This is a genomic window from Nostoc sp. (genome assembly GCF_054880495.1).
On the sequence record NZ_JBTYKD010000069.1, the window covers coordinates 1 to 57,671 of the forward strand.

53 protein-coding genes and 1 pseudogene (1 of these 54 running past the window's edge) are annotated in these 57,671 nt (G+C 42.9%); 25 read left to right on the plus strand and 29 right to left on the minus strand.

Features of this window, described 5'->3' with window-relative positions:
- Nucleotides 1-176 precede the first annotated feature (176 nt).
- The 4 genes from ACYTXL_RS07995 to hemE all read right to left on the minus strand — a co-directional run bounded on the left by ACYTXL_RS07995 (nucleotide 177) and on the right by hemE (nucleotide 4,803).
- Nucleotides 177-1,775, minus strand: a complete 1,599-nt coding sequence (locus tag ACYTXL_RS07995; protein WP_461924239.1) for a B12-binding domain-containing radical SAM protein — start codon at nucleotides 1,773-1,775, stop codon at nucleotides 177-179.
- A 483-nt stretch (nucleotides 1,776-2,258) separates the two neighbouring features.
- Complete coding sequence (locus ACYTXL_RS08000; RefSeq protein WP_461924240.1) at nucleotides 2,259-2,531, minus strand: hypothetical protein; 273 nt, start codon at nucleotides 2,529-2,531, stop codon at nucleotides 2,259-2,261.
- Nucleotides 2,532-2,615: 84 nt separating this feature from the next.
- Nucleotides 2,616-3,566: an NAD-dependent epimerase/dehydratase family protein gene (locus ACYTXL_RS08005; protein ID WP_461924241.1), complete on the minus strand. Its 951-nt coding sequence runs from the start codon at nucleotides 3,564-3,566 to the stop codon at nucleotides 2,616-2,618.
- Nucleotides 3,567-3,741: 175 nt separating this feature from the next.
- Entirely contained in the window at nucleotides 3,742-4,803 is a 1,062-nt protein-coding gene (hemE, locus tag ACYTXL_RS08010) for a uroporphyrinogen decarboxylase (RefSeq protein ID WP_461924242.1), read from the minus strand.
- Nucleotides 4,804-5,026: 223 nt separating this feature from the next.
- Between hemE and ACYTXL_RS08015 the strand changes: the two genes are divergently transcribed.
- Both ACYTXL_RS08015 and ACYTXL_RS08020 read left to right on the plus strand, forming a co-directional pair.
- The gene (locus ACYTXL_RS08015) at nucleotides 5,027-5,764 is read left to right on the plus strand and encodes a hypothetical protein (protein ID WP_461924243.1); all 738 of its coding nucleotides are present in this window, start codon (nucleotides 5,027-5,029) and stop codon (nucleotides 5,762-5,764) included.
- 33 nt (nucleotides 5,765-5,797) lie between these two features.
- A complete protein-coding gene (locus ACYTXL_RS08020) occupies nucleotides 5,798-6,421 on the plus strand; it encodes a hypothetical protein (protein WP_461924244.1) in 624 nt (207 codons plus the stop codon).
- Between the two features lie 61 nt (nucleotides 6,422-6,482).
- On the opposite strand, the gene ACYTXL_RS08025 is transcribed toward ACYTXL_RS08020, so the two are convergent.
- The 3 genes from ACYTXL_RS08025 to ACYTXL_RS08035 form a co-directional block, all read right to left on the minus strand.
- Complete coding sequence (locus ACYTXL_RS08025; RefSeq protein ID WP_461924245.1) at nucleotides 6,483-7,802, minus strand: ABC transporter substrate-binding protein; 1,320 nt, start codon at nucleotides 7,800-7,802, stop codon at nucleotides 6,483-6,485.
- Between the two features lie 153 nt (nucleotides 7,803-7,955).
- A complete protein-coding gene (locus ACYTXL_RS08030) occupies nucleotides 7,956-9,170 on the minus strand; it encodes a glycosyltransferase (protein ID WP_461924246.1) in 1,215 nt (404 codons plus the stop codon).
- Nucleotides 9,171-9,180: 10 nt separating this feature from the next.
- Nucleotides 9,181-9,840 carry a glycosyltransferase family 2 protein gene (locus tag ACYTXL_RS08035; protein WP_461924247.1) on the minus strand — a complete coding sequence of 220 codons (660 nt, stop codon included), beginning with the start codon at nucleotides 9,838-9,840 and terminating at the stop codon, nucleotides 9,181-9,183.
- A 329-nt stretch (nucleotides 9,841-10,169) separates the two neighbouring features.
- On the opposite strand from ACYTXL_RS08035, the gene ACYTXL_RS08040 reads away from it, so the two are divergent.
- Complete coding sequence (locus tag ACYTXL_RS08040; protein WP_461924248.1) at nucleotides 10,170-10,913, plus strand: class I SAM-dependent methyltransferase; 744 nt, start codon at nucleotides 10,170-10,172, stop codon at nucleotides 10,911-10,913.
- Between the two features lie 7 nt (nucleotides 10,914-10,920).
- Here the strand turns inward: ACYTXL_RS08040 and ACYTXL_RS08045 are convergent, their stop codons facing one another.
- Nucleotides 10,921-11,826 carry a S66 peptidase family protein gene (locus tag ACYTXL_RS08045; RefSeq protein ID WP_461924249.1) on the minus strand — a complete coding sequence of 302 codons (906 nt, stop codon included), beginning with the start codon at nucleotides 11,824-11,826 and terminating at the stop codon, nucleotides 10,921-10,923.
- 89 nt (nucleotides 11,827-11,915) lie between these two features.
- Complete coding sequence (pgsA, locus tag ACYTXL_RS08050; RefSeq protein WP_461924250.1) at nucleotides 11,916-12,458, minus strand: CDP-diacylglycerol--glycerol-3-phosphate 3-phosphatidyltransferase; 543 nt, start codon at nucleotides 12,456-12,458, stop codon at nucleotides 11,916-11,918.
- A gap of 138 nt (nucleotides 12,459-12,596) precedes the next feature.
- On the opposite strand from pgsA, the gene ACYTXL_RS08055 reads away from it, so the two are divergent.
- From ACYTXL_RS08055 to ACYTXL_RS08080, 6 genes are all read left to right on the plus strand, one after another.
- Nucleotides 12,597-14,018, plus strand: coding sequence for an aspartate ammonia-lyase (locus ACYTXL_RS08055; protein WP_461924251.1), 1,422 nt, complete (start codon nucleotides 12,597-12,599; stop codon nucleotides 14,016-14,018).
- A 106-nt stretch (nucleotides 14,019-14,124) separates the two neighbouring features.
- Nucleotides 14,125-15,096 (plus strand): Npun_F2552 family protein, encoded by a 972-nt coding sequence (locus tag ACYTXL_RS08060; RefSeq protein ID WP_461924252.1) that lies wholly within the window; start codon nucleotides 14,125-14,127, stop codon nucleotides 15,094-15,096.
- A 698-nt stretch (nucleotides 15,097-15,794) separates the two neighbouring features.
- Nucleotides 15,795-15,983: a TLTLP motif-containing protein gene (locus ACYTXL_RS08065; RefSeq protein WP_461924253.1), complete on the plus strand. Its 189-nt coding sequence runs from the start codon at nucleotides 15,795-15,797 to the stop codon at nucleotides 15,981-15,983.
- 450 nt (nucleotides 15,984-16,433) lie between these two features.
- Nucleotides 16,434-16,946 carry an inorganic diphosphatase gene (locus ACYTXL_RS08070; protein ID WP_292801822.1) on the plus strand — a complete coding sequence of 171 codons (513 nt, stop codon included), beginning with the start codon at nucleotides 16,434-16,436 and terminating at the stop codon, nucleotides 16,944-16,946.
- A 114-nt stretch (nucleotides 16,947-17,060) separates the two neighbouring features.
- Nucleotides 17,061-17,444 carry an aspartate 1-decarboxylase gene (panD, locus tag ACYTXL_RS08075; RefSeq protein WP_334909536.1) on the plus strand — a complete coding sequence of 128 codons (384 nt, stop codon included), beginning with the start codon at nucleotides 17,061-17,063 and terminating at the stop codon, nucleotides 17,442-17,444.
- An 11-nt stretch (nucleotides 17,445-17,455) separates the two neighbouring features.
- Entirely contained in the window at nucleotides 17,456-18,358 is a 903-nt protein-coding gene (locus ACYTXL_RS08080) for an MBL fold metallo-hydrolase (RefSeq protein WP_461924254.1), read from the plus strand.
- An 83-nt stretch (nucleotides 18,359-18,441) separates the two neighbouring features.
- On the opposite strand, the gene ACYTXL_RS08085 is transcribed toward ACYTXL_RS08080, so the two are convergent.
- The 4 genes from ACYTXL_RS08085 to lepA form a co-directional block, all read right to left on the minus strand.
- A complete protein-coding gene (locus ACYTXL_RS08085) occupies nucleotides 18,442-18,723 on the minus strand; it encodes a WD40 repeat domain-containing protein (RefSeq protein ID WP_461924255.1) in 282 nt (93 codons plus the stop codon).
- A gap of 55 nt (nucleotides 18,724-18,778) precedes the next feature.
- Entirely contained in the window at nucleotides 18,779-19,996 is a 1,218-nt protein-coding gene (locus ACYTXL_RS08090; protein WP_461924311.1) for an HhoA/HhoB/HtrA family serine endopeptidase, read from the minus strand.
- 71 nt (nucleotides 19,997-20,067) lie between these two features.
- Entirely contained in the window at nucleotides 20,068-21,390 is a 1,323-nt protein-coding gene (locus tag ACYTXL_RS08095; protein ID WP_461924256.1) for a D-alanyl-D-alanine carboxypeptidase, read from the minus strand.
- A 208-nt stretch (nucleotides 21,391-21,598) separates the two neighbouring features.
- On the minus strand, nucleotides 21,599-23,410 hold the full coding sequence (lepA, locus tag ACYTXL_RS08100; protein WP_334909546.1) for a translation elongation factor 4: 1,812 nt from the start codon (nucleotides 23,408-23,410) through the stop codon (nucleotides 21,599-21,601).
- 53 nt (nucleotides 23,411-23,463) lie between these two features.
- Here lepA and ACYTXL_RS08105 point away from each other — a divergent pair, with 53 nt between their 5' ends.
- The 8 genes from ACYTXL_RS08105 (at nucleotide 23,464) to ACYTXL_RS08140 (ending at nucleotide 34,660) form a co-directional block, all read left to right on the plus strand.
- Entirely contained in the window at nucleotides 23,464-23,778 is a 315-nt protein-coding gene (locus ACYTXL_RS08105; RefSeq protein WP_461924257.1) for a hypothetical protein, read from the plus strand.
- A 361-nt stretch (nucleotides 23,779-24,139) separates the two neighbouring features.
- Nucleotides 24,140-24,376, plus strand: a complete 237-nt coding sequence (locus tag ACYTXL_RS08110) for a hypothetical protein (protein WP_461924258.1) — start codon at nucleotides 24,140-24,142, stop codon at nucleotides 24,374-24,376.
- 171 nt (nucleotides 24,377-24,547) lie between these two features.
- Nucleotides 24,548-26,323 carry an ATP-binding protein gene (locus ACYTXL_RS08115; protein WP_461924259.1) on the plus strand — a complete coding sequence of 592 codons (1,776 nt, stop codon included), beginning with the start codon at nucleotides 24,548-24,550 and terminating at the stop codon, nucleotides 26,321-26,323.
- Nucleotides 26,324-26,954: 631 nt separating this feature from the next.
- Entirely contained in the window at nucleotides 26,955-27,185 is a 231-nt protein-coding gene (locus ACYTXL_RS08120) for a NifU family protein (RefSeq protein WP_012408256.1), read from the plus strand.
- A 78-nt stretch (nucleotides 27,186-27,263) separates the two neighbouring features.
- Nucleotides 27,264-29,498, plus strand: a complete 2,235-nt coding sequence (locus ACYTXL_RS08125; RefSeq protein WP_461924260.1) for a glycoside hydrolase — start codon at nucleotides 27,264-27,266, stop codon at nucleotides 29,496-29,498.
- Nucleotides 29,499-30,300: 802 nt separating this feature from the next.
- Complete coding sequence (locus tag ACYTXL_RS08130; RefSeq protein WP_461924261.1) at nucleotides 30,301-31,365, plus strand: protein kinase domain-containing protein; 1,065 nt, start codon at nucleotides 30,301-30,303, stop codon at nucleotides 31,363-31,365.
- A 446-nt stretch (nucleotides 31,366-31,811) separates the two neighbouring features.
- On the plus strand, nucleotides 31,812-33,848 hold the full coding sequence (locus tag ACYTXL_RS08135) for a protein kinase domain-containing protein (RefSeq protein WP_461924262.1): 2,037 nt from the start codon (nucleotides 31,812-31,814) through the stop codon (nucleotides 33,846-33,848).
- Between the two features lie 233 nt (nucleotides 33,849-34,081).
- A complete protein-coding gene (locus tag ACYTXL_RS08140; RefSeq protein ID WP_461924263.1) occupies nucleotides 34,082-34,660 on the plus strand; it encodes a Uma2 family endonuclease in 579 nt (192 codons plus the stop codon).
- 19 nt (nucleotides 34,661-34,679) lie between these two features.
- On the opposite strand, the gene ACYTXL_RS08145 is transcribed toward ACYTXL_RS08140, so the two are convergent.
- Entirely contained in the window at nucleotides 34,680-37,295 is a 2,616-nt protein-coding gene (locus ACYTXL_RS08145) for a chloride channel protein (protein ID WP_461924264.1), read from the minus strand.
- Between the two features lie 450 nt (nucleotides 37,296-37,745).
- Nucleotides 37,746-39,059 carry a TldD/PmbA family protein gene (locus tag ACYTXL_RS08150; protein ID WP_461924265.1) on the minus strand — a complete coding sequence of 438 codons (1,314 nt, stop codon included), beginning with the start codon at nucleotides 39,057-39,059 and terminating at the stop codon, nucleotides 37,746-37,748.
- A 23-nt stretch (nucleotides 39,060-39,082) separates the two neighbouring features.
- Between ACYTXL_RS08150 and ACYTXL_RS08155 the strand changes: the two genes are divergently transcribed.
- Nucleotides 39,083-39,232 (plus strand): hypothetical protein, encoded by a 150-nt coding sequence (locus ACYTXL_RS08155; RefSeq protein ID WP_461924266.1) that lies wholly within the window; start codon nucleotides 39,083-39,085, stop codon nucleotides 39,230-39,232.
- Between the two features lie 63 nt (nucleotides 39,233-39,295).
- Here ACYTXL_RS08155 and ACYTXL_RS08160 read toward each other — a convergent pair whose 3' ends face one another.
- Both ACYTXL_RS08160 and ACYTXL_RS08165 read right to left on the minus strand, forming a co-directional pair.
- The gene (locus ACYTXL_RS08160; protein WP_461924267.1) at nucleotides 39,296-40,156 is read right to left on the minus strand and encodes a Tab2 family RNA-binding protein; all 861 of its coding nucleotides are present in this window, start codon (nucleotides 40,154-40,156) and stop codon (nucleotides 39,296-39,298) included.
- 56 nt (nucleotides 40,157-40,212) lie between these two features.
- On the minus strand, nucleotides 40,213-40,335 hold the full coding sequence (locus ACYTXL_RS08165) for a hypothetical protein (RefSeq protein ID WP_461924268.1): 123 nt from the start codon (nucleotides 40,333-40,335) through the stop codon (nucleotides 40,213-40,215).
- A gap of 623 nt (nucleotides 40,336-40,958) precedes the next feature.
- Here ACYTXL_RS08165 and ACYTXL_RS08170 point away from each other — a divergent pair.
- Both ACYTXL_RS08170 and ACYTXL_RS08175 read left to right on the plus strand, forming a co-directional pair.
- Nucleotides 40,959-41,213 (plus strand): DUF433 domain-containing protein, encoded by a 255-nt coding sequence (locus ACYTXL_RS08170; protein WP_461924269.1) that lies wholly within the window; start codon nucleotides 40,959-40,961, stop codon nucleotides 41,211-41,213.
- A 30-nt stretch (nucleotides 41,214-41,243) separates the two neighbouring features.
- Entirely contained in the window at nucleotides 41,244-41,450 is a 207-nt protein-coding gene (locus tag ACYTXL_RS08175) for a hypothetical protein (RefSeq protein WP_461924270.1), read from the plus strand.
- Between the two features lie 177 nt (nucleotides 41,451-41,627).
- On the opposite strand, the gene ACYTXL_RS08180 is transcribed toward ACYTXL_RS08175, so the two are convergent.
- From ACYTXL_RS08180 to ACYTXL_RS08200, 5 genes are all read right to left on the minus strand, one after another.
- On the minus strand, nucleotides 41,628-43,010 hold the full coding sequence (locus tag ACYTXL_RS08180; RefSeq protein ID WP_461924271.1) for an ABC transporter ATP-binding protein: 1,383 nt from the start codon (nucleotides 43,008-43,010) through the stop codon (nucleotides 41,628-41,630).
- A gap of 25 nt (nucleotides 43,011-43,035) precedes the next feature.
- Nucleotides 43,036-44,769, minus strand: coding sequence for an ABC transporter permease (locus ACYTXL_RS08185; RefSeq protein ID WP_461924272.1), 1,734 nt, complete (start codon nucleotides 44,767-44,769; stop codon nucleotides 43,036-43,038).
- Nucleotides 44,770-44,965: 196 nt separating this feature from the next.
- A complete protein-coding gene (locus tag ACYTXL_RS08190; RefSeq protein WP_461924273.1) occupies nucleotides 44,966-45,127 on the minus strand; it encodes a hypothetical protein in 162 nt (53 codons plus the stop codon).
- Nucleotides 45,124-45,771: an HAD-IA family hydrolase gene (locus tag ACYTXL_RS08195; RefSeq protein ID WP_461924274.1), complete on the minus strand. Its 648-nt coding sequence runs from the start codon at nucleotides 45,769-45,771 to the stop codon at nucleotides 45,124-45,126. Before ACYTXL_RS08195 ends, ACYTXL_RS08190 begins: the two co-directional genes overlap by 4 nt.
- Before the next feature lie 171 nt (nucleotides 45,772-45,942).
- Nucleotides 45,943-47,136, minus strand: coding sequence for an NAD(P)/FAD-dependent oxidoreductase (locus ACYTXL_RS08200; protein WP_461924275.1), 1,194 nt, complete (start codon nucleotides 47,134-47,136; stop codon nucleotides 45,943-45,945).
- 736 nt (nucleotides 47,137-47,872) lie between these two features.
- On the opposite strand from ACYTXL_RS08200, the gene ACYTXL_RS08205 reads away from it, so the two are divergent.
- From ACYTXL_RS08205 to ACYTXL_RS08215, 3 genes are all read left to right on the plus strand, one after another.
- Nucleotides 47,873-49,846: a beta strand repeat-containing protein gene (locus ACYTXL_RS08205; RefSeq protein ID WP_461924276.1), complete on the plus strand. Its 1,974-nt coding sequence runs from the start codon at nucleotides 47,873-47,875 to the stop codon at nucleotides 49,844-49,846.
- 221 nt (nucleotides 49,847-50,067) lie between these two features.
- Nucleotides 50,068-50,655 carry a 4Fe-4S single cluster domain-containing protein gene (locus ACYTXL_RS08210; protein WP_461924277.1) on the plus strand — a complete coding sequence of 196 codons (588 nt, stop codon included), beginning with the start codon at nucleotides 50,068-50,070 and terminating at the stop codon, nucleotides 50,653-50,655.
- 741 nt (nucleotides 50,656-51,396) lie between these two features.
- Nucleotides 51,397-52,413, plus strand: a complete 1,017-nt coding sequence (locus tag ACYTXL_RS08215; protein ID WP_461924278.1) for a FecCD family ABC transporter permease — start codon at nucleotides 51,397-51,399, stop codon at nucleotides 52,411-52,413.
- Nucleotides 52,414-52,420: 7 nt separating this feature from the next.
- On the opposite strand, the gene ACYTXL_RS08220 is transcribed toward ACYTXL_RS08215, so the two are convergent.
- The 4 genes from ACYTXL_RS08220 to ACYTXL_RS08235 all read right to left on the minus strand — a co-directional run bounded on the left by ACYTXL_RS08220 (nucleotide 52,421) and on the right by ACYTXL_RS08235 (nucleotide 54,864).
- A complete protein-coding gene (locus ACYTXL_RS08220; RefSeq protein WP_461924279.1) occupies nucleotides 52,421-52,741 on the minus strand; it encodes a DMT family transporter in 321 nt (106 codons plus the stop codon).
- Between the two features lie 411 nt (nucleotides 52,742-53,152).
- Nucleotides 53,153-53,452, minus strand: a complete 300-nt coding sequence (locus tag ACYTXL_RS08225) for a ferredoxin (protein WP_461924280.1) — start codon at nucleotides 53,450-53,452, stop codon at nucleotides 53,153-53,155.
- An 81-nt stretch (nucleotides 53,453-53,533) separates the two neighbouring features.
- The gene (locus tag ACYTXL_RS08230; RefSeq protein WP_461924281.1) at nucleotides 53,534-54,391 is read right to left on the minus strand and encodes a uroporphyrinogen-III synthase; all 858 of its coding nucleotides are present in this window, start codon (nucleotides 54,389-54,391) and stop codon (nucleotides 53,534-53,536) included.
- Nucleotides 54,392-54,741: 350 nt separating this feature from the next.
- Complete coding sequence (locus ACYTXL_RS08235) at nucleotides 54,742-54,864, minus strand: hypothetical protein (protein ID WP_461924282.1); 123 nt, start codon at nucleotides 54,862-54,864, stop codon at nucleotides 54,742-54,744.
- 337 nt (nucleotides 54,865-55,201) lie between these two features.
- Here ACYTXL_RS08235 and ACYTXL_RS08240 point away from each other — a divergent pair, with 337 nt between their 5' ends.
- Nucleotides 55,202-56,431, plus strand: coding sequence for a glycosyltransferase family 4 protein (locus ACYTXL_RS08240; protein ID WP_461924283.1), 1,230 nt, complete (start codon nucleotides 55,202-55,204; stop codon nucleotides 56,429-56,431).
- A 277-nt stretch (nucleotides 56,432-56,708) separates the two neighbouring features.
- On the opposite strand, the gene ACYTXL_RS08245 is transcribed toward ACYTXL_RS08240, so the two are convergent.
- Together ACYTXL_RS08245 and ACYTXL_RS08250 are read right to left on the minus strand one after the other, a co-directional pair.
- A complete protein-coding gene (locus ACYTXL_RS08245; RefSeq protein ID WP_461924284.1) occupies nucleotides 56,709-56,990 on the minus strand; it encodes a hypothetical protein in 282 nt (93 codons plus the stop codon).
- Nucleotides 56,971-57,216, minus strand: a pseudogene (locus tag ACYTXL_RS08250) (hypothetical protein). The gene ACYTXL_RS08245 and the pseudogene ACYTXL_RS08250 overlap by 20 nt, the downstream one beginning before the upstream one ends.
- 130 nt (nucleotides 57,217-57,346) lie before the next feature.
- On the opposite strand from ACYTXL_RS08250, the gene ACYTXL_RS08255 reads away from it, so the two are divergent.
- Nucleotides 57,347-57,499 (plus strand): hypothetical protein, encoded by a 153-nt coding sequence (locus tag ACYTXL_RS08255; RefSeq protein WP_461924285.1) that lies wholly within the window; start codon nucleotides 57,347-57,349, stop codon nucleotides 57,497-57,499.
- 110 nt (nucleotides 57,500-57,609) lie between these two features.
- Here the strand turns inward: ACYTXL_RS08255 and ACYTXL_RS08260 are convergent, their stop codons facing one another.
- Nucleotides 57,610-57,671, minus strand: the 3' end of a protein-coding gene (locus tag ACYTXL_RS08260) for an ATP-binding protein (RefSeq protein ID WP_461924286.1). 1,306 nt of this gene lie beyond the right edge of the window; the window shows 62 of its 1,368 coding nt (coding positions 1,307-1,368); its start codon lies beyond the right edge, outside the window; the stop codon is at nucleotides 57,610-57,612.

Here is a 57,671-nt window from a genome sequence, read left to right on the forward strand (position 1 = left end):
CGTAGTTTTTGCCCTCACCCTAAATCCCTCTCCCATATCTGGGAGAGGGACTTTGAAATTCTGGCTCCCCTTCTCCCAAATCTGCGAGAAGGGGTTGGGGGATGAAGGCAAATCCTTTTGACCACCGAAGAACTACAGGTTTCAAAATAGACGTGGTTTATTACCCATTACCACCCTTAACTGACTACCGCTTCAGCTTTTTCTTCTACTTTTTCCTTAACTAGCACGTATGGCTTTTCTGCACCTTGCGCTAGATATTCTGCAAGCTGACTTTCAATTTGATCGCGCACAATTTGGCGATACTCTAGAAAATGCTCGTTGTGGGCACAAGCGGCAATATAATGCTCAACAACTCCAGGATTACGCTTGATAATGCTGAACAAATGATGCCAGAACTTCCAACGAGTTTCTCGTTTGATGCCTTGTCGCCAAATCACAGTCAGCAGCGCTTTCACAACTACTAACTCTGGCATTTTTGCTGGCGCTTTCCAACTCGGCAAACCCATCATTAAGAAACAGCGATAGGTACGATCTAAGTACTGCACTGGGTCGTATAAAGTACAGAATGCCTCAATATATTCTCTGGCAAGTTCTTCTAGGGGACGGGTGGGGAGAAAGTTCATCAATGTTGTCTGGTTGATGTTGCCATCTTGATTTTCCCGTAGTCGTCCTTCTCTTTTCAGGCGATGCCAAAGCGCGGTATTTGGTAACGCTTGCAACATCGCAAAGGTTGTAGAGGGAATTGCTGCTTGTTCTGCAAAGCGGACAATGCGATCGCCTGCACCTGCTTTTTCGCCATCAAAGCCGATAATAAACCCAGCCATTGGGCGCAATCCCGCTTTAGTGATGGTTTCTACTGCCTCAGTTAGGGAACTACGAGTATTTTGAAACTTTTTGGTCATTTGCAAACTATCCTCATCCGGCGTTTCGATTCCCAAAAACACCGCCGAGAAACCACACTCAACCATCAACTCCAACATTTCTGCATCTTCTGCTAAGTCAATTGAAGCTTCAGTGTCAAATCGGAAAGGATATTTGTGTTCTGCCATCCAGACTTTTAACTCTTTCAGCAACAATTTCACATTTCGCTTGTTGCCAATAAAGTTGTCATCCACCATGAACACACCCCGCCGCCAACCCAATTTATAGAGGTAATCTAATTCTGCTAACAGTTGTGCTGGGGCTTTGGTGCGGGGTTTGCGCCCGTAGAGAACAATAATGTCGCAAAATTCGCATTGGAAGGGACACCCGCGCGAAAACTGCACCGACATCATGTCATAGGCATTCAATTCTAATAAATCAAAGCGGGGTATTGGTGTGCTTGTGACATCAGGTTTTTCTGTGGCGCGGAAAGTGCCAGATGTGTCTCCCCTTTTTATTGCCTCAATAAACATGGGTAGCGTAATTTCCCCTTCATCTAAAATCAGAAAATCTGCGCCAACATTTTCAACTTCATGAGGTACAGAGGTGGGATAGGGACCGCCAACTGCGACTAGTTTGCCACGTTTTTTTGCTTCTTGGATTTGGTCGAGTAAATCTTGTTTCTGGACAATCATCGCGGAGAGGATGACTACATCTGCCCATGCCCATTCTGCTTCTGTTGCTGGGCGGATGTTGCGATCGACTAGTTTAAATTCCCATTCTTGGGGCAGAATCGCGGCTACTGTTACTAAACCCAGAGGTGGTAATAAAACTTTGCGATCGACTAACTCTAAGATTTTTTCATAAGACCAAAAGGTTTTGGGAAATATCGGATACACTAACAAGATTCGCATGTAGTATCAATCCTCACACTTTGATTGTTATCCCACTCTAACGAAAATAAAGAGTTATTGACTTTTTCTTAAAGTTGTTTTATTTTAACATTGATATTTTTACCTCAAATGGGTAACTATAGCAGTTCTCGTTTGGATGCAACAGATGGTAGGGGCACAGCAATGCTGTGCCCCTACGAGTGGTCTGTATTAAAACCTCATTGCGTCTGCCTCAAGTCAAAAAATTAGTACCAATCTAATTTATGTACCATTCAACATACTACCTCGCTCGTTAAGGATTTTAAGTATGTCAAAACCATCTGAAATCCAAAATTTCTCGCTAGATGGAAATACGTCTTCGTTGTAGGTATTAGCAAAGTCTACAAACTCTCCAATCTATCCATCTGGAACATACCTCTCTATCCCAGGTCCTTCAAAATAAAATGCACCAACCCGATTTTTATCAAAATCAACAAATACTGTCGGGAATAGATCGGAAACATCCTACCATGATTTTGCATTTGTATAACTGGTAAGCAATTCGGTGTACAAATTATTCTTAGATATCTCGAATATCGAAACTGCTGATAGAAATCTTTCCGCAGTCTCTTGGTTAACTACAGTAATTCCAAATCTTTCAGAAACATCTAGCTTTGGAACCTCATAACCAGCATTTAAAAATTCATCCCGCCACTTGTTCCAGTCAAGTATCCAGATATCTATATCAGACCGAAACCAACGAATGTTGCCTCTAGATCGCACAACAGTAACGATCATCACATTACCTAATAAGTTACTCGTAAGTCAATGCTGATTATTTTTCGCCTTATCAAACCAGGAAGGCATAAACTCCTTTACTGGCTAACGTTTAACACCACTGATTTTTAAAACATCACTCATGGTTGCACAATAATTTGGTAAGCCGAAACTATCGGGATTGATGAATTTTTCATAGGTGAAATGCCGATAGTTCATGCAAAACCGATCCCAAGCGGCCATCTGAATACGGAACATAACGATAATTAAATTAGCCAATGCTAAAGATATGGGAATGCGAAAGGAAATCTTTTTGCCCAGATAAGCACAAACTTCTTCCACTGCTTGATTAGCTGTTAACTGTGGCTGACCTAAAACAAACCGACGTGGTTGATCATTTTCGGGAGGATGATCAATTAAATATTGCACGATAGTCGCAATGTCTCGTCCGTGGATGAAGTGAAAACTGCCATCTGCTTCCAAAAAGCGAATCAAATTAATATATTTCGTAACTTCTGGAATGCCAGATGTGAGGTGAGAATAGGGTTTATTGGCATCACCGCCCACTACTAAAGTCGGAAATAGTGTGGTAATTTTGGGTGCGATCGCTAATTTTTCTTTTTGGTGTAAGCACTCATATTTAGAACGGATGTAATCTGTCCCAATTTCCCCAGCTTCTTTTAATGGTTGATTGTAGCGATCCAAAACGCTAGCTGTCGAAAAATAAATCACCTGCTGGCAACGTTCTGGATCTAGTAGTTCGAGCAACTCTATAGTCTTGACGACATTAATATCAAATGTCTCATCACCACCCCAAGCTGTGGCTGTGAGTACCGCCGTATCAATCGTAGATAGCAAATCGGCAAACTGGTGAATATTTTGCATATCACCTTGCAAAACGTTGATACCTGAACGTGCCTTGGTATCAACTTGCAGTTTACTTGGGTTCCTAACTAACAGATACAGTTCGTGATCTGTTTCCTTAATTAAGGCTTCTGTTAAATAATGACCTATACAACCACTTGCACCAGTCACTAAAATCCGTTTCTGGCTCATAGAGAATTTATCAAACGTTAGCAGTTAAAACTAAAGAGTTAAAAATAAAGTTAAAAGTTCCGAATCAGGAGTTAAAAATAAAGTTAGGAGTTAGAAGTGAGGAGTAAAAAATAACTTTGCACCTCGTAACTGATAACTTTATAGTTTATAACTCCTAACTCATAACTCCTCACTCTCAAGCCTTAACTCCTGCAAGATTAAGTTCCTTTGCGGTTTCAAAGAAGAAAGCAACATTTTCTTCTGGCGTTTCTGGTAAGACACCATGACCGAGATTGAGAATGTGACCCCAATTGCCAGCTTTGCGAACGGTATCGAGAATGCGATCGCGGATAAACTGTTTAGAGCCGAATAGTACGCCTGGATCAAGATTTCCTTGAACTTTGACTTGTTTGCCTAATCTGGCTCGTGCGTCTGCCATATCCACCGCCCAGTCTACACTGACAATATCAGCGCCAGATTGGGCCATTCTTTCCAACACACCCGCACTACCGCTAACTAGCAAAATCAAAGGTGTATCGGGATGGGTTTGTTTGACTTGCTGGAAAACTCTCTGCTGATAGGGGAGAGCAAAGGTATCATAATCTTGAGGACTCAACTGACCCGCCCAAGAATCGAACATTTGCACAACTTGAGCACCAGAATCGATTTGGTAACGGGCATAGATGGCGATCGCATCTGCTAATTTAGCTAATAATTGATGCAGTATCGCCGGCTCTGAAAATGCCAGATTTTTGATAATCGAGTAGGTTTTAGAACCTTTTCCTTCAACTGCATAAGCTGCTAACGTCCACGGCGCACCCACAAAACCCAAAACCGTTGATTTATCGCCTACTTCGGAGCGCAACGTCTGTAAAATTGTTTTGATAAATGGTAGAGATGCTTCTGGTTCTAAAGGACGCAGGCGATCAATTTGTTCAATTGTGCGGAGGGGCGAGTGAATGATTGGCCCTTTACCTTCGGCGATGTCCATGTCAATGCCCAAACCAGGTAATGGGGTGACGATATCAGAAAATAAAATTACTCCGTCTGGCTGGAAGGCTCTCCACGGTTGCAAGGAAACTTCAATTGCTACTTCTGGAATTTCCGAGCGATCGCGAAATGAAGGATACTTCTCTCTTAAGTCTCGATATGCTTTCATATATCGTCCCGCTTGTCGCATCATCCATACAGGGGGACGATCTACTACTTCACCACGAGCAGCCCGTAAGAGATGAGGAGTCGTTGAAGAAACACCCATTTATTACTTCATCCTAAGTCACAATTTTTATGCCACTGTTTAGCTTATCATTCTGGGATTACGCTTTTTCAGCAAGTTGTCAGCAAAAGCCCTAGTCGCTTCACGGCAAGGGGGAGTCGGAACTAAAAAATGGGATAAAACAAGAATCAACAAAGAAATTGGAATATAAAAGAATTTCGTTACTCTTGTCTGTTTTCCCTACTCTCCACTCTCCCAACTTTATATGCAAACTGACTCTAACAGTCCCGATCATGTTGCATCTGCTAATAACGAGCCTAACCCAGGAAAGTTTTTGATTCCGCGATCGCAGCGACAGAGGTTCTTTATTCAGTTTACCTTAATGACTCTTATTGGATGGGTTGTGGGTGGCGTTGTCAGTATCGCCTTAGAGAAAATTATTCTCCTAAGTCTCTCAACTGGCGTTGCTATCCAACCACAAACATGGAGCATTTTGGTTAGAAATCTCAGTAACCTTATATTTGCTGTGATTTTCGCAGCTGACCAAAGCCTGATCCTTTACCGATATTTACCGGGTTGGCAGTGGATATTTGCTACTAGTCTAGGTTGGCTGATTGCCAACGGTGTTTCTACAACTTGGATTAAGTACATTTCAACCATTGTCTCATCATCTCCTGAAGAAACTTTGATTTTGGGATTTTTATCTGCGATCGCATATATAATTTCTGGAATTTGGCTGGGGATTTGCCAATGGCTGGTATTGAGGCGATATACATCTGGCGTTTGGTGGTGGAATTTTTTACCCTCAATCTCTTTCTTATTAATCACTATTTTGGTTTGGTTGCTTTTTGTTGTCCAAAATTTGATTCCAGAAACCTACCGTACTCCCATATTATATTGGAGTGGACAATTATTTACAGCAGTAACTCTAGGAGCCATACCAGCAATTGGCTTGTGTACATTGAAAAGAAATTTACATCGTAAAACTGGAGTTTCTCCCTGACTTTTATCGATATATTCCATAACCTTAATGTTTATGACTCGCCCACGCATTCTCCAACCTGGTCAAAGTTATACATTTAGCAAGTATTTTGAATTACCCTATGCGCCAGCAGACATCTTGGCGGAACTGGGATGTAGTTACGAACGCGCATCGCTACAACTACCACAATATTCAGGCGTAGTTGACTATTTAGAGTTTTTGCAGCGTTACCTACAGCGTAATATTATGCGCGTCAACCCTATCAGTGAAGCTGCAAAACGTGAAGTTTTAATTGCTCCTATTTTGTTGGAAATTTGCGACCAAACACAAACTCAGCTGAACATTGAGTACCCTATTAATGTTAGCGAACAACTCAAAGGAAGTTTTGATTACTATATTTCATCTTCCAATTCCCTGTTAGTAGTTGAAGCCAAGCAATCCGATTTAAGCCGGGGGTTTACTCAACTTGCAATTGAATTGATTGCACTCGACCAATGGACAGATTCTCAAACACCAACATTGTATGGTGCTGTAACAAATGGAGAAGATTGGCGATTTGGAATATTTTATCGGCAAGATAAACGGGTCGTGCAAGATATCAAACTTTATCGCGTCCCGGAAGGTTTGGAAGAATTAGTGCGAGTGCTTGTAGGAATTCTTAACAATGCTAGTAGTTAATTATGTACTCAAGCCACTGCACTCGATAAGATAGCACCAGTTCCCCAATACCCAGTCCCATTTATTTGTCATCCCAAATCATCTCTAAACGCTCTTGTGCTGTCTTGAGGGCTTTTTCGGGAGACTCTCCTAGCAATGTAGCTTCGATCGCTCGACCAAGACTGTCAGAAATACGACTATATCCAGCAATCGTCGGTTGAGAACGTGCCACAGGCATTTGCTCAAAAAACACTTTTAACACTGGTTTTTCATTGATAAATTGCTGATAAGCTTTGCTTTGAGCAGATTTGAAAGTAACTGGCAAAAAACCCGTCCGCATACTCCATTCTATTTGGAATTCCTCACTCAAAACGTACTCCAAAAATTTGAATGCCGCTTGCTCTCTTGCTGGTGTGGTCTTCATCACAAAAAAATTTCCAGTACCTGTGACTGTAGCAGCTTTCACACCTGCTGGTATGGGTAATACCTGATGATCAACGTCAGATTTCATGATTAACGTCCAAGGGCCTGTGATCTGCATTGCAACACGACCGGTAAGAAAAGCATCCTCTTCATAACCTCGTTCTGGGGCGGAAAGCAATACTGAACCATCTTTTATCAGTCCTTGCCAAAATTTTAAGGCTGCGATCGCACCCGCATTAGTTAAATTGGGGCGATTATTAGTTACAATCTCCCCTTCAGCACCAAATAAAAACGGGAACCAACTAAATACAGTCCATCCTCCTTTTCCTAAAGGCAGTAATATTCCATACTGCTCAGGTCGGCGATCGCCATTGCGGTCTATAGTTAATTTTTTGGCAACTTGTCGCAATTCTTCCCAAGTCTTGGGTATTTCTGTGATTCCCGCAGCTTCAAAAAGCTTAGGGCGGTAGAAAATACCAATATTGCTAGTGTGCATTGGTACTGACCAGATATGACCACCTAACTGCATTTCTTCCAGTAGATTAGGTCTGATATCTGATTTCAATGGTAATTTGTTTAACCAATCTTCTAAAGGTCGAATTGCCCCTAATTCCACAAATTGACCTGTATATTCAGGGTGGAATGACAGGAGGTCTGGTGGCACATTAGCAACCACTGATGTTAATAATTTTGGTAATTGAGGTTCACTCTCAAAGATAGACTCTACCTGAATATCAGGATGAGTCTGATTAAATTTATCTACTAGCTTTTGAAATATATCTCGATTTGCAGGGGGATTAATAGCTTGCCATAGTGTCAGATGAATTACCCCATCTTCCTTTTGTCTTATCCCTTGACAACTAGATAAAAATATCAGAGACAAACTGAGAATAATTCCTATAAGCAAAAGCTGCCAAGTAGAATTGATCAACGACCGCCAAAAATCTCTAATTTTGTCAGCGAGAAAATTAATATTCATACAAAGTCTTTAGACATAAAGATAGGTAATCTAGCACATTATCATTATTCCTAATACCAATTCTATGTGAGCCTGCATAGAATAGTCCTTTTATCTAGCAAGGATTTCAGGCAGATGATTCTGTGCATCTTCATACAGAATTGGTATAACTAATCACGCTCTTTGAGAAACAACTTGCTGTATCAAACCTTCTAACTTGTTAGCACAGCTAGTTTCACTAAATAATTGTGCAATTTGCTCAGAGCGATCAATCTTCTGCTGAGGAGTTTCTACATAGTCAATAATAGCTTTTGCTAATGCATCTACATCACTTGGTGGTACTATCGTTCCACATTTAAATACTTCAGAAATCTCACGGGGACCAACTGGGCAATCAGTGGCAATAAACGTTACCCCACTGGCTACAGCTTCTACCAGAACCATACCAAATCCTTCAAAATGAGAGGCAAGTATAACTGCTCTAGACTGTGAAAAGTAAGCTCTAGGATTGGTGACAGATCCCGCAAAGAGAACAATTTCACTAATGGCTAAAGAATTTGCTAGAGCTTGCATTTCTATCTCTAAATCACCGTCTCCTAGCAAAATTAGCCGGATATTTAAATGATTTTTACTAACTTTAGCAAATGCCTTGAGTAAAGTTGTATGGTCTTTTTGATGGTGAAATCTAGAAGCACATACAAAGGTAATTAGTTGAGAATTTTTTAACCAATAATCAGCTATAGGATGAAGAGGTTGGTTACTCATATCATCTATAGCTGGATTGTAGGATATCAGTATTGGACGCTCATTTAAATCAAAATTTGAGAATCTTTCATAAAGAGCCTTGCAAACAAATACTAATCCACTAGCTTGTTGAATAGCACGCAAATCAATCCAGCGAGTAGTACTTATAGATAAGTTTTGGATGGATGCACTGATGGGGTTTTTTTCACGTTCAATTTGTAATTCAGAAATATAATCACTGTGGATATAACTAATGTATGGCACAGATAAACTTCCAGGAACTAATTGAGATATATAAAATAGCTTAGTGAGAAATGCACTATGACAAATAATAATATCTGGTTTTTGTTCAGTAATGACTTTATTTAATTGTATTGCTACCCATATTTGGTGCATTATTCCCCCGATACTAAATGAAGTACCTGCAACTTTCATAATAATCACTTGTTGGGCAGCTTGAAAAGATAATATCCACTGTGAATTTAAAAAAGTAAGAACCACAGTAGAGACTTGATAGCCAGCTTTAGTCTGGGAACAAATGAGCGAATTAGCAACTTTAGGCGCTCCACCAATGTTATTCAAAACTATATGACAAATATGCATAGTTGTAGGTAGCGTTATATTTTGTGAATCAAGATAAACCAAATTGAATTTTTTAGGTTAATGAGCGGTGTTCTAAAACATCCTTGGTAATGCTTGATTCTGCTCTTGTATAAACGTAAGTTTGCGGTTGTGTGACTTTTTTAATTTTGAAAATTTTGTCTGCTCGTTTCCAAAAATCTGTATCTTCTCCATAGGAAATATTCTTAAATCCCCGCAATTCAAAAAATACTCGTCTTGTACCAAAAAACGTAGGACCTAAAACACATTCACGCAGATTAATTATTTGACCAGGTTGAAAATAATCGGCCACAAAAATCTCTTCTTCAGAAAAAAATCCTCCTTCAATCAAATCAATTTCTGGATTAGCTTGCATATATTCAAGCCGCGACTCTAGATGGTTGGGTTTATATGTATCATCGCTGTCAATAAATGTGATATATTTGCCAAATGATGCTTGAACTCCGGTGTTTTTAGAGTAACCTAATTTTTTATTTTGGTGTTTCAAATAACGGATATTATTAAATTTTTGCACATAGGGATTGACAATTTCAAAAGTATTATCTTGGCTACCATCATCAACTACCAACAGTTCCCAATTTTTAAAAGTTTGATTAACAACACTATTGATGCAATTACTTAAGTATTCTTCTCGGTTGTAGGTACAAAGGATAACTGAAATTTCAGGATTTAAGTCAAATAGGATGGAGACCATAAGTATGTTATGTAATATTTAAAACTATTTCAAGAGAGTTTGCACTGCGTAAATCACATTACAATAATAATGCTATTTGTGATTTATTCGCTGATATTCAATATGCCATAATTTGTGTCACCCAAGCGATCGCGCAACACTTGGGATTGATCGGTTGGTGATGTTATTAACAGATTGTGCCAGAAATCATCCGCTTCTAAGGGTGGTGGGAGACTTGTTGGTTCGGGATTGCATCAATTATTAAAATTTAGATTTTTCAAAAAAGTAATTAGAAAAGATTGATTTAGTTTAAAATATAGACTATTGAATCGATTAAAATAGTTAAATTTATGGTTAAGCATCCTGCTCCAGCATTCTTAAGTGATTATTGGCAAAATTCATTTAACTTAAAACAACATTTACAGGAATTTTTGCATTTAGATTCAGAAACACTAGAAAAAAGATTAGCGGCAGGAAAGGAAGAAATGGTCGAGTTAGGCCATAAAGATTTTAATTGGGAGACAGCAAGGGATTTTTATCGTGACCAGGTGGGAGAGGTTTATTTATTTGAGTTGGGAGCTTGGCATCTAAAAGAAAGTCAAAATATTGAAAATACCCTACATTTGATTGTAGATTATGCCAAAGGTCGGGTGTTAGATTTTGGTGGTGGAATTGGCACTCATGCAATTAATGCTGCTCTGTGTCCACAGGTTGAACAAGTAATCTATTGTGATATTAATCCCATTCATCATGACTTTGTACGTTATCGATCTGAACAGATGGGGTTGAGCCATAAAATGAGTTTTTGCTTGGAAATGCCCGAAAAAGAGACTTTTGATACAATCATTTCTTTTGATGTTTTAGAGCATTTGTCAGATCCCACCCAGCAGTTATTAAAGTTCCATCAAGCATTGACACCTGAAGGTAAAACTATCCTGAACTGGTATTTTTTTAAAGGCTTTAATCAAGATTACCCTTTTCACATTGATGACCCTCAAGTAGTAGAAACTTTCTACAGGACGATTCAGAGCAAATTCTTAGAAATTTTTCACCCTTATTACAGCACATCTCGTTGCTACCGTAAATGGAATTGAGTTGAACTTAATGCGGATGCGCGATCGCTAATATTCCCGCGTCCCCATTTAATGTCACCTCTACACCGACTGGTAATGCCGCATTGGGACTATCATGGCCAAAAGGCAAATCGGAGACAATCGGAATACCCAAATCGCCCAAGCGATCGCGCAATACTTCTTCTACACTAAAGCTAGACACACTTGGCGGCGCTTCACAGCGAGTAAAACCGCCCAAAGCAATACCACAGACTTTAGATAAAGCACCACTCAAACGCCACTGTGTCAGCATCCTGTCGATGCGATAAGGTGCTTCTGTAACATCCTCCAATGCCAGAATTACACCATCAAGTTTTGGTTGGATTCGTGTACCCAAAAGGTGAGTAGCCACGGTGAGATTACCTGGTAACAAAGTGCCATTAACCACGCCACCACCCCAACCAAAACCTTTGAGAGGGGCGAGAGGGCGACCTTCCACCCAATTGAATAATCGCTCAATTGACCAATCTGGCTCATCTGCCAAGGTGATCACCACAGGGGCATGAACACCAGAAATTCCTGCTGTATAAAGATTCCATAATAAAGCTGTGATATCAGAAAAGCCAATTAACCACTTGGGAAGTGCTGAGTTGTGTTGCCAATTCCAATCTTCTAAGATGCGGGTGCTGCCAAAACCGCCTCTGGCACAGAGAATACCACGACAATCAGGATCTTGCCATGCTGCTGCTAATTGCTGACGGCGGTTTTCATCTGTCCCAGCAAAATAACCCCATTTGTCATCTATCTGTGGACTGATCTCTACTCGATAACCACGCGATCGCCAAATTTCTACACTCCGCCCAAATGCCTCAAATTCTCGCAAAGCACCACTAGGGGCAATTACTCGTAGTAAGTCACCAGGTTTCAGAGGCGGTGGTAAAATTGTGGATGGCATGAAAAAAGTTAGGAGTGAAAAGTTAGGAGTTAAGAATAAAGACTATAACCCATAACCTCCTTCAAAGCGATCGCCACAGTGGTTTTATTTTAAATTCGCTTTGTATCTAACTGTGTATTTTCCTTAGTTGGATTTTGCGGTATCAGGTAAATTGCCCCCGATATTAAAGTTAAGGCGACAGAAACCCAAAAGGCACTCAGAGAGTGAATTTGCCACACTTCGGGTAAAGGTGCAATCAGAAGCGCGATCGCAACTATTTGACTAACAGTTTTGAGTTTACCCCAAATATTCGCCCCGGTAATTGTCGTTTGATTCACTCGCCAACCTGCGATCGCTAATTCCCGCGCTAAAATCAAAAACACTCCCCAAGCTGGCACTTTTCCTAGTTCAATAAAAACTATCAACGGCGCAAGTACCAACAATTTATCCACTAAGGGATCAAGAAATTTACCCAAGTCAGTAATTTGGTTGAGTTTCCGCGCCAAATAGCCGTCTAACCAATCAGTCAATGCAGCAATCAGAAAAATCGCCAAACATATCCACTTAGCTTGAGGTGTGGGATTATATAAACCGTAAAGCAGAAATGGTATCCCTAATAAGCGAGAGAAAGTAATCCAGTTGGGTATGCTCATAGGGAATTCAAAAATCAAAGTTAACAAGTGTAAAGCAACAAGCAGCCAAGCAAATATGCAAAATATATGCAGATTAGTGTATCTGAGTGTGCCTGCGTGGGAAAATCTGTTTTCTGTAGCTCTCTTAAAATATATACTATGACTGAACAAACAGACTCCCAATTCCGTATCGAACGCGATTCGATGGGCGATCGCCAAATTTCTAGTAGCGTTTATTACGGCATTCAAACGCTACGAGCAATCGAAAATTTCCCAATTAGTGGCATTAAGCCTCTAAATACTTACGTAGACGCTTGTCTAATAATTAAAAAAGCGACAGCAATTGTGAATGGTGAACTAAATTGCATTTCCCAAGATATTAGTCAGGCGATTGTCCAAGCAACTGATGAAATCCTGGCTGGGAAATTCCGCGATCAATTTGTCGTAGATGTTTATCAGGCGGGTGCGGGAACATCTCACCACATGAATGTCAATGAAGTTTTGGCAAATCGCGCCTTAGAAATTCTTGGTGAAGAAAAGGGCAATTACAAACGTGTTAGTCCCAATGATCACGTTAATTATGGGCAGTCTACCAATGATGTGATTCCTACTGCAATTCGCATTGGTGGTTTATTGGCATTATCTGTGACATTACACCCAGCAATAGATGGGGCGATCGCGTCTTTAGAAAACAAAGCTGGAGAATTTCAAGATATCGTCAAATCTGGCAGAACCCATTTACAAGACGCAGTACCCGTGCGTTTGGGTGAGAATTTTCAGGCTTGGGCACAAATCCTTACAGAACATCAAAACCGGATTTACACCGCCTCTGGTGATTTGATGGTGCTGGGTTTGGGAGGTAGTGCAGCCGGAACAGGGTTAAATACTCATCCTCTTTATCGCTTTCGGGTGGTAGAAGTTCTCTCAGAATTGATTAACACTCCTTTAGAACCTGCACCCCATCTCATGGCAGCCATGCAAAGTATGGCACCATTTGTAAATGTTTCCGGTGCCTTACGCAACTTAGCGCAGGATTTAGTTAAAATATCCCACGATTTACGGCTGATGGATTCGGGACCAAAAACTGGCTTCAAAGAAATTCAACTGCCTCCAGTGCAACCCGGTTCCTCGATTATGCCAGGGAAATATAACCCAGTCATGGCAGAGATGACATCAATGGTATGTTTTCAGGTGATGGCTTATGACAGTGCGATCGCATTAGCCGCACAAGCGGGACAATTAGAATTAAATGTGATGATGCCGCTAATTGCCTATAACTTGATTCACAGTATCGAAATTCTGGGAAATACCATTGCCGCACTCACCGAACGCTGCATCCAGGGAATTACAGCTAACCGGGAACGTTGTTTAGCTTATGCTGAAGGCAGTTTAGCTTTAGTAACCGCACTAAATACCCACATCGGTTATTTAAACGCCGCAGCTGTCGCCAAAGAATCTTTAGAAACAGGTAAATCCCTGCGCCAAATTGTTTTAGAACGAGGATTTATGAGTGAAACAGACTTAGCCACAGTCTTAAATCTAGAACAAATGAGTGGTATCTTGCCGCTCAGAACAGAATAATCGGTTATGGTATCGGGCAATTCAATTTTAGATTTTGGATTAAATTTCAATCTAAAATCCAAAATCTAAAATCTAAAATTCTTACTCCCCACTCCCCTATCTATCCATGCAAACTCAAAAACCATCTGTTAGTCTCATTCGGGCTACATCCTACGAACGAGAGGCTTTACGAGAATCCTTAGCCACTCTCCTAGAACCTTTTGGAGGAATGGCAGCGTTTGTGAAAAAAGGCGATCGCGTTTTACTCAAACCGAATCTACTTACAGGGACGCGTCCTCGTAAAGAGTGTATCACCCGTGCCGAACTAGTTTACGAAGTTGCCCAGATGGTAATTGAGGTTGGCGGTAAGCCATTTTTGGGCGATAGTCCGGCTTTTGGCAGTGCCAAGGGCGTAGCAGTGGCAAACGGCTATCTGCCTATTTTAGAAGAACTCAATCTTCCCATCATCGATTTTCACGGACAGCGTTACCAAACCGTTAGTAACAATTTTAACCATCTGCGGCTGTCTAAAGAAGCAATGGAAGCAGACGTAGTGATTAATTTACCTAAAGTGAAATCACATATGCAGTTGACATTAACATTAGGCGTAAAAAACTTGTTTGGTTGCGTCCCCGGCAAAATGAAAGCTTGGTGGCACATGGAAGCTGGAAAAGACGCGAATAGATTTGGTGAAATGTTAGTAGAAACTGCCAGGGCAATTAACCCTAACTTAACCATATTAGATGGCATCATTGGTCATGAAGGTAATGGCCCCAGCAACGGTGAACCTCGCCAACTAGGTATTTTAGCAGCCGCATCAGATATATTTGCTTTAGATCGGGCAATGATAGAAATCCTTAATGTTCCTCCTGAAAAAGTGCCTACAGTTGCAGCTTCCCAAAGACTAGGAGTTTGTCCAGAACTTGCTGACATCGAGTTTCCGCATTTAAATCCTGACTTATTAAAAATAGAAGATTGGCGGCTACCAGACAAGTTGATGCCGATCGATTTTGGTATGCCCCGCGTAATTAAGTCTACGTTTAAGCATCTTTACACCCGATTTATCAAGGAACCAATGAGTGTTTACGGAAGAGGGTAACAAGTCGGGAGAAATCAATTCAAAATTCAAACAGGAGTGTCAATCTACCTATATATAGATTGACAAAATTCCTGTGATATTATCTAAACTGGGAAATTTAGATTCTGAAATATTTCTTTAGTGATATCACTGAATCCATGCTGTAGTAGACAGTTGAGAGATCTGTATTTATGCGGTAGTAATGAGTGGTTACAAAAATCATTCCTACCAGTTTTTTTTGGTGTTAAATATTTTTAAGTATAACTACTGTAGAAAAATCAAAAATACTGAATATCTATCAGTGCAATTGCTAATTTGTGTTCTGTATCACAAATTAGCAATTTCAGTAAAATGACCTTATCAAAGGCGTTGCAGGATGTTATAATCATAAAGTATCAGACAAATACATTTTGCTAATTAATCTTTAATCAGCGAAAAAATGTAATTTATGATGCTGTTAAACTTGGCTTTGCGTATGCGAACCATTACACCATACAGAGAAACATCTCAAAATATTAATCACAAAATAAAACATGATTTGTTGACTTGTAACTTTGTATTAACAATTCCCTCTATAAAAAGGCTATTATGACAGTTGTAAAACTGGTATAGCTGGTAGAATACCAGACATTTTATCAGCTAAAGATAGCTAAAATAGTATCAAGACTCTCAATGAGAGAGTAGACCTACACAGTGTATACGAAGAGCTTCAATTTTGTATGAATTCAAATAGCCAGTCTGCCAATTCTGCCGACACATATTCCCAACGTTTGGCAGACATTGTGGGAACTGCGATCGCACTGTTAACTCTCACTCTACCCGTATTTGTCATCGCCCACTATTCTTCAAGTAATCTTGAAAATAACCAGCAACCCCTGATCCAAAACCTCCAAGGAAGTAAAGATTGATAAAGCTTTTTGGTAGTATTTCACCAGTAGGAAAGCTACAAAAAAGGAGAAAACTGATTTTGAGATAATCTCTGGAGATTTGGATGTAGTTCATCAAGAATAAGCTGAATCTGTATTGTGGGGTTACAGCCAGATTTCAGTTGTATTCACACAAGAGGGGTAGAAATGCCTCCAACAGCAATCAAAATCCGAGGATATCCATAATACCCTCTTATAAAAAGCGTTGCGAGGAAACTTGGCAACGCTTTTTCGCTTTTTTGGCTAATTCAAGAGGCTGAGGAGAAATCAATTCAAAATTTACCCATTCAAGAACTCCTGCGTACTGCCTCCTTTTTCCCAATGGTGTGGAATGAATACTTTGGGAAGAGATCCATATTGCACTAAAATTCTACACGGGGAGCGAAACTGACTGAGTGCCCCTATAATTCACTGTTATCAGAGGAGTTTTTTGTGGATTTATCTCGTATTCCTGCCCAACCGAAACCAGGCATAATCAACGTTTTGATCGAAATTACAGGCGGAAGTAAAAATAAATACGAATACGACAAGCAACTAGAAGCTTTTGCTCTAGACCGAGTACTTTATTCCTCGGTACAATATCCATATGACTACGGCTTTGTACCTAATACTTTGGCTGACGATGGCGATCCCCTAGATGGTATGGTGATAATTGACGAGCCAACCTTTCCAGGCTGTGTGATTGCTGCACGACCGATAGGCTTTTTGGAGATGATTGACGGTGGCGATCGCGATGAAAAAATCCTTTGTGTTCCTGACAAAGATCCGCGCTACACTCAAGTAAAATCACTGAAAGACTTAGCACCACACCGTTTAGATGAAATTGCCGAATTTTTCCGTAGTTATAAAAATTTGGAAAAAAAGGTGACTGAAATTCTCGGTTGGCAAGATGTGGATAAGGTTGCAGCTTTAGTAGAAAAATCCGTCAAAGCTTATAGAGGATAATAGGAGAGTTAGGAGTTAAGAGTTAAGAGTTATGAATTTTTATTCCTAACTCCTAACTTTAATAACTTTCACTTGTTACGGATCGGAAAAACTGCCACTAATCCCAAACCAAAAATGCAGCGCACTCTCCTTTTGGCAAAAATTCATAACTGCACCCTCACAGGAGCGAATATCAACTACGTGGGTAGCATCAGCATCGATGAAATCCTTTTAGAAAAAGCTGGTATCTTACCTTATGAGCAGGTGCAAGTAGTTAATAGTGCCAACGGTCAGCGCTTTATTACTTATGCGATCGCAGCTCCAGCCCATTCAGGAGTCATTGAATTAAATGGGGGTGCGGCACGTCTGGGCATTATTGGCGATCGCTTGATTATAATGACTTACGGGCAGTTCACTCCAGAAGAGTTAAAAAGTTACTCTCCGACGGTAGTCATTGTGGACGAAAAAAACAGGTTATTGGAAGTGCGACGCTACGATGACCTGCTCAGTAAGGTCTAATTTCAAGGAAAATGTCAAATTTTGAATTGTCGGGTTCCCAAAGCTACATAAGAGAAAAGTCAGCTACCCTGCCAAGTAGTTCAGCAGGTGAATTTCTCGTGGAATTCTGGGGTGTACGGGGTTTGATCCCCACCCCAAGTAGCAACACCAACCGTTATGGTAGTAATACTGCTTGTGTAGAAATGCGTGTAGCTGGGAAACGCTTGATTTTTGATGGCGGCACTGGCTTGCGCATACTGGGTAAAACTTGGCAAGAACTGCAACAGCCACTAGAAGCCCATTTATTTTTTACCAACTACCAAGCAAATCGGATTCAAGGGTTTCCCTTTTTCGCTCCCGCATTTATTGGGGAAAATTGTTTTCACATTTACGGCACAGCTGCCTCAAATGGAGCCTCAATCAAACAATGCCTGTATGATCAGATGCTCCAGCCACACTTTCCTTACCCTTTACAGGTAATGCAGTCGGAATTGCAGTTTTACAATCTAACTCCAGACAGTGAGGTAAAGCTAGATGATGTCAGCATTTCGATCGCATTAATCAATCAAACTCAGAAGTCAGTTGGCTATCGTGTTACTTGGCAAGAGTATAGTGTTGCTTATGTCACGGATTTGCACCAGAATGCAGATCAAGTGGAGCGAGAGCGGATTTTACAGTTTATTAAAGGTGTTGACTTGCTAATTGCCAATGCCACTTACACTCCCCCTACTTCTCACAATCATGACTCGGCTGATTTACTCTGGCAAGCTGCGGTGAATGCAGCTCTGAATGCTGGGGTTCAACGGCTAGCCATTTCTCATCATCACCCAGATGACCATGATGATTTTCTTGACCAGGTTCAAGTAGATGTTAAATCTACCTTTCCTCAAGCCATACTAGCCCATGAAGGTCTAGTATTAGCGGTTGGTAAGTGATTTAAACTCGTTGGCATCATCTGCAAAAAAGGCTCGCTTAACCAGCGACCAGTATTCCTGGAGCGATCGCACCCTTTGATAACCTAACGATTACGGCAACTCCCATTACTATGCCAAAATTTGATACTGTCATTAAACGCATAGCTGACAATGGTTTTCCCATCTAGGCTAATTGTGAGATGGTCAATCCTAGACTGATGCCCATACAGTACACGAAGCTGCTGCCTATTCTCCAGATCCCAAACTTCAATTTCGTTAACATTGCCAACGGCAAGCAGTGAGCCATCAGGTGTCATTGCCGCTAGTAAAGGAGGCGGCAGCTCCCACAGGGGGCATTCCCAGCCAGAGGCTGGGAACGAGAGCAAGCTTTTCTAGACTGTCTAATATGCTTAAGTTGACATCAATAACAGATGTGCGCCCCTATGAAGCATTTTGCAACTCAGCTGTGCGTATTGAAAGCTGCTGTGTCTGATTACCCCGTTGCACTTTCACCTGTAATACTTGACCAAGACGACTGTCTTCCACAAAGTTCTGCAATTGTTCAGCACTGGTAATATCTTTGCCATCAACTTGAAGAATTACATCCCCGCGCCGGATACCCGCAGATGCAGCTGGAGAACTGGGGACAACTCGCATGACAAAAACACCATTAATTTCTGGTATCTGAATCGGAGAGTTGGGATCGGTGTTATTTTGCTTGGCAAGATCGGGTGTCAAAGTTAACATTTGCACGCCCAAATAAGGGTGAGCAACTTTGCCATCACGTTGCAGTTGCACGGCGATCGCTTTGGCTTTATCGATGGGAATCGCAAACCCAATACCCATCGCGTCAGGGCGAATGGCTGTGTTAATCCCAATCACTTCACCTTGACCATTTAATAGTGGTCCGCCAGAGTTACCAGGGTTAATCGCGGCGTCTGTCTGAATGAAGTCCAAACGTTTGTCACTAATGCCAACTTGAGCGCTGGAACGTTTCAGGGTACTGACAATTCCCAAGGTAACGGTGTTATCAAATCCCAAAGGATTACCAACTGCGATCGCCCAGTCTCCTACTTGGACATTACTGGAAGAACCCAAGGGCGCAACTGGCAAATCGTTACCAGCATTAATCTTGACTACTGCCAAATCTGTGACTTCATCAATACCTTGAACTTTCCCTTCAAAGGTGCGGCCATCTTTGAGTCGGACTGTTACTTTATCAGCCTTATCGACCACATGAGCATTAGTCAGAACTAACCCGCTCTTGTCAATAATGAAACCTGAACCTAAACCGCGCAACTGCTGCTCAGAAGGCATCTGTTGGGAAAAACCGTCACCAAAAAACCGCCGGAAAAAGGGGTCTTCCGAAAATGGATCAACGCGACGAGTAATTGTCCGCTCAGTATCAATACGGACAACTGCTGTGCCCACACGATTCACTGCTGCTGTGACAAAGCTAGTGCTACCGATTGCAGCAGTGGTTGGTGATTGCCGTTGGTCAATTAGTTTTGAAGTATCTCTAGGAATTACACTGGGTGCTGGTTTGGCTTGGGAAGGTAATACCTGGAATGTACTAACCATTAGCACAACTCCGAGCGCAATCGCGAACACATCAGTAGTAAGTTGACGTAGAGACCGATATATTTTGGTAAATCGCATAATCACAGCCAACATTCTTATAAGCCTAATTGTTGCTTAGTTGTGACAAATCTATATACAGTTATTTTTACCTAACTTTTAAACAAGATTTCATTCCGACTGGTTGCGCCTAGCTGGGGTAAAGAGTTGATCACTGAGTGGGGAGTGAGGGCAGCAGGAACGGTCAAAGGTAGTTGTAATTGTTTGACAAGACTTTGCAAGAGTTGGTCTTGTCCAGTCCGCAAACCCCCGACATTTGTCCCCCGGTTGATAATCGCAAACCAAACCAGACCGCGATCGCGTGTGGGCATCACTCCCGCTAAAGCGCTCACATCGCGGAGGGTACCGGTTTTGATCACAGTCGCCAGGGGAATGTGTCTAGAGTGTAGTGTCCCCCGGTGATCAAATCCAGACATGAGGAACAAGTCAGCTACATTTAGTTGATGAGTAGATGCCTCAATTTGAATCGCCATCAGCATGGCACAGATAGCCCTGGGGGAAATGCGATTTTCCGGGCCCAGTCCAGAACCATTGATTAACTGAATTTCCTGTTGTGGCACCCTAGCAAGGCTGGCGGCGGTTGATTGCACCACAGTTGCTCCCCCTAGTGAGTCTGCCAGCATCTCTGCCATATCGTTGTTACTGTAAACGTTCATTTCCTTGATTAATTGCTTCAAGGGCAACGAGCGATGACGTAGTAATAAAGTTTGTTGAGGATTTGGTTGGGACTCAACTTTTACCCCACCTGTAATCACAACTTGAGGTTTGGGTGTTCCCTTGGGCATAATTGAGTAGGTGTAAATAGCAGGGCGACCCCAAGTTGCACGATTTAGTATTTGCTTGAGCATCATACCCGCCAGCATCGGCTGACGTTGGAAATTCATGGCAAAACTGCCATTAATGATCAAATTTCCCTTTACCTGCTTGATGCCCATTTTATTGAGAGTATTACCAAGAGCGATCGCTTCTTCCCAAACAAACAAAGGATCACCACGGCCTGTAATCACCAAATCGCCCTGCACAACTCCATTTACCACTGGCCCAGTGATACTGACCAAAGTATCAAATTGGTAATCTGGCCCCCAAGTTTTCAAAGCAACTAATGTCGTGGCAATTTTGGTTAAAGAGGCAGCAGGCAGAGGTGTTGTACCTTGGTGATTTGCCATCAGCATCGGCCCCGACTGCATCCAAATTCCCTGATTCTCAACCAGATTTGGCGTTACCACTTTTGATGTTATCAGCTTTTTCAGATATTCCTGCACCGTATTCGCCCCAGCTGGATTGGGATCAGGAGCAAGAACCAACCCAGGGCTACTTTGCCAAGTCAAAGCATCTAAGGCATCTAGAGGCTTGATTTGTACCCCGGCCATTTCCAGCCAAAGCGACACCAAACCTGAACCCAATAATTCCAGCATGTTTTATTCCTCTGTTAGGATTCTGATATATTGTTTCCTGTGCTAATATACAAGCTTTTTTAGGATAATCAGTCTTGAGTCATAATAACTAGTGTTTTTCTCATTTATCAGTAATCAAAAATCTAACCGCCCAGACTAGGCTGGGCGGTTAGATTTTTATATGTAGCCGCAAGCAGCCAATCATTTCTCAGAATTAAGCACTTTTAAATTAGCTTTGATCCAAACGCAATACTGCCATAAACGCTTCCTGGGGTACGTCCACGGTACCTACAGATTTCATCCGCTTTTTACCTTTTGCTTGCTTCTGCAATAGTTTCTTCTTCCGGCTGATGTCACCACCGTAGCACTTGGCTAGCACATCTTTCCGCAAGGCGGGAATGTGTTCACTGGCAATAACTTTACTGCCAATAGACGCTTGAATTGGCACTTTAAATTGATGGCGGGGAATTAGTTCTTTGAGTTTTTCTGCCATTGCCCGCCCAACGTTGTAAGCTTTATCTCGATGGACAATCATCGCCAAGGAATCCACCGGATCGCCGTTAATCATGATATCCAGCTTTACTAAAGGATTTTCACGGTAGCCAATCAGGTGATATTCCATGCTGGCATAACCGCGCGATCGCGATTTCATCTGATCAAAAAAGTCAGTCACAACTTCTGCCAAGGGTAGCTCATAGGTAAGGGTAGTTCGTCCTTGTGTGAGATATTTCATATCTTTAAAGATGCCACGGCGATTTTGTGATAACTCCATCAAGCTACCAACATAGGTTTCCGGCGTAATCATCTCTACTTTCACGTAGGGTTCTTCAATTCTTTCGCGATCGTTAGCAGAAGGTAAGCGGCTAGGATTATCAATGTACAGTTCCTCACCTTTGAGGGTAATCACCTTATAAACCACCGAGGGGGCTGTAATGATTAAATCTAGGTTATACTCTCGCTCTAGACGTTCCTGGACAATTTCCATGTGCAGCAAACCCAAGAACCCGCAACGAAAACCAAACCCCATCGCGCTCGAAGTTTCTGGTTCGTAGTGCAGCGCCGCATCGTTGAGTTCGAGCTTTTCTAGGGCTTCGCGCAAGTCTTCAAATTGGTCAGCATCAATGGGGAACATCCCACAATAAACCATCGGGTTCGCTTCTGCATAACCTGGTAAAGCTGACTCGGCTTTCGCCTTACTCAGGGTAATTGTGTCTCCTACCCTGGCATCAGCTACAGCTCTAATTGCCGCTCCCAAATAGCCTACTTCCCCAGCGTGCAGTTCTTCAACTTGCTTTTGAGTCGGAGAAAGAATGCCTAACTCATCAATTTCAAATTCTTTACCGGATGCCATTAAATGGATGCGATCGCCTTTTTTCACGGTGCCATCCATCACCCGGAAATACACAATTACTCCCCGGTAACTGTCGTAATAGCTATCAAATATTAACGCTCGTAAACGTTCATTTATCGTATTGGGCGGTGGCGGTATCCGCTCGACAACTGCTTCTAAAATCTCAGCAATACCAATTCCTTCTTTAGCAGAGGCCAGAATCGCCCCACTGCAATCTAGACCGATAATTTCTTCAATTTCGCCAATTACCCGTTCTGGTTCAGCCCCAGGCAAATCGATTTTATTCAAAACCGGGATAATTTCCAGGTTACTCTCTAACGCTAAATATACATTTGCCAAAGTTTGCGCCTCCACACCTTGGGACGCATCCACTACCAACAACGCTCCTTCACAAGCAACAAGAGAGCGGGAGACTTCATAAGAAAAATCCACATGTCCAGGAGTATCAATTAAATTCAGCACATACTGCTGACCATCTTTAGCTGTGTAGTTCATCCGGGCAGCTTGCAGCTTAATTGTAATGCCGCGCTCCCGTTCTAAGTCCATATTGTCGAGAAACTGTTCCTTCATCTGCCGGTCTTCAACAGTGCCAGTAGCTTGAAGCAAGCGATCGGCGAGGGTTGATTTCCCGTGGTCGATGTGAGCAATAATACAGAAATTGCGAATGCGAACTGCGGGAACGTCAGTCATATACTATTTTTTTTGCCTAAGCAGCAACCAAACTTAAAAGAGCAATTTACTTAATGTATTTTAATGCTTTCTTAGCCAAGACGCTCCTAGCTTTTAGTGGGGAGTTAAGAGTTAGGAGAGACGCAATTAATCGCGTCTGTATAGGAGTTAGGAGAGACGCGATTAATCGCGTCTGTACAGGAGTTAGGAGTTATTATTTTCCCCATGCCCAATGCCCAATACTTCTCTACAAGAGGCTGCGCCAACGACTTCTCTACGAGAGGCTACGCGAACGCTACTTCTCTACGAGAGGCTGCGCCAACGACGCCGCTCAGTACAAGTCAGTACAAGTGCCCCATGCCCAATGCCCCTCTTTAGCCGATTTTTAACTTTCGATCTAAATAGGTGGACTTTTAAGAATATTATGAAAGTCTATTTGTCTGTGCTGGTATTGATCAGCTAGGAGCGTACAATAAATGTAAATAAGTACATCTAGGGATCATCTAGGGATCATCGGCAATTACCACCCGTAATTGTCCAGAATCACTGATTTACTGACAAAACTTCTAAAACCATTGTCTAGTCAGTTATATGAAAAATGCGATTTGAAACTTAAAGCTGTTAGTTTGGTGCTATTTCGGGGAACTATATAACTGTTCCCTTAAATATTTTTCAGTGAATTAGCCCAAATGATCAACATAACTACTTTACAAAGCTTTAAACAAAACCAATTCAGAGTATATCAAACCTATGAATATGCAAGAGAAAACTACCGAAGCGGAAAACACACGAACCGATAAGGTAGAAATTGCTGTCCGCCTAGATTCCAAGTTACTAGAGCAAATCCAGCATCTCACTAATGACCCAAGTAAAGTGATTGAGGTGGCGATTCGCCAGTGGTTGCGGGGTGAAATCCTCAGAGATGATGAATTGACGCGCACCCCTATACGTACTCCCGTTCCTCCTCGTGGTGAATGGAACGATTGACGCCATCAGTCAGCTGTGAATGCAAGTTAAAAAGTAAAGTTTGCCAATCTGCATTTCAAAACACTAAGAAATACTCAACAGAAAACAAAAAAGCTGTAAAAATTTATGCCAAAATTTGAGCAGCTTTAGTAAAATTACGGTCGGATACCCTTTGCTTATCCAACTCAATTAATGACTATTACTGCCAATTCCCAATTGCCGAATGTATTTTCCCAAAAACTGGAATCTATTACCAGTAAGACTGATGGCTCATTACCAACTCTAGGAGCCGAGTTGGTATATACGCAAGATGGGGCAGGGCGCTATCTGACCTTTTGTTGGCAGCACAGCGAACTCCTGGGGTTAAATACCGAAAAAATAGTTGACGAGTTGAACCAAACCCAAACCTTTGCCCCGGTGGATAAGGTTACTTATTTGGAACGATTGCACCGAATTTTGATCAGTTTGGTGCCAGAAAGGTTTCAGTGTTGGTTTAGCTACCATCAGGAATTATTTGAGTTGGACTTAGTGATTAGTCCGATTATGCCGAGTTTGGGAACGGCTGCCACTACAGTTTTAGTAATGGGACGATTAGTACAAGCGACACTTAACAAAAAACAAGTGCGTGTTGTATGTAAAACGCCCACACAAATAGAGTTGGCAATACGTTCACAGCAACACCAAAAACTGATAAATCGGATTACCAGAAATATTCGGCGGACATTGGATTTAGATATTATTTGGCAGCAAACAGTTGACAGTTTGGGGAAAGCACTGCGCCTACAGCGCTGCATTATTTGTCCTTATCAACCCTCTAGCTCAAAAGTGGAGGTGAAGGCTGAGTATCGCCAGCCAGAACTCAAATCAATGCTTGGCTCAGAAATAGATATAGCTTCTGAGCCTGCGTTTGCTCAGGTGTTGGCAACCCTAGAACCAGTTGTAATGGAAGTGGCTGGATACAAAGATTCTGGGCGGCAAAAAACTTTAGTGATTGCGACTTGTTATCAAGACCAAGCCAATGGATTAGTTGCCTTAAATTGGCAGGATGAATGCTACACATTAACAGAATCGGAATTAGAACTGGCAAAAGAAGCCGCAGATCAATTGGGAACTGCGATCGCACATGCTACTTTATATAAAGAATTAGAAGTAGCGCGTCAAAAAGCTGAAGAAGCTTCCCGGCTCAAAAGCGAGTTTCTGGCTAATGTATCCCATGAAATTCGTACCCCCCTCAACGGCATGATTGGCTTCTTGAAGCTGATTTTGGAAGGGATGGCAGATGACCCAGAAGAACAAAACCAATTTTTGGCAGAAGCTCACCACTTATCGATACATCTGCTAAATATCATCAACGATATTTTGGACATTGCCAAAATCGAAGCTGGTAAAATGGAGCTAGTTTACGCTCCAGTCAAGCTAGATGAGCTATTCAGTGCTGTAGAAAATTTCATGCGTCCCCAAGCAGAAATGAGAAACCTCAGCTTTCGGATGCAAATGCCTGCTATCTCCGATGAAATTATTGTCCAAAGCAACTACCAACGGTTGCTACAAGTTATGCTCAATTTGGTAGGTAATGCCATCAAATTTACCCATGAGGGCGGCATCACCGTCAGCGCCGATTTAGTAATCAAAAAAGCAAAGCCGAATTTTCAAGGTCAGGAATTTCCTGGGATGGTAAGAGTACGTGTGGCAGACACTGGCATCGGTGTTTCCTTAGACAAACAAGATAAACTGTTTCAATTATTCTCTCAGGTGGATGGCTCCCGCACTCGCCACTACGGCGGTACAGGATTAGGACTGGCAATATCCCAGAAGCTAGTGGAAGCAATGGGCGGCGAGGTACATTTTTATAGTCTGGGCGAAGGACTTGGCTCAACAGTCACATTTACAGTGCCACTATATCAACAACCAGTTATGGTTTCATCTAGTGATAGCGACTCAACAAACAGTGATGAGTTAGGAAGTTAGGAGTTAGAAGTAGAGACGCGATTAATCGCGTCTGTAACAGGAGTTAGGATACTTGGCAGTAGTGGGTTTTGAGTTTTTAACTTTAAATTATTTGAGCAATTATTATTTAATAACTAAATTGGAAATTGGGAATAATTCCGTCCCTAACCTACAAAATTGTATAATTATAGATCGGGTTGAAGAACAAAACCCAACAAACGCCTAAATGTTCGCTTTTGCTCCGCTCTACTCAATCTACGAAGAATAGATTTTTGACCCCTTTTGACGCAAAGGTGTACTTAGGAGCATTAAATCCTGCCTTACGTCGGACTGCAAAGCAGAATCTAAAGGGTAGAGTAAAGTAGGAGGCTCACAGGAAAACAATGTTTCAGCTAATCTCATCTCAAGTTGCTAAAACCAGCAGTGGTTTAGTCAAAAGTCATAAAAAACTGACACCTGACAATCTAGCGGCAATTAGATTTAGGATCGATTTAAAAAGCTGGAAAATAAAATTTTGGATAATGGTTAATGAGTAACGGCGCATAGGCACAGGGATCATTATTATTGCCCCATGCCCAATGCCCCATGCCCAATGCCCCATGCCCAATGCCCCATTCCCAATGCCCATCATTAACTTAGCAGGTCTAAAACTATGGAACTCACAATTGATAACGTTGAAACAGTCTTAGATGAAATGCGCCCTTACCTCATGTCTGATGGCGGCAATGTGGAACTCGTAGAACTCGATGGGCCTGTTGTGAAACTGCGGTTGCAAGGTGCTTGCGGTTCTTGTCCCAGTTCTGCAATGACCCTAAGAATGGGTATTGAGCGCCGCCTCAAGGAAATGATTCCTGAAATTGCAGAAATTGAGCAAGTGGTGTAAAAGTTAGGAGTTAGGAGTTAGGAGTTATGAGTTTTGAATCAACTCCTAACTCCTTATTCTTAACTCCTAACTATTCCTATGTCCCATCCTCTCTACATTGCTTTTATCTGGCATCAACATCAGCCTCTATACAAATCTCCTGGAAGCGGCGATTCACTATCTCCGAGTCAGCAGTATCGTCTACCTTGGGTGCGTTTGCATGGGACTAAAGATTATTTGGATTTGGTATTACTCTTAGAGCGGTATCCTAAGTTACACCAAACGGTGAATTTAGTCCCATCGTTGATATTACAACTCGAAGATTATATTGCTGGCACTGCTTTTGACCCTTACCTCACAGCCAGCTTGACACCAGATGAACAACTCACCCAGCAAGAGCGCGAGTTTATTATCCAACACTTTTTTGATGCCAATCACCACACCCTGATTGATCCCCATCCCCGCTATGCCCAGTTGTACCAGCAAAGGCAGGAAAAAGGGCAAGCTTGGTGTTTGGCAAATTGGGAATTGCCAGATTATGGCGATTTGCTAGCTTGGCACAATTTGGCTTGGATTGATCCGCTATTTTGGGATGACCCAGAAATTGCTGCTTGGTTAAAACAAGGGCGGAATTTTACTTTAAGCGATCGCCAGCGCATTTATTCCAAACAGCGAGAAATTCTTAGCCGCATTATCCCGCAACATCGGAAAATGCAAGAGGCGGGGCAGCTAGAAGTTACCACCACGCCTTATACTCACCCGATTTTACCTTTGCTAGCTGATACTAACTCTGGTCGGGTAGCTGTGCCAAATATGACACTACCTGAGCAGCGCTTTCAGTGGGCAGAAGATATCCCCCGCCACTTGCGGAAAGCTTGGAACTTTTATCAAGAACGTTTTGGACAGATTCCTCGTGGGTTGTGGCCTTCAGAACAGTCAGTAAGTCCGGCAGTACTTCCATACATTATTAACCAAGGATTTAAGTGGATATGCTCAGACGAAGCCGTCTTAGGGTGGACGCTAAAACACTTTTTTCATCGAGATGGGGCGGGGAATGTGGAGCAACCAGAACTGCTGTACCAACCCTATCGCCTGCAAACCGCAGAGGGTGAGGTGTCAATTGTATTTCGTGACCACAGATTATCAGATTTGATTGGCTTTACCTACAGTACGATGCCAGCAAAACAAGCAGCAGCGAACTTAGTGGGACATTTGCAAGCGATCGCTAAAAAGCAAAGAGAGAGTCAAAGTGAACAACCTTGGCTAGTTACCATCGCCTTGGATGGGGAGAATTGCTGGGAATTTTATCCCCAAGATGGCAAACCCTTCTTAGAAGCTTTGTATCAAAGTTTAAGCGATGAACCCCGCCTTAAACTCGTCACCGTCTCCGAATTTCTCGAAGAATTTCCCGCCACAGCCACTATTCCCGGAGAGCAACTACATAGTGGTTCTTGGGTAGATGGAAGTTTCACCACTTGGATCGGTGATCGCGCCAAAAATCGGGCTTGGGATTACTTGACAGCAGCCAGGGAAATGCTCGCAAGTCATCCTGAAGCGACGGAAGAAAACAACCCCGAAGCCTGGGAAGCATTGTATGCCGCAGAGGGTTCCGACTGGTTTTGGTGGTTTGGCGCAGGACATTCTTCAAATCAAGATGCGATCTTTGACGGGTTGTTTCGAGAACACTTGTTTGGCATTTATAAAGCATTAAATGAACCTGTACCGCCTTATCTCAAGCAACCAGTCGAAGTCCACGAAGCACAGGGAAACCACAGCCCACAAGGGTTTATTCATCCCGTTATCGATGGTAAGGGTGATGAACAAGATTGGGATAAAGCTGGACGCATAGAAATCGGCGGGGCGCGAGGGACGATGCACAATAGCAGTGTCATTCAGCGACTTTGGTATGGGGTAGATCACTTGAATTTCTATTTGCGGCTGGACTTTAAAAGTGGCGCTGCACCAGGGCAGGATTTGCCAGCAGAATTGAATTTGCTGTGGTTCTATCCAGAAAAAACAATGGTCAACAGTCCAGTTCCCTTGGCAGATGTACCAGATGCAGCGCCACTTAATTACCTTTTCCACCATCTTCTAGAAGTTAACTTACTGACGCAATCGATTCAGTTTCGGGAAGCTGGAGACAATCATCAATGGCAGCCCCGTTTCAGTCGCGCTCAAGTAGCTTTAAATAATTGTTTAGAGTTGGCAGTACCGTGGGCAGACTTGCAAGTTCCGCCAGATTATCCCCTACGTCTGATTTTGGTGCTTGCAGATGAAGGGCGTTTTTGCAACTCCTTGCCAGAAAATGCTTTGATTCCCATTGAGGTGCCTTAGAACTCAATACCGTTGGTATTAGGGACTTCCAAATCTTAAAAATATCCCAAAACGAGGCAAAAATCCTCTCTACTTCTCCTCTCTATGTGTCGCGCCAGTTGCTTCTCCCAGGGGGAGACGCTGCGCGAACAAGTCGGGGAACCCCCCCAACGCACTGCCTTCTCTACGTCTGGAGTGGCTTGCCATAGGCTACCACTCCGCGTCTACGTTTATTTGGATAATTTCAGGACTTAGGCAAAAAGGCAGTAAAAGCCTTGATTTACCGTAGGGGCAATACCCTGCGGTCAGCTAAAGCTACATGAATTGCCCCTACATTTCGTACTTGATGCGTAAGTCCTAAATTTATTTCTTGGAAATCCCTTATACCATTTCACAAAATAGCTAGGCGTAGAGATGTACATGGGTGTCAACTTAACGTGAAAGTTAGTCTATAACCAGCTTTTACAGATTATCTCGTTCCTAGTCACTGACTGGCAATGCATAGTGGGGGGCTGCCGCCTCAAGAAAAAGCGGCAGAGCCGCAATGAGCAGCGTTTCCAGCCAGAGGCTGGAAACGAGGTTTGAAAAGGGTTTTACCTTTAGTTGACACCAATGACATCTCTACCCCCCTACAGCCGATTCATGTGTTGTAAAGATTTTTATATGCATATTTAATCTTTCTTGTCAATTGGTAAATTCTACAAAAATCTATTTTTATTTTTTGAGATAATTTAATGATTTGGCAAAGATTCAGTAATTTTACTGTTGCCAATGAATATTTGTCGTAGAATGAAAGACATTTCCGAGCAGATATTCTATACTTATGAATCGCTTTTTTCATAAAATAACGAATTCTCAACAGAGCATTTCACAGAAAACTCAACTTGGTCAGATGTGTGGTTCCAAGCAGTTATTTCGCGATCGCTATGAAATATTGCAAATTTTGGGTCGAGGTGGTTTTGGGATCACGTTTTTAGCCAAAAATGCCCTATTACCTGGGAATCCCCTGTGTGTCATTAAACAGCTTTGTCCAAAAGTGACTAATCCTCAAAATTGGCAAAAGGCGTGTATGCGCTTTGAAAAAGAAGCAAGAACCTTGGGGCAACTCGGTAGTCATTCCCAAATTCCCATGCTATTAGACTACTTTCAGACGAATGGGGAGTTTTTTTTAATTCAAGAATACGTGCCGGGTTTGACTTTAGCACGAGAAGTAAGGCAAACTGGCCCTCAAAGTGAAGCCTCTGTTAAACAGTTTTTACAGGAATTATTACCTGTATTACAATATCTTCATAAACATCGGGTGATTCATCGGGATATTAAGCCCCAGAATTTATTGCGATGTGAGTATGATGGGCGGATAGTGCTGATTGATTTTGGGGCAGTGAAAGAGCGATTAGTTGATGCTTGTGAAAACTCAATCAATCAAGCTGCAAACACCAACTTTATCGGGACTAGGGGATTTGCACCACCAGAACAGTTTTCTTTACGTCCAGTTTATGCCAGTGATATTTATGCGCTGGGTGTAACTTGTATTTATATGTTGACTGCTAAAAGTCCTTTAAAATTTGACTACGACGTGAATACTGGTGAGATATGCTGGCAAAAAGAGGTAAATATTAGCTACAGTTTCGCCCACATTTTAGGAAAAATGGTGAAAATTACGTTAAGCGATCGCTTTAAAACTGCGGATGAAGTGATCAAAGCTTTAGGTAATCAAAGCTATTTGCCTACTATGGTTAACTGTCTAACTACCCAAAAATCTCCACACAAATTAGATGATAAAAGTATTGCACAACACGAAAATTCTCACGAAAATCCTGACATATACATATCACCTGTCGCCAGAACTGCAAGTGCTATTCGCAAATGGAGAGGAAAGCTAAAATAAACAAGGTTGTAAAGTTAAGTTAAAGCCTGATGGAGCTAAAGTATCAAATTAACAATTAATCATGGGTGATTTAAAATATCAAAAACAAATTTAGTAAGCATTTTGACTACATTTCATAATCAGTGATGGTTAAGTAATCAGGGTTTCAATTAATACTTAGTTAATTCTGAATTGACAATATACAAGCAAAATTACTAGGGCTGGCAGATCAAAAAAAATTTCTACTCAGATTATTATATAATCGATATAATAATTAATCTTATGGCTCTCGTAGTTTTCCACAGACGAGGAAGACTGACTACTATTTACAAACGCAAACTATATTAAGTAATTCCCCAATCCCCAAAACAGGGTTTTCTACCATCAGTAAGCGAGAGTCAATTTTCTTAAGGGAAAGTTCGGGGCAAACTTAGCCTAAGTTATCATGCAGTCGCGCCTGTCAGATCATGATCTGCTGCTTAAATCCCGATTGCCCAAATCCCCTGAATCCCAATGGAAAGAAGTTTTGCCAAAGTTGTAGCACCCCATTGGTGTCACTCTTAAGAAATCGCTTCCGTGTCATCCGAGTTCTTTCAGATGAGGGGGGGTTTGGCAGAACCTATCTATCAGAAGATGTAGATAAACTCAATGAACGTTGTGTTATCAAGCAATTAGCTCCAAAATTTCAAGGAACTTGGTCGCAAAAAAAGGCGATGGAGTTGTTTGCTGAAGAAGCGCAGCGACTACAAGACCTTGGGGAACATCCCCAAATTCCGACTTTGCTAGCTTATTTTGAGCAAGATGGCTGCTTATATTTAGTGCAGCAATTTATCAATGGGGAGAATTTGTTAAAGGAGTTGGAACAGCGTAAGCCGTATAATTCTAAAGAAATTCAATCTACTTTGCTAGATTTACTACCTATTCTGAAATTCATCCACGATCGCAAAGTCATTCATCGAGATATCAAGCCAGAAAATATTATCCGCGATAAAACTGATGGGCGATTAAGCCTGATTGATTTTGGTTCCTCAAAGCAATTCACCGCCAAAGTTCAGCAGAAATCTGGCACATCCATTGGTTCACATGGTTATTCCCCTCTAGAACAAATTAGAGATGGTAAAGCTTTCCCCGCCAGCGACTTGTTCGGTTTGGGGGCTACTTGCTTTCATCTGCTAACCGGAAATTCCCCCTTTCAGTTGTGGATGGAATCTGGGTACTCTTGGGTAAGTAATTGGCGAGAATATTTGCGGAGTCCATTAACTCCTGAGTTGGATTTTGTGATCGACAAGCTTTTGAAAAAAGACATCCAAGAACGTTACCAGTCAGCCGATGAAGTCCTCAAAGACTTGATTCCCAAACAACTCCTCGCCCTACCACCAGCCGGTAAGTCATCTGGGAAAATACCACCAACTAGAGCACCATATTTACCAAAAAGTTCTCCCTTACTGAGAATTTTAATTTTAATAAGTGCTTTGATTCTGTTGTTCGGGTTTAGAGAATCTTGGTATAAAAATTTTCGCCAGATTCAGATTAATTTGTTCTCTAAGTTGAGTCAGCATAATAGTTCTGGCAAAGATGATGCGTTTTTAGGTCAATCGCCAAAGATTACTTTGGGTAAGGTTTCCTTAGCTAATACCCTCGAAGGACATGAAAACTCAGTTTTATCTGTCGCCATCAGCCCTGATGGTAAAACCATTGCCAGTAGTGGCGACGAGCGCACAATCAAACTTTGGAATCTCGCAACCGGAAAACAAATCTCTTCACTCAACGGGTATTCTCAGCAGGTGAATGTTGTAGTAATTAGCCCAGATGGGAAAACTCTGGTTACTGGTAGTAATGACAACACTATCAAAATCTGGAATCTGGCAACGCGAAAGCTAATTCGCACTTTAGATGGACATTCTGACTCAGTTCATGCCCTAGCCATCAGTGCTGATAGCGAGACTCTGGTTAGTGGGAGTGATGACAACACGATTAAAATCTGGGATTTAGCAACAGGAGAGCAAATTCGGACACTGACAGGGCATACATTCTGGGTGCGATCGGTAGCCATCAGCCCCGATGGACTGATTCTGGCCAGTGGCAGTTTTGACAAGATGATCAAAATATGGAATCTCACAAAGGGGTACTCAATCCGTACACTGGAGGGAAATTTCCAAACAGTAACAGCTGTGGCTATTAGTCCAGATGGTAAAACTTTAGCTAGTGCTAGCCGCGATCGCACCATCAAACTTTGGAATCTAGTTACTGGTAGAGAAATTCGCACATTAGCAGGACATGCCAACACTGTCACAACCGTAGCCTTCAGTGCTGATGGTAAAATTATTGCTAGTGGTAGCCGCGATCGCACCATCAAACTCTGGAATCCAGCCACAGGAGAGGAAATTCTCACATTAACCGGGCACACCAACACTGTGACATCCGTCACCTTCAGCCCTGATGGCAAAACACTTGTCAGTGGTAGTGAGGATAATACTATTAAGATTTGGCGGTTGTCTCAGTGAAATCAGTCGGCTTTGCATAAGTTCGTAGCTTTTTTAAACGCAGAGGTAGACGCGTTCGCGGAGCGTCTCGTAGAGAAGCGGCTTGCCGTTCGCCTAACGTCTTCAAAGGAAAGGCTACGCAAAGTAAAGCGCAGAGGGACGCAAAGTTTGAGCGCTAGATTCGTTCTGTACTAAGTTGACTGTAATCCAAAATCTAAAATCCTAAATTGATAAATCTAAAATCCTAAATTGATATGAGTTCTCTAACTTTACAGTTTCCTCCGGCGCTGAAATTGACAGATGAAGAATTTGAACAGCTTATTGCTGTTAATCAAGAGTTACGACTGGAATTAACTGCTCAAGGAGAATTAGTTATTATGTTACCCACCGGGGGAGAAACTGGAGAGCGTAACTTGGATATAGAAGGTCAATTATGGTTATGGAAGCGTCAAAATAAGCTCGGAAAAGCATTTAATTCTTCTACAGGTTTTAAATTGCCAAATGGTGCTACTCGTTCCCCTGATGCCTCTTGGGTAACAATTGCCAGATGGGAGGCTCTCACGCCACAGCAAAGAAAGAAATTCCCACCTTTATGTCCTGATTTTGTCGTGGAATTGGTTTCTGAAACTGATGATTTAGAAGATATTCAAGCAAAAATGCGGGAATATATCAAGAACGGTTTGCGTTTAGGTTGGTTGATTAATCCTAAAAATAAGCAAGTAGAAATTTATCGCTTCAATCAAGCAGTAGAAGTTTTACAATCTCCCCGAAATCTATCAGGTGAGGATGTATTGCCGGGATTTTTATTAGATTTAGAACCAATTTTTGGATAATATTATAATCCCTGTTTTTTTAATTATTAATGGCACCTCTAACCAAAATTACTGTACTTTCTACACCAGAGGCGATCGCTTCGGGAATATTACCTTGAATCGCCTGCTGCAACAATCCCTCGCGCGAAGCTCCCACAACTACAACATCGTAGCCTTCGGTTTTCACTAGGTTAATTACACCTTCAGCAACTGAATTAGCTTGAACTGGGAGAGCAACTACAGTACTCGACAATTTGCGCCGCCGCATCAAATGGCGGATGGCTTGTTCTGAAACTGACATATCTGGCCTTAATTCAGATGTCTTAAATACCTGTGCAAGGCGAATTTGGGGATCATTTCCTAATGTCAGTAAAGCTGGGAGCAATTTAATCGCCAGCCGCGAATTGGGACCACCAGCCATTGGTACTAGCCAACGATTGAAGAGGGGAGGAGTGCCCAATTTTACTAAAACTACTTCGCAGGGGGCTTGGCGAATTATGCTGTCTACAACGTCGCCAAAAATCCGATTCGGGGTAGATGTGCTACCTTTCCATCCCATTAAAATTAGGTCGATGTGTTGTTCATTGATTGTCTCCAAAATTGCCTGCGCTACATCGTGGGTAACTCGAATCTGCGTGTGCAGGGGAATTTGCCATTTTTTTGCTAAGACTTCCGCCTGTCGTAGCAAGCGGCGACTTTTTGCCGTTCTTACTTCTGTTTCCGATGCGGAACTGTGGCGGGGTATCAGCATCACTTGCACGCAATCTATTTCATAATGGCGATCGCGGGCAATCGCTGCTGCCATTTGTAATAAAATACCGGCGGTTTCGGGATTAGCTACTGGCACTAATAATCTACCTCTACCAGTGCTGGGCGATCGCGTTTGGTAAACTATATATGAACGTTCTGGTCGCAGTTTTGGGGTGTCATTTTCACCATTGAGATGGTCTGCTTCCGCCCGAATAATATCTCCACGGGTAATAATTCCAATCAGTTTTCGTCCATCTACGACTGGTAAGCGACTGATTTGATAGCGATCGAGTAAATATAGCACATTGCCCAAGTTGTGGATGGGTGTTACGCTCATCGGAGCGGCGGTCATAATTTCCCGCAAAGGAGTGTCGTTTGGTAAGTTGCGATCGCGGATACTTAGTAAATCTGATTGGGTGACAATCCCTACAAGCTTGCTGTTCTCTACCACTGGAAAGCCCCGATGGTGGGAACGGGCAAATGCCTGCATCACTTCATCTAAAGGCATCTCTGTATCCAGAGTTTCTACTTGTTGCTGCATGACATCTTTGGCAGTCAAATTTGTCATTATCCCCCCCGCCGGTGCGGATTTTTCGATAGTTATGCCATTCCACGCCAAAAGTTTGTCATAGAGTGATCCTGGCGCCAACTTTTCGGCGACTAGATACGAAGTTACAGAGCCAATCATTAAGGGTAGTACTAAATTGAAATCTGTAGTCATTTCAAACACAATTACTATCCCCGTCATTGGCACTCTCGCCACCGCAGTAAAAAATGCGCCCATTCCTGCCAAAGCATAGGTAATTGGTAATCCAGCCGCTATCCCCAAAGGAACAAGCAGACTGTGTTCTGCCATACCCACCAAGTAGCCAAGGGCAGCCCCAAGGGTCAAAGCCGGAGCAAATAATCCTCCTGGCACACCAGAGCCATAGGCTACCAGAGTTAGGATAAACTGGGAGATAAAGGCGATCGCGGCCATTGACCAGCTAGCCTCACCTGTAATTAAAATTTCCCGCAGTCCTGTGTTATCTCGAAACGCTACCGGAAGTAATGCCACAATTACCCCAGAGACTAACCCAGCTAGTGCCACACGAGCAGGTAATCCAAAACGCAGAGAGCGGCGGTAAACACTTAAGCTGGCAATAATCCCGCGATTGAACAGCGCCCCCATCAATCCAGCCAGAATCCCCAACACCAAATAGAAGGGAATATCTTGAACAAAAAACTCTGTCTTGGAAGCAGTTAATGCTAGATTCAGATCCAGGCTGCGACCACCCAATACGCGCGAGACGACAGCACCGATAAAAGAAGCCAGAATTGCTGTGCCCAGAGTAAATTCCGAGAAATCTTGTAACAGTTCTTCCACTACAAACAACACACCTGCAATTGGCGTATTGAAGGCAGCCGCTAACCCTGCTCCAGCACCAGCCGCAATCAACTGGCGACGGTGGTCTGGTGAAGTAGCAAACCATCGACTTAGTTGAGATGCTAAAGCGGCGCTGACCTGAACTGTTGGCCCTTCCCGCCCTAAAGCTAGTCCAGAACCCAGTGCCAGAATCCCACCGACTAGCTTGACCAGGGCAACCCGCAAATTTAGAGCAATTGGTATACCGGCCAGCACTGCTTTCACCTGAGGAATGCCGCTCCCGGAAGTTTCTGGGGCTACGCGCTCAACCAGCCATCCTGCGAGGAATCCACAGGCGAGGCCAATAACTGGTAGCACTAACCAAGCTGGTAGCAGCAGCGATGTCTGCACTCGCCAGGAACCTAGTAATCCCACACCCGATTTCAGTAATACTGCTGCAAGAGCTGAAACCAAACCAATCAGACAAGCTTCAAAAATTGCTAAACGACGCCGTGGTTGTAGCAGCTGCCGAAAGCGCTGGAAGATAGGTGTATACCACATGATGTCAACTTTCTTGTGTTATTCGGAGATGATTTACTAAACTTTCCAGGACTTACGTAAAAAGGCAGTGAAAGCCTTGATTTACCGTAGAGGTAATTCATGTAGCTTTCGCTTCCTGCAGGGTATTGCCCCTACATTTCGTACTTGATGCGTAAGTCCTACTTTCAACGAATCAAAGACAACATTTGCTACTTGCAAAACCCGTTAGTGGCGATCAATTTAGAATTTTTAAGGGAGTTATGAGGGTTTACAGCTATTTTCAGGTAAATAGACCACGCGGTAGGGGCATAGCATGCTGTGCCCCTACGACAGATGTGGTTCAAATACATGAAAACTGCTGTAAGTCAAGAGTTTCTAACAAGCGTTAACGAATCCGCGTACTCTTTCAGAGAAGCAAGCTACGCTTTTAGCGTCTCGTAAAGAGCGTCATTACGAATTACGAATTACGAATTAATTGCTTCTCCCGGTGGTGGATAGCCCTTCTACTATCAGAGATGGAGTATAACAAGAACCATTCCAATCAGCATCGTTGCCCAGTGCAACCAATTGCTTCAGGGCTGTGTAGACATTACCTGCAACCATAGTATCCTTAACGCGCCCAATTACCTGACCATTTTGGACGCGGTAGCCTAAATCAACGTTGATCGAAAAATCTCCCGAAATACTGCCGCCACTACCCAATATTTGATCCACAATCAAGCCATCATCTAGTTGTTGAATCAAATCTGGTAGGGATGCTGAACCCGGCTGGATGAGAAAATTAAATAAACCAGGGGTGGGATAGCTACCTAAACCAGGGCGAAAACCATTTCCAGTGGTGTCAGTACCCAGTTGACGCCCGGTGGTGCGATCGCCATAGAAATGCTGTAAAGTCCCGTTTTCGATAAATACTAAAAATTTAGTAGCAGTACCTTCATCATCGAAAGGGCAACTGTAAGGGCCTGCTTGGGGATCTTGGTAAAGGGTGAGACTAGGTGCAACAACTGGATTACCCAAGCGTTCTGCCCAAGGGGAAGCTACTTCTAAAACTCGCTTGCCATTCAAAGCTGCTTGCACAGTCCCCCAAAGCATATCGGCGGCTTTAGAAGTGAACAAAATCGGAACCCGGCCAGTCGGAGGTGAGACATTTTCTCTAGCCCAAATTAACCTCTGTAAAATTTGATTAGCTAATTTTTCTGGGTCGAGTTCACCGCGCTGAGTTTGTCCATCGGAAACATTCAAAAAATCATCGCCACGCACCCATTCTGCTGATATGTAGCAGCTGAGGGTAGTGTCAGTGTAATGACAATCTAAACCTTTGGTATTGACTAGTCTAGTGGTTTCAATATCACATTCCCAGTCACCATTGCACACAACATCTGGATAGACATCACGGATGAGTGCGATCGCTTCTTTGCCCCAATCTACCAAAACTTCTATTGGCACACTTTCCCCTAAATCTGGGTAGGAGGGCTGAAAGTTAGAACCTAATTCTACTGTTTCGGGATGATTAAGTTGACTCAGTGCCAGAGCTTTTTCCACCATTACTTCGGCTGTGACAGAACCGTAAGCCACCATCAGTCCTGGTTGCCCGTTTCGCCAAAGCCGTAATGCTGTGCCTTCAGATTGGTTAGTTTCTAGCTGTTTGAGTCGGTTTCCCTCAAAAAACACCGGACGAGAAAGCGATCGCGACTGATACACCTCAGCAGCTTCTGCTCCAGATTTTATAGCTAGTTCCAGCAGCTGTTCTGCTAGTGTATCTTGTGACAAATTTTCAGAACCCATGACCCCTTAGTGAATTGTGGATTTTGAACCGCATATCAACGCTGTCTCTTAAAAGTCTGATCCCTAGCGATCGCACTTTATACCGATGGACGCAGATAACTATCCAAAAATCATCAGCGTGTTTCGGCAGTTGTGATTTGGAACCACAGATCAACGCTGGTGGACGCAGTTAATTATCCCAAATCATCGCCATATCTCAACGGATCTAGTCATTTGCCCCATGCCCCATGCCCATTTTAGAGATTAACCTCTTGCAACAGCCAAAAACCAGCAAAAGATTCTGATTTGGGATCAGACTGTATACCGATAAAATGCACTCCGTTAGCTTTTTGCTTGGCTTCTTCAAAACCTTTGGCTTCTGCTAAAATTTGAGGTTTTTTGATATTCGCCACAATCCAGCTTTCAGTTACACCAGTTTCTAAAAGCAATCTCGCCTCTTCACTGGCGTCAAATCTTAAGAAAGCCAACTCCAAACCAGACATCCAGCCTGCCAAGGGCAACGCTCTCGATGAGAAAATCAAAATACCAGGAATCCGGGCTTCGGCTGAAACTTGCGCCAACTCTAGAGGAAAAGCTTCACCAAAGCCAATTTCCCACTCTGGCATTTCCGCCAAATCCGCAGCATCTAAGGTAACAAATACCCACTGCTGTCCTTCCAAAGCATCTGGTAAACGTTGCGGCAAAGGTTTTTCCAAGCGGACTGAGGGATTAATTCCCTCTTGATACCCTGGTTCTTGAGGATATACTTCCTCCATACGCTGTTCTAACCATTGGTTGAGAACCAAAGTGCGGCGGCTAGGCTGGGCGGGAATGCCCAAGTCTTGGCAAGCTTTAGTAATCATGTTGTTCATTTGGCGGCGGAAAAAGCGGATTTTAATTGGTACTTTTCCAGCTTGATTAATAGCCTCCTGCAATGCTGTCCGCAACCAGCCCGAATTTACCTGGGTACTAGGACAATATTGAGCATAACGAAACAAAGAATCTGGTTTTGTGCTGATATCTAAGGGACTTTCGCAGACTAAGACTTCCCAAATTTTTTTCTGATTAGCGTCCAAAATCGGACGAGAGTAAAAATCGATTTCCCAAATACTGCCCATGTTTTACGGTAAAAATCTGGCTGTTATGTTTTTCTGATATTTTGATCATACGGGTCTTAGGGCAGCATTTGGTATTGGGAATTGGGCATTGGGCACTTGTACTGACTTGTACTGAGCGACGTCGAAGTAGCGAAGTCGAAGTATTGGGCATTGGGAATTAATGAAGTTCCGAGGTTCATGAATGAAGTTCCGAGGTTCATGAATGGAGTTCTAACTCTTTCTTATTCCCCTTATCCCTCATCGTTTGAGCAGAACATAGGAAGTTTTTGGAGTAGTTAGGTTTTGCAGTGAGTGGGAAATTGATCAGGCGATCGCTAGAATAGTCATACCTTTACCTAAATCTGACTTTTCAGGGTATCTGGAAAACCTCTCTCCTAAAAGGAGAGAGACTTTGAATTTTACCTCGTTCCCAGTCTCAGACTGGGAATGCCGTTCATTGAGGCTCCGCCTCCCTGACTCGCGGCAGAGTCGCAATGAGCAGCATTTCCAGCCTCTGGCTGTAAACGAGGTTTTAATGGCAATTAGGATAGATAATGCTAAAAGACCCTACAGAGGTAGATGAATGCAACTAGAAGATTATTTTGAGTTTTTAGACCTAGATGACATCCGTCTCAAAGGCCATCGCATTGGTATTGATTTCCGCAAGCCGCACACTCGTGACTTCTAGTTATGAGTTAAGCGATTAACTCTACTCAAGAAAGAGATTGAATGGCTCCAAGAGGTAGATAAATTTGCCTTACAAAACTCACTTAGGAATTTGAAGCAGGAATCACGCGACTTTCAGTCGTGTGAGGTTCAAAATGTGATTCAATATTACCTGCAAGGATGTTCACCGGAGCAAATTCTAGAAGAATTACCTTCCCTGAATTTGGAGAAAATTTATGCGACGCTTACCCACTACCTGCATAATCGTGTTGAAATAGATGCTTATATGTTGCGGCTAGCAAACTGGCGAGAACAGCGCTATCAAGAATTATCAGCTAATCCTTCACCTTTGATGCAACGTTTAAGAGCATTAAAGGCGCAACGTGAGCAGGAGTTGCTAAACTCTTGGTGAAGATACCTTTTCTCCTTGATGAAATATTTGTTGCCTAAGCTGAAAATAGCTGTTTTGCGCCTCAATCCAGCAATAGATATTCTGCACGTAGGCGATGCCGAAGCACCACCATTCGGTACGCTTGACCCAGATATCCTACGCTACATGAAATTATCCCAACGAATATTGGTTACAGACAACCGCAAAAGTATGCCCGAACATCTAGCAGAACACTGGAGAGATGGAGGACATATTTAGAGACTAGTTTGGTTGCGTTCCAGTGGGAATTTTAGTATTGGGCAGAAACAATTTATTTGATTTGGGAAGCGACTGAGACGAAAGAATGGATTGATAGATTAGATTGGATTCCACTTTAAAAATTTGGCGTTGCTGAATTGAAAGCATCCCCCTCATCCCCCTCATCCGCTTCATTCCTCAATCCATCGCTTCAGATTCACGAGTTTGAACTGCTGCTAGCTCCGGCAAATATAGTCTATCTTCACTAGCATCATACTCAAACAGTTCGGCATAACGCCCCCAATCTACAGCTGTGGCAAATTGCCGCTCCGCTTCTTCATGGGGATAGTATTCCTCAAGTAAATCGATAAAGAAATCCGCACGCATTGACCGATTCCGTTTTTCCCGCAATGTCTGCACCATACTAACTACAACTGGCACCTTTTCCAGCACCTGCTGCCGAAACAAGTCTTTACTGCGGAGAATGGTTGTAGTTGCGAAATCTTGCCCAATTTCGGTCAGCTTAACATCTCCCTGTGCAACTTCAGCAAAGCCCAGCATCACAGTTGCATCAAGCATTGGTAACAGATCATCAACTGATAATTGGATTCGTTCTGCTAGGCGAGGAATATCATCCTTACCTTCTGGTTGATCAACAATTAGCTCCAGTAGACCGCTAATACCACCGATTCTGACGTGGGGGAGGAGTTTGGCATAGGGCGATTGTTGGATTGCGCCAGGCCTCGGTGCTTGTACAGGTGATGTGGGTGCTGCAACTGCCCCACTCACTTCCACTTCTGGGTTAGTCATCACCGTGTAGATATAGTCGATCAGCGATTTGAAGCGGATGCTGGTGCGGTCATGAGGCCGCGGCAAATCAATCACAACCTCACCGCGGATATACCCCGGATTTGATCCCAAGATAATTACTCGATCTGCCAGAAACAGCGCTTCTTCAATGTTGTGGGTGACAATCAAAATGCTTTTAGACGGAAAGGTGCCGGCATTCCATAAATCATCAATTTCACCCCGCAGGTTCTCAGCCGTCAACACATCTAGGGCGCTAAACGGCTCATCCATAAATAGTACTTTCGGCTCCAGCACAAATGCCCTGGCAAAGCCAACCCGCTGCCTCATCCCCCCAGACAACTCTTTAGGATAGGCACTCTCAAAACCATCTAAGCCCACCAAGTCAATGGCTTTAAGCGCTTGTTGTCGTCGCTCATTCCGACCAACACCCTGCGCGTCTAGCCCTAACTCGACGTTTTCCTGTACTGTTAGCCAGGGTAGCAGTGCAAAGCTTTGAAATACCATTGCTACATCTGGGTTGGCACCTCGCAGGGGTTTACCATTGCTGCTCACCCTTCCTTCACTTGGGGGAATCAAGCCTGCCATAATCCGTAGTAAGGTACTTTTGCCACTGCCACTGCGCCCCAGCAATGCTAGTACTTCACCCGCAGCTACCGTTAGATTAATGTTGCGGAGAACGTTAAACTCACCTTTGCCCTCTGGGCGCGGAAAACTCTTATTGACCTGTTCGACAGCGATTAGTACATTATTAGTAACTTTCGTAGATGTCATGTTTGCGCCTCTAGTGAGCGATGGTTTAAAGATGGTATTTGGTTTCTGCTAGTTCATACAGTCGTCGCCAAAACACTCTGTTCAGCCCGACAACAAATAGGCTCATCATCCCAATCCCCAGTGTAATGCGAGGCCAGTCACCTGCTGCTGTTGCCTGAGCAATATATGCTCCCAATCCGTTGGCCGTCAGAGTGGTTTGCCCCCAAGCGACAACCTCTGAGACAATGCTGGCGTTCCATGCCCCACCGGTAGCAGTGACGCCACCTGTTACCGAGGCGGAGAAGATGCCAGGAATGATTAACTTGCGCCACAGCCGCCAACCACGTAAACCGAGGCTGGTTGCCATCTCGCGCAGATCCGTTGGGATGCTCATCGCTCCAGCAATGGAGTTGAAGAGGATGTACCACTGAGCGCCCAGGGACATCAAGAGAATACTACCCCAATCAATGCTGATATGGGAACGGATGAAGAATAGTGTAGCGAAGGGAAAGATAAAGTTTGCTGGAAAGGAGGCCAGGAATTGCACCACGGGCTGCAACAAAGTTGCTAGTCGGGGATTAAACCCAATTGCCACTCCCACAGGTGTCCAAACTAAAGTTGAAAATATTAGTAACACCAGTACACGTAACAGAGTCAGTAATGCCAGCCCAAAGGTCTTGAGGACTTCACCCAGTCCTACCGTTGTCACAATGAAGTGTAACCCGACAACCAATAGCCCACCAATCATGACCAGCAACATCAAGTTGTAGAGGCGATCGCCTACTTCCTGCCCACCAGTCTTCACAGCACGGGGAGTCCGAGGTGGCGTTAGCAATGACAGAATGTGGTTGATCGCTTCAGCCAAAGGATCTAGCACTCGCCCTAGCAGACGAGGAATTCGGGCTGCTTTTAGCAAATCGTAGACCCAGGATTCGGGCGCTTGTGCTGCTGCACTCTGTTCCAACCGGAACTTATCCGCCCAGGCGATTAAGGGTCGCCAGAACAATTGATTTACTATCACAATCACCACCGCGATCGTCAATACCGCCCAACCCAGGGCAGGTAAATTCTCAGCTACAACTGCGGCTGCTACGTAGGAGCCAATTCCCGGTAATGTGTATTGCTGCTTCAGTACGCTGATCGCTTCACTCGCAGCTACAAAAAACCAGCCACCTCCAAAACTCATCATTGCATTCCAAAGCAGCCCAATCATTGCCGTAGGCAATTCCAGCTTGGTGAACCTCTGCCATCCCGACAACCGATAGAGCCTTACGGCCTCATCCAGTTCCGGTGGCAGTGTTTTCAGTGAGTGGTAGAACGAAAAGGTCATGTTCCAGACCTGGCTGGTGAAAATTGCAAAAATCGATGCTGCCTCTAGTCCTAATAGGCTTCCGGGAAACAGGGCAATAAAACCTGTAACTGTGATCGATAAAAAACCTAGTACTGGAACTGACTGTAAAATATCTAGTAGCGGAATCAGAACTCGTTCAGCACGAGGGCTTTTAGCCGCAATGTAGCCATAAATTAAGGTGAACAGCGTTGAGTAAAACAGAGCAATAAACATTCGCAGGGTTGAGCGCCCAGCATAATACGGCAGATTACGCGGGTCGAGGCTGATACCTGGCACTACATCTGGTGGTACAAAGCTCACCAACGTTCCAGCACCGACACGCGCAATCAGTGCCAGTAATACTAATGTGCCAAGAATCAGGGCAATATCAGCTAGTCCAAAAGGGAACCGTCGGAGTGCTTCAGGGGAAGGAAAAGTTTGCTTCAGCATTTAACGATAATTACGGGGCTGGCATAGGTTTTTGAGCTAATAATAAGACATTAAAGCTCTCAGTGTATAAGGGCAAATAATCTAGTCTATGGTCAGAATACCATCTTGAATGAGGCAGGAGAAAAACTGCCTCCTCTGATTTTGTTAGGCGTGCGAGTAACAAGATGGGAGAACAAAAAGATTTTCAGAAGCCTGATCAAGCGCTCATTTTAGCCACTGTAGAGAATTTGCTGAATCTTCTTCTAATTTGATGATGAGTAACTCTGCTGCGATCGCTATCAAGTCGGCAAATAAGCGATCGCGTCAGCCCAAAACCATCAGCACAAACCCATATTCTTCCGTCACCTATCTGCTTCATGTCCCACGGTTAATCCAAACACCTCTCAAGCCAGCTGCTTTAGCACCGTGGTAATCTTCTCTAATGCTATCCCCAATATGCCATGCAGCCTCTGGCGAACATTTATGTTTATCTAAGGCAATAGCAAAAATTTGAGGATCGGGTTTAGCTGCACGTACCTGCGTAGAAATGGTCACGGAGGTAAAAAACTCTCTCAATCCCAAACTTTGCAATACTGAGTAAATCCGCGAATCGAAATTGGACAGCACCCCCAAGCTAACTCCCAACCGCCGCCAATTAATTAAAGCTGGTATGACATCGGGATAGACAAACCACGGTTCGCCTGTGCCAAAGTGGATGTAAAGTTCGCTAAAAAAAGCCGAAAAGTCAGAAAATTCCTTGAGAACACCTGCACCTTCAAAAGTGTTCAAGGCAATTATCCGCCACCAATCAAACTCGCGCTGGGGAATATCTTGCATTTCTACATCTGGAAATATTGGCGGCGGTGCTGCTTTAAAGCTTTGGATAAAGCTTGTATTTAATCTTTCAGCTGCAACTGTAACGCCAAATTCTTGAGCTATCTGACTATAAACTTCACCTACACCACCTTTGACATCGAAAAGTGTGCCTACAGCATCTAAAAAAATAACTTTCGGTTGTTCCATCAAAGTTTGAAGATTTTAAATCTGGAATTTTAGATTTTGGTTTGTTAAAAACTTTAGTACTTGACTAACTCAAAATTGAATCGGGACTGGGGCATCAATGCCCAATACTTCTCTACGAGAGGCTGCGCCAACGACAAGGTTCAGTACAAGTGCCCAAAGCCCAACCTTAAGTTACTGAGAAAGTATTTCGATAATTGGACGGACTAGCCAATTAAAACCAACTTTGAGTTGATGATCTAAAGTTGGCAACCTATATAAATAGGCAATACGGCGGGCGACGTATGCCAAGCGCCCATCTAGTTTAATTCCCAAACCGGTGAGAGTGGCGTTGTCTATTCCTAATGCCATCATTTCTCCTAACTGTTGGTAGCGGAAAGGAAGGAGGGGGCGATTAGTCAGAGTTGCCCAGATATTCCAAGCAGTATAATCAGCTTGTTGAAAAGCAGCTTGGGCGGTAGCGGGGACTTGCTGTCCTTCAGCATCATGAGAGTCTGCTAAATCTCCCAAAGCAAAGATTTCTGGATAATCAAAGACTTGCAGAGTAGATGTAGTGCTGATTTGACCACGCTGATTCTGCTTCAGGGGAAGAGATTTTACTACCGGTGCAACTCTGGTTCCCACTGTCCAAATTACCAAATCCACCGGAATCGTGTCTAACTGGTTTTTGTACTCTAGGGAAATGGTATTTTGCTCTATTGATTCCACTTTGGTTTCTAAATCAAGAAACACGCCACGGGCTTCTATTGCTTTCTTTGCTGCTTCCCGGTTAAACTCTGGAGAAGTTCGCAAAATTTGGTCAGCGATTTCAATAATCCGAAAACGTCCTCTTTCCCCTAATCTGTCGGCTAACTTACAGGCTAACTCTACACCACTGTAGCCAGCCCCAACGATCGCCACCCGAATTTTGTCAGCATCCGATTCTTCTAAAAATCGCAGGCGTTCTTCTAAACGATAGGCATCAGAGATTGTCCGGAATGTGTAGGCGTAGGCTGTTGCACCTGGCACTAAATCTAGCGGTGTCTCACCTCCTAGCGCCAGTACTAATCGGTCGTAAGGGATTTCTGGTCCTTGATCTATATTTACCTGTCGCTGGTCAATGTCAATTCCCGACACAACCCCTTGATAAAAACGCACCCCTGTACCTTGTAAAAGTTCTTCAAAGGGTGGGGCAATTTCCCAGGTTTGCAGTTCGCCAGTGAGTAATTCGTAAAGTAAAGGAGAGAATAGGAAGCGATCGCTTTGATCTACCAGAACAATTTCGGGTTTTTGCGTAGATTCCCAAGGTAATTGGCTTAAGCGCAGGGCTGTGTAGAGACCACCAAAGCCTCCGCCAAGGATACAAATTCTAGAAGTTTGTTGAGTCATCTATTCTATCTATGGGAGAGTCAATGCTAATTGGGCAACTAACTTCAGTCTAGTAACTTAAAGCGGACTTTTCCAAACCCCCCAAAGTTTTTCTCTTATTAGTCATTAGTCATCAACCATCAGCTGAACATTACCCAACGTCTGGACTCACTCTTTAAACAGCAGATTTCAGCTTGGTGTCGTAATTCTTGCTTAGTATTTTTAAAACTAAAATCGGATTCTCAACTGAGAAAATATGAAGTAAAATAAACTCTCAGTAAATTTTAAATTCTCACTTCATACTTATATGTAATCTGTACTACAAAAGTTTTGGAATTTAAGTATATTTCAGAACCTTTTAGAGTTTGAGAAGGCAATTCCCTAATATAGTATGGCGTAAGTTTGCTTACCTTTAACAAGGGTGTTAAGCCCCAAGTCTTGTTAATTAAGAGGGTAGCTGGATTGATGCCGTGCTGTATTAAAGATTTGGTTATGGAAATCAGTAATTTGGATTGAATTGTAGAAAAACCCAAAATGGAGTTGGGTTTGACGATAACTCAGCAAATTCCAGAAATGAGTATTTTTTTATACATAACACCCAGCGCTGTTTACAACAGCGTAAAAATTTATGCTCTTTGACAAAACTCACTCTTAAATATTCATTGAGCAGTAGAAAAAATGTTCAAGACTCGTATTAGTAAAAACACGAGCATTGAGCGCAACCTTTATACACCTGAAAAAAATCGGAGTAATCTCAATGTCTATATTTACCGTTACTAACATCAACAACAGTGGTACAGGTTCACTGCGACAGGCAATTCTAGATGCCAATGCCCTTACAGGAAGCGACATCATCAAATTTGGTGGACTGTTTACTGATGCGATCGCTCATACCATCAGTTTGAGTGGTAGTAGTCTGAATATCACAGATAACCTTACCATTCAAGGTACAAATCCGAGCTTACTAACTATTAGTGATAATAGTGCTAACCGTGTTTTTGACATTGGCAGTGGTGTAACAGCTGCAATCAAGGGGCTGACTATTACTAATAGCTATAAAAATGCCGCAGGAGGCGGTGCAATCTCCAATGCAGGCGTTTTTACCTTGAGCGACAGCATCATCACTGGCAACTCGGCTGTGGACGGAGGCGGCATTTACAACTCTAGCTCTGGCAGGTTCACTGTAAACAACAGCACCATCACTGGCAACTCGGCTGCGGACGCAGGCGGCGGCATCTACAGCGAAGGCACTCTAACCGTCAGTAATAGCCTCATCAGTGGTAACAAGGCCAGCAACGGCGGCGGCATCAACAGCTCTGGCACCCTATCGGTGAGTAAAAGCACTATCAGTGATAACTCGGCAGGCGGCGAAGGTGGCGGCATCTACAACTATGTCTTTAACAAGAACGGCAGATCCAATATAGGTATCGTTACCGTAAGTAATAGCACCATTAGCGGTAACACTGCGTCATACGACGGCGGCGGTATCTATGGTTACGAACGTAGTACTATAACCGTGAATAACAGCCTCATCAATGGGAACAGCGTCAGCTTCAGATCCAGTTATTACGGTGGCGGCGGCATCTTCAGTTCTGGCATCCTATCAGTGAATAAGAGTACCATCAGTGGCAACACTGCCGAATATGGCGGCGGTATCTATGGTATCTATGAAGGCACTATAACCGTGAGTGATAGTGTTATCAGTGGCAATAAGGCCAGTGACGGCGGCGGCATTTACACTGGTGTCACCCTATCAGTGAGTAACAGCACCATCAGTGGCAACAGTGCCTCATACGGCGGTGGTATCTATGATGGCGGCGGCAGTCTTAACGAGGGCGATGGCACTATAACCGTTAATAACAGCACCATTAATGGCAACACTGCCTCATACGGCGGCGGTATCTACAATGGCGGCGAGAATGACGGCGGAGCTAATATAATTGCCGGTACTATAACCGTAAATAACAGCACCATTAATGGTAACAGTGCGTCATACGGCGGCGGTATTGCTGGTTATGGCACTATAATCGTGAATAACAGCACCATCAGTAGCAACACGGCAATCGAAGGCGGCGGCATCTATAACCAGGGGTTTATCCTCGTTGGCTACCATAGCCCAGATATTCTCGGATATGGCACCTTTAAGGTGAGCAATAGCACTGTGACTAAGAATTATGCATCCACTGGGGGCGGCATCTACAATAATGGCAATCTATTGGTGAGTAATAATAGCATCATGAGTGATAACTATGCCAAGGACTACGGCGCCGGCATCTACAACTCTAGCTCTAACGAGTACGGCAACTACAATCAATTAGGCATTGTTAACGTGATTAATAGCATCATTAATGGCAATCACGCAGGGAAAGCCGGCGGTGGCATTTACAATAATGGCGACGATGGCGGCGACATCTATGGATCTGCCCTTAATAACGGCAGCTCTGATAAATTAGGCATCGTTACCCTCAGTAATAGCATCATTACTGACAATGAAGCACACTTTGGCGGTGGCGTCTACAATAATGCCGCTCTAACGGTGGACAACAGCATTATCATTCTCAATACCGCTTTCAAAATCAAACTCAGTTCTGGTGGTTATGAGATCGGTGATGGTGGAGGCATTTACAACTATAACTCTGGCACTACCACAGTGAACTACAACAGCACGATCGCTTATAACTCTCCTAATGATGTGGTGAGTAACGTCATCAGGAACGCGGACATAGCCTGATTGCCAGTGTCAGTGGCAGTATAGGCTTTGATACTAACCCTCAGTGTATCTGGTTTTTGGCTTAACCAAACCATATTGATTTGACTCCTGACCGGAGAACAAAGGAAACGTCTCCGGCTTTGCTCCTGCTTCTCCAGTTATATGACCATTGTCACGGTTATATAACTGGAGATTCGCTATAGTTAACGGTTAACAGGCAATGGCTAAAAGGAGTTAAAGAGATGGAAATTCCCCCAGGCTATCTCAACATTATGGGTTACGTCGATCAGTCAGAAGTTAATGGCCCTGGTTGTCGTGCAGTCGTCTGGGTACAAGGTTGTCTTCGTGAGTGTCCTGGCTGCTTTAATACTAACTCTTGGTCATTTGAAGCTAACCAATTGATTGCTGTTGATACCCTTGCGGAGAATATTCTCAGCAATCCCCGCAATATGGGTGTAACGTTTTCTGGTGGAGAACCCTTTTGGCAAGCAACTGCACTGGCATCTTTAGCTCGGAAGGTAAAAGCTGCTGGGTTAAATGTAATGTCTTTTACTGGGTTCACTCTTAAGCAGCTACAGTCACAATCTGCGCCGCCAAGTTCCCAAGCATTGTTAGAACAACTCGATATCCTGATTGACGGGCCTTTTGTACAATCTCTGGCAATTAATTCTCCCAACTCTCCAGTTTCTTCTAGCAATCAACGGGTTCGGGTGTTAAATCCAGCTTTTCAAGACCAGATTACCTGGGCTAGCGATCAAATAGAAGTCCACATCCTCAAGGATGGTGGCCGCATTGTTACTGGTTATCAAGGTGGGCTGGAGTTGACGTAGTTGGGGATGGGGCATGGGGCATTGGGGATGGAAAGTTAAAACTTAAAAGTTCACCCTCAGAAGGTCAACTTCGAGCATCAGAAGGTCAACGTTTAAATTTTAACTCCCTCTCCCTCGTATCCAATGTCCCATGCCCAATGCATCTGTGTTTGTGACAGATTATATGTGAACTACTCCGCCGTAAGACGGACGTAGCTCTCCCAATTCATCGGGAATAGCCTCCAGAACTCCGTAGTACTAGAAAGTCTGACATTCCCTCCTCTTGTCAGGAGTCCTGGTTCCCAAGACCCAAATCTTTTACCCTGAGCGAAGTCGTTGGCGTTCGCGTTAGCGTCTCTGAAAGAGAAGCCTCTCGTTGGCGCAGCCTCTCGAAGAGAAGAGAAGAGTTCTCTTGCAACATATACCTATAAGAAAAGGTTTTCGCTTGTGGCATTGATGGTGAAAAACGCGGTCTTGAGGGTTTCCCTCAAAGAGCGATTTTGAACCCGGAGGGTCAAGACACTAAATATCTTACCAGAAAATCCTGGGAATTCGTCATACATCTGGAATTGATTTTTTACCAAGTAAAAAATCAATTCCAGATGCAATCCTCACTTCGTGACGCTTCTCTACGAGAGGTTCCGCCAACCCGAACATCCCCCGTGGTCACTGAGCGCGGTCGTTGTGCTCACAATACCTACCATTAGAGTACATTGAAGGTGGGGACTTCCGGGACACGTTAAAAAAAATACATATCTAAATTTGACTAGACCATTTCAGACAATTTTTAGTGAACACCGCCTATTTTGGGCTGTTTTACTCTTTGGTACAGCACTGGTGGTAACGCTAGCGCTGTCGCTTTCTCAAGGAGCAGTACCCTTAAATATGTCGGAATTTTGGCAAGCTATACTCCGCAAAGGCGATCCGGTTAAACAGACAATTCTCTGGGATTTGCGTCTCCCGCGCATTATAGCTGCTCTGATTGTCGGCGCAGCTTTGGGAATGTCAGGGGCACTGCTGCAAGGAATGTTACGTAATAGTCTTGCTGATCCATTTATTTTGGGCATTTCAGCAGGTGCAGGATTAATTGTGATTGTGATGATCGTGTGGCAAATATTCCCGATCGCAATTCCTTTAGCAGCGTGGATGGGGGCAATTTTGACTTCAGTGATCGTGATTTTGATCGGTCGTTCGGGATCGGGAATTTCTGTTGAGCGGTTGATTTTAGGCGGAGTGGCGGTGAGTTCTTTATTTGGTGCTATCCAAAGTACATTGCTGGTTTTAGCTGAAGACGGTCAAATTCAAATTGCGCTGAGTTGGCTGGTTGGTAGTCTCAATGGACGGGGTTGGCAAGAAATTGCTACGTCTGGACCCTACATCATCGTGGCATTGATCGGGGGATGCTTGCTGGCGCGATCGGTAAATGTGCTGGCTTTGGGAGATGATTTGGCTGTAGGTTTGGGGGTTTCGTTGGTGCGATCGCGTTTGTTAATTGGTGGTGTCGCCACTCTATTAGCCGCAGGTGCAGTCAGCATCAGTGGTTTGATTGGATTTGTTGGTCTTGTTGTCCCTCACGCTGTCCGCCTCATCGTTGGTACAGATCATCGCTTTGTTTTACCACTTTCCGCCCTTGCAGGTGCATGGTTACTGACTTTTGCAGATTTACTCTCTAGACTAGGAGCAGTAGAACTACCAGTAGGTTCGGTCACTGCCTTACTGGGTTCACCGTTGTTTATTTGGTTGCTTTATCGTCGTTCTGCTGGGTTTAATAAATTTTGAGCTTCAATTATTGACTTGCATTTATGCCAATTACCCCGATGATTATTAAGGCGATCCACAAAAGTTTAATGAATGACGCAGATTCACGAAACCAGATAATACCAATAATCGCAATTAGGATAGTTCCCAATCCAGCCCAGACAGAATAAGCCACACTCACTTCAAGTCTCTTGAGAGCAAGGGTAAAAAAACTAAAACAAAGTCCATAGAAGACAAATATTAATACCGAAGGAACTATTTTAGTAAATCCTTGCGATAACTTCATACAAGTTGTACCTGAAACTTCAAAGACTATTGCTGCAATAAGGTAAATCCAACTTGTTGACATATCTATTATCAGTACGTTCTTAGTAATTTCTTATTATCTCTGTGAAATTAAAAAAATACAACGGGTCTAATTATGATCATTAGTCGTCTGAAGATACTAAACATTTGTAGGATACGCTACGCATATAGCAATCCTAAATGAGTTACTAACAAAAAGATCCCCGACTTCTTTAAGAAGTCGGGGATCTAAGCCTCTCAGTGTTTATAAATAAAAAGCGCTCCCCTTTTATAAAGCGCTTTTTACTGTGAATTACTCAGCGTATACAGATTTATTAGGAAAGTGCAAAATTTTAAATCTTGTAGAGTATGTTATTGCGTAGGATAACGCACCATTTCAGATTTTAGTTGCGCTGGGACGAATGTTCTAACGCATCCAATAAAACTTGCTCTTGATTAAATCCACATTTGTTAGTTAAGCGTTAAGCGCATCTTCTTGATGGGTTTGGATTACACAGTCAGAAGTGGCATAGGTAACGCAGGTGAGGACAAATCCCGCGTCAATTTGATCGTCGTCTAAGAAATTCTGATCATCTTGGTTAACTGTACCTGAAATCAGTTTCCCGGTGCAGCTAGAGCAAGAACCAGCATTACAGGAATAGGGCAAGTCTAGATGATCTTCCTCGTTAGCAATCTCTAGGATGTACTCATCATCAGGGACTTCAATTGTTTTTTCTCCATCTGGAGTACGTAATGTCACCTTGTAAGTTGCCATGTAACAGTCCCTAGTTAAGATAAACTCTATTTCCGATACTACGGGTTTATGTGCAGCTAGTCTAGAGTGAAATGTGGTTGATTACCCTACATCACCAAGCGCTGAGTGGGAACTGGAACTGAGAGTAAAAAATTCTGCGATCGCTTCAGCAAATCCCTCAAATGAACTATAATCCCTAGACACAATGGAGACATTCATACCCAACTTTTGGGCATTAGCAGTTGTATAAGGGCCAAAACATGCAATGATACAATCTTCATAATCGCTTTGCGAGTTGACCATTGTCAAAAAGCTTTCTACTTCCGCCGTGCTACTAAAGGCAATTATATCGATCATTCCTTGACGCATCAGGTTTAATTCAATACTGTAGATATTTTTATCTAAACCCTGTGTAATATAAGAGGATACGCGAGTTACTTCTATACCTAATTTCTGCAAATCCGTAATCAAATTGGGTACAACATCAGGCTCAAGCAAACCTATGACTTTTGGAGTCGGTATCAGCACTTTTTTCTGGTGAATTGCTGGTAGTTTTGCTAATTCAGCGACAATTCCGGCTGGGCTAGATTCTGTAGGAATTAAATCTACTTTGCCACAAAAAGATAATAAGCTTTCTGCATCTTTTCCCAATGCAGATAAGTGACAATTTTTTAGCACAGATACAGGAATATCTAAATCATTCATGCGCTGAAAAAATGCAATGATGCCGTTTCTACTGGTGAAGATAATCCAATCAAATTCGCTTATGCGTTCCAGAGCATTATCTAACTTAGTGTAGTTTGATAAATAGCAGGTTTCGATAGTAGGCATGAGAACAGGTAAACCACCTTGTTTGATGATTTCTTCAGATAACCTATAAGCATAATTTCTCGGTGCTGTGACTAAAATTCTCTTGCCATATAGAGGTAATTTGTTAGATGGAGTGAGCAGGTTATTCATATCTTGATTTAGCAACGCCAAAAACTTATATAAATCCTAGCCATTTTTCTAGGATGAATTCTCCCCATTCTTCCGATGTCATCTGTGTTGATAAAACGGCACGATATGAATATCTAAGAACGTTTGCACAAAAATCTTATTGTCAACGTCCAAGTTGTGCGGGGTGGAGTGTTAGTTGAGTTAGCGATCGCAGTTGGCGAAAGACCTACTAAGGAGGAATAATCCTAATTTGGGATGGGTTTAACTAGCTCTGTCAATATTTATCTAAATTTTTTATTCATTCGACCTTTTTGCTCAAACGTTGAGCCTCTGAACTCGGAACTATCAGAATTTGCGTTCCAAAGTTGGGTTTACTGATATCTTGCAGCATTCTCAATTATCCCAACCCGACTAAAGCTGAGTGTCTCCAGCCGCACCGAAGCTGTTGCTGTAGGTGTGCGACTAGGTTTGATTATGCTGTGATCTTTAATCATGATCATCGGAATTACGCACTCAGATCCCCCCCCTAAAAAAGAGGGCTTTAGAAATTCCCCCCTTTTTATGCTAGGGTGTACAGACAAGTCATCAAATTACCCAAAACAAAAACCTCACCCGTCCTCAAGGACATCCCTCTCCGAACTTACGCAGAGGGACTGGTTTTGCTACGCAAAACCAGGGTGAGGTTTCTTTGGGCTATTCGATAAACCGTAAATTGTGTCAACAGAGACTGGTGTGTATAGGGTAGCTTTTTAACGTGGGCTAGAGGGATCTAATGACATACAGCCTCTAATCAGGTCATGGTATATATATCACATTTGATTGATCATTTATATGAACATATTAATGTTATCTTCCACCTTTCCCTACCCCCCAACGCGCGGGGGAACCCAAGTAAGGACATTTAATTTACTTAAATACCTAAGTCAACGCCATACTGTTACTCTGGTGACTCAACGTGCGGAAGATGTTACAGACGCAGAATTAGCAGGATTACGCGATTATGTAGATCATCTAGCCGTTTTTGAACGTCCGCCAGATTCTGCAACCACCGGAATATTCCAGAAAATACAGCGATTTGGGAGATTTTTACAACAGGGGACACCGCCAAGCGTACTCAACCGCTACTCAGTTGAGATGCAAACATGGATTGATAACTGGGTGGAAGCGGGGAAATGTGATGTAATTACCTGTGAACATAGTGTTAATGAAATTTACATCCAATCGCATTTTCCCAAACAGCTAAAAACCATAGTTAATGTTCATAGTTCTGTTTACGCTACCTGTCGGAACCAACTAACAACAGGCATTTCAGAAAATTCACTCCGAGACAAAATTAATCTGCCACTTTTGCGTCGTTATGAGCAAAACTACTGTGCTAAATTTACCGCAATTGTCGCCACAACAGAAGAAGATAAAATTCAACTACAAGAGTTTAACCCCAATAGTGAAATTACAGTTATTTCCAATGGCGTAGATTTAGTTTCTTTCCCCAACCGTACCACCGATCCAGGAGGACATCGCTTAATTTTTATTGGTGCAATGGATAATTTAGCAAACATTGATGCTGTCTGCTTTTTCAGTAACGAAGTTTTGCCAGAAGTCCAAAAATTGTATCCAGATACAACTTTTGATATTGTCGGTTCTCATCCGGTGCCAGAAGTTTTAGCACTTGCTGAAAAACCAGGAATTAATGTGATTGGGCGTGTGCCTTCGATGGTAGAATATTTACATCAAGCCACCATCTGCGTTGTACCCATGCGGACTGGGTTTGGCATTAAAAATAAAACTTTAGAGGCAATGGCCGCTGGTGTACCTTTAGTGGCAAGCGATCGCGGCTTAGAAGGATTAGCCGTAGATGGTGCTAGTCATATATTACGGGCATTACGAGCCAATAAACCGGCGGAATACGTCACTGCTATTAGTCAACTATTTGATCATCCATATCTGCGTTCAGAATTGTCTCACAACGGCAGACAACTAGTAGAAACAGAATTTACTTGGGATATGGCTGGTAAAAGTTATGAACAAGTTTGTCTTGGCAGGAGTAATACTAATTCGTAATTCGTAATGACGCTCTCTACGAGACGCTAAAAGCGTAGCTTGCTTCTCTGTAAGAGTACGATGACTTGCTAACGTAATTAGGAATTACGAGACACATAAAAATACTTGATCTAATAAAGATCGTACTTTATGCTTCTAGATAAATTCTAATTGTTGTTTCTTGTCGCTGTGGGAAAAATATATGTAGAGATGAAGCTAATGCAACGTCTCTACATTGGTCGTGCAAATTATCTTATCTAAATCCGATTCGTTTTTAGTTAACTTGTGAAGAAGCACGTCAATTATTGTCAAATCTAGTTGAACACCCTAACACAAGTAATTTCTTCTGCTTCCAATTCTTCTTATTCTTGAGGACAATCAAATAATTCTCAACATAGCGAAAAGCCGCTGCACAGTCGTAATCAGCAATGGCTATAGCTTGCAAAAAAACCTTTGGGGGAATTTCAAACCCTAAAAACTTTTCTATTAAAATTAGCAAATCCTTATCTGTAGCAGGAAAAGTAGTTTCTGCTGTCCCTTCTGAATCATGAAATGTATCTTCAATCAATTCTTTGTACACTTTGTACCTTCCCAAAAGCATAAGATGTAAAGCCTGTGATAAAGTTTAGCTATTGATCACGAGTTTGTAAGTTAACTGGGAGTTCAGTATCAGGACATCCGAACTCCCGTAAAGTCTCCAAATAATAAGTACTGAGTTGAGTGTATGGAGCTTGCTCCAATTCTTGAGCTAGTTCTAGAGCAATCTCCAGATTGACTTGGATAACCGTCTTTACAGGGTTGGTCATAAACACACCCTAATAAACTGGATGGTCTAAGTTTTGATCACAAGCACAAATAACGTAACAGTGTTTTTGCGGAATTTATAAAGAGGGGAAATTAAAATATCAGCGCATTTGCGGTAATATATAGTAAGAGATGCTTTCTTCGGCTGAGAAACTAGATAATTTGGAGCTAAGTGCGATCGTTGCGCGAACGGGGAAGCAAGCTACGTATAGCGGACGTACCAGAAGACTTTGGCGTACTTACAATCCGGTTCGGATAAGACTTTATCCCACCAACCTCCCTTAAAAAAGGCAGCTGGGGGGATCTTCCGGGGCAAAATATAAAGAACACCAATACTAATAGATGATCATCATCTTGATTTTTGACAAAAATACTAAAGTAGTAATTAAATTTTATTAACCTGAGCTAATAGGTATCTTAATTACAAATTCTGCACCTTTTCCGACAACAGAAAAAC

What these genes read in the sequence shown, in the direction of transcription:
- lepA (WP_334909546.1), bottom strand. Translation starts at nt 23,410, where the DNA reads ATGACTGACGTTCCCGCAGTTCGCATTCGCAATTTCTGTATTATTGCT.
- ACYTXL_RS08125 (WP_461924260.1), top strand. Translation starts at nt 27,264, where the DNA reads ATGTCCCATCCTCTCTACATTGCTTTTATCTGGCATCAACATCAGCCT.
- hemE (WP_461924242.1), bottom strand. Translation starts at nt 4,803, where the DNA reads ATGGGTGTTTCTTCAACGACTCCTCATCTCTTACGGGCTGCTCGTGGT.
- ACYTXL_RS08205 (WP_461924276.1), top strand. Translation starts at nt 47,873, where the DNA reads ATGTCTATATTTACCGTTACTAACATCAACAACAGTGGTACAGGTTCA.
- ACYTXL_RS08105 (WP_461924257.1), top strand. Translation starts at nt 23,464, where the DNA reads ATGTATTTTAATGCTTTCTTAGCCAAGACGCTCCTAGCTTTTAGTGGG.
- ACYTXL_RS08190 (WP_461924273.1), bottom strand. Translation starts at nt 45,127, where the DNA reads ATGAAGCAGATAGGTGACGGAAGAATATGGGTTTGTGCTGATGGTTTT.
- pgsA (WP_461924250.1), bottom strand. Translation starts at nt 12,458, where the DNA reads ATGAGCATACCCAACTGGATTACTTTCTCTCGCTTATTAGGGATACCA.
- ACYTXL_RS08180 (WP_461924271.1), bottom strand. Translation starts at nt 43,010, where the DNA reads ATGACATCTACGAAAGTTACTAATAATGTACTAATCGCTGTCGAACAG.
- ACYTXL_RS08185 (WP_461924272.1), bottom strand. Translation starts at nt 44,769, where the DNA reads ATGCTGAAGCAAACTTTTCCTTCCCCTGAAGCACTCCGACGGTTCCCT.
- ACYTXL_RS08160 (WP_461924267.1), bottom strand. Translation starts at nt 40,156, where the DNA reads ATGGGCAGTATTTGGGAAATCGATTTTTACTCTCGTCCGATTTTGGAC.
- ACYTXL_RS08060 (WP_461924252.1), top strand. Translation starts at nt 14,125, where the DNA reads ATGCAAACTCAAAAACCATCTGTTAGTCTCATTCGGGCTACATCCTAC.
- ACYTXL_RS08095 (WP_461924256.1), bottom strand. Translation starts at nt 21,390, where the DNA reads ATGCTGGAATTATTGGGTTCAGGTTTGGTGTCGCTTTGGCTGGAAATG.
- ACYTXL_RS08130 (WP_461924261.1), top strand. Translation starts at nt 30,301, where the DNA reads ATGAATCGCTTTTTTCATAAAATAACGAATTCTCAACAGAGCATTTCA.
- ACYTXL_RS08200 (WP_461924275.1), bottom strand. Translation starts at nt 47,136, where the DNA reads ATGACTCAACAAACTTCTAGAATTTGTATCCTTGGCGGAGGCTTTGGT.
- ACYTXL_RS08240 (WP_461924283.1), top strand. Translation starts at nt 55,202, where the DNA reads ATGAACATATTAATGTTATCTTCCACCTTTCCCTACCCCCCAACGCGC.
- ACYTXL_RS08065 (WP_461924253.1), top strand. Translation starts at nt 15,795, where the DNA reads ATGAATTCAAATAGCCAGTCTGCCAATTCTGCCGACACATATTCCCAA.
- ACYTXL_RS08140 (WP_461924263.1), top strand. Translation starts at nt 34,082, where the DNA reads ATGAGTTCTCTAACTTTACAGTTTCCTCCGGCGCTGAAATTGACAGAT.
- ACYTXL_RS08080 (WP_461924254.1), top strand. Translation starts at nt 17,456, where the DNA reads ATGTCAAATTTTGAATTGTCGGGTTCCCAAAGCTACATAAGAGAAAAG.
- ACYTXL_RS08015 (WP_461924243.1), top strand. Translation starts at nt 5,027, where the DNA reads ATGCAAACTGACTCTAACAGTCCCGATCATGTTGCATCTGCTAATAAC.
- ACYTXL_RS08165 (WP_461924268.1), bottom strand. Translation starts at nt 40,335, where the DNA reads ATGAACCTCGGAACTTCATTAATTCCCAATGCCCAATACTTCGACTTC.
- ACYTXL_RS08005 (WP_461924241.1), bottom strand. Translation starts at nt 3,566, where the DNA reads ATGAGCCAGAAACGGATTTTAGTGACTGGTGCAAGTGGTTGTATAGGT.
- ACYTXL_RS08035 (WP_461924247.1), bottom strand. Translation starts at nt 9,840, where the DNA reads ATGGTCTCCATCCTATTTGACTTAAATCCTGAAATTTCAGTTATCCTT.
- ACYTXL_RS08220 (WP_461924279.1), bottom strand. Translation starts at nt 52,741, where the DNA reads ATGTCAACAAGTTGGATTTACCTTATTGCAGCAATAGTCTTTGAAGTT.
- panD (WP_334909536.1), top strand. Translation starts at nt 17,061, where the DNA reads ATGCAGCGCACTCTCCTTTTGGCAAAAATTCATAACTGCACCCTCACA.
- ACYTXL_RS08135 (WP_461924262.1), top strand. Translation starts at nt 31,812, where the DNA reads ATGATCTGCTGCTTAAATCCCGATTGCCCAAATCCCCTGAATCCCAAT.
- ACYTXL_RS08115 (WP_461924259.1), top strand. Translation starts at nt 24,548, where the DNA reads ATGACTATTACTGCCAATTCCCAATTGCCGAATGTATTTTCCCAAAAA.
- ACYTXL_RS08255 (WP_461924285.1), top strand. Translation starts at nt 57,347, where the DNA reads ATGCTTTCTTCGGCTGAGAAACTAGATAATTTGGAGCTAAGTGCGATC.
- ACYTXL_RS08195 (WP_461924274.1), bottom strand. Translation starts at nt 45,771, where the DNA reads ATGGAACAACCGAAAGTTATTTTTTTAGATGCTGTAGGCACACTTTTC.
- ACYTXL_RS08040 (WP_461924248.1), top strand. Translation starts at nt 10,170, where the DNA reads ATGGTTAAGCATCCTGCTCCAGCATTCTTAAGTGATTATTGGCAAAAT.
- ACYTXL_RS08055 (WP_461924251.1), top strand. Translation starts at nt 12,597, where the DNA reads ATGACTGAACAAACAGACTCCCAATTCCGTATCGAACGCGATTCGATG.
- ACYTXL_RS08230 (WP_461924281.1), bottom strand. Translation starts at nt 54,391, where the DNA reads ATGAATAACCTGCTCACTCCATCTAACAAATTACCTCTATATGGCAAG.
- ACYTXL_RS08020 (WP_461924244.1), top strand. Translation starts at nt 5,798, where the DNA reads ATGACTCGCCCACGCATTCTCCAACCTGGTCAAAGTTATACATTTAGC.
- ACYTXL_RS08210 (WP_461924277.1), top strand. Translation starts at nt 50,068, where the DNA reads ATGGAAATTCCCCCAGGCTATCTCAACATTATGGGTTACGTCGATCAG.
- ACYTXL_RS08150 (WP_461924265.1), bottom strand. Translation starts at nt 39,059, where the DNA reads ATGGGTTCTGAAAATTTGTCACAAGATACACTAGCAGAACAGCTGCTG.
- ACYTXL_RS07995 (WP_461924239.1), bottom strand. Translation starts at nt 1,775, where the DNA reads ATGCGAATCTTGTTAGTGTATCCGATATTTCCCAAAACCTTTTGGTCT.
- ACYTXL_RS08110 (WP_461924258.1), top strand. Translation starts at nt 24,140, where the DNA reads ATGAATATGCAAGAGAAAACTACCGAAGCGGAAAACACACGAACCGAT.
- ACYTXL_RS08145 (WP_461924264.1), bottom strand. Translation starts at nt 37,295, where the DNA reads ATGTGGTATACACCTATCTTCCAGCGCTTTCGGCAGCTGCTACAACCA.
- ACYTXL_RS08090 (WP_461924311.1), bottom strand. Translation starts at nt 19,996, where the DNA reads ATGCGATTTACCAAAATATATCGGTCTCTACGTCAACTTACTACTGAT.
- ACYTXL_RS08045 (WP_461924249.1), bottom strand. Translation starts at nt 11,826, where the DNA reads ATGCCATCCACAATTTTACCACCGCCTCTGAAACCTGGTGACTTACTA.
- ACYTXL_RS08000 (WP_461924240.1), bottom strand. Translation starts at nt 2,531, where the DNA reads ATGATCGTTACTGTTGTGCGATCTAGAGGCAACATTCGTTGGTTTCGG.
- ACYTXL_RS08120 (WP_012408256.1), top strand. Translation starts at nt 26,955, where the DNA reads ATGGAACTCACAATTGATAACGTTGAAACAGTCTTAGATGAAATGCGC.
- ACYTXL_RS08025 (WP_461924245.1), bottom strand. Translation starts at nt 7,802, where the DNA reads ATGAATATTAATTTTCTCGCTGACAAAATTAGAGATTTTTGGCGGTCG.
- ACYTXL_RS08225 (WP_461924280.1), bottom strand. Translation starts at nt 53,452, where the DNA reads ATGGCAACTTACAAGGTGACATTACGTACTCCAGATGGAGAAAAAACA.
- ACYTXL_RS08235 (WP_461924282.1), bottom strand. Translation starts at nt 54,864, where the DNA reads ATGATTAAAGATCACAGCATAATCAAACCTAGTCGCACACCTACAGCA.